This is a genomic window from Enterobacteriaceae endosymbiont of Plateumaris braccata (assembly GCF_012563325.1).
Lineage (GTDB): Bacteria > Pseudomonadota > Gammaproteobacteria > Enterobacterales > Enterobacteriaceae.
Genome location: NZ_CP046232.1, coordinates 390065 through 447735, shown reverse-complemented (window position 1 = coordinate 447735; position 57671 = coordinate 390065). Strand labels below are relative to the sequence as shown.

At 19.6% G+C, this 57671-nt stretch carries 53 protein-coding genes, 1 tRNA gene, 1 rRNA gene and 1 other RNA gene (2 of these 56 running past the window's edge); 34 read left to right on the top strand and 22 right to left on the bottom strand.

Annotation, left to right across the window (positions count from 1 at the left end; all coding sequences use genetic code 11):
* From atpG to priA, 8 genes are all read right to left on the bottom strand, one after another.
* Positions 1-621 carry the 5' portion of an ATP synthase F1 subunit gamma gene (gene atpG, locus GJT80_RS02175; RefSeq protein ID WP_168867739.1) on the bottom strand. Its footprint begins 261 nt before the window's first position, so the window shows 621 of its 882 coding nt (coding positions 1-621); its start codon is at positions 619-621; its stop codon lies off the left edge, out of view.
* A gap of 24 nt (positions 622-645) precedes the next feature.
* Positions 646-2184, bottom strand: coding sequence for a F0F1 ATP synthase subunit alpha (atpA, locus tag GJT80_RS02170; RefSeq protein ID WP_168867738.1), 1539 nt, complete (start codon positions 2182-2184; stop codon positions 646-648).
* Positions 2185-2199: 15 nt separating this feature from the next.
* Positions 2200-2736, bottom strand: a complete 537-nt coding sequence (gene atpH / locus GJT80_RS02165) for an ATP synthase F1 subunit delta (RefSeq protein ID WP_168867737.1) — start codon at positions 2734-2736, stop codon at positions 2200-2202.
* Between the two features lie 12 nt (positions 2737-2748).
* On the bottom strand, positions 2749-3225 hold the full coding sequence (atpF, locus tag GJT80_RS02160) for a F0F1 ATP synthase subunit B (protein WP_168867736.1): 477 nt from the start codon (positions 3223-3225) through the stop codon (positions 2749-2751).
* Positions 3226-3259: 34 nt separating this feature from the next.
* Positions 3260-3502, bottom strand: a complete 243-nt coding sequence (gene atpE / locus GJT80_RS02155; protein WP_168867735.1) for a F0F1 ATP synthase subunit C — start codon at positions 3500-3502, stop codon at positions 3260-3262.
* Positions 3503-3531: 29 nt separating this feature from the next.
* Entirely contained in the window at positions 3532-4371 is an 840-nt protein-coding gene (atpB, locus tag GJT80_RS02150; RefSeq protein WP_168867734.1) for a F0F1 ATP synthase subunit A, read from the bottom strand.
* A gap of 164 nt (positions 4372-4535) precedes the next feature.
* The gene (gene mnmG / locus GJT80_RS02145; RefSeq protein ID WP_168867733.1) at positions 4536-6425 is read right to left on the bottom strand and encodes a tRNA uridine-5-carboxymethylaminomethyl(34) synthesis enzyme MnmG; all 1890 of its coding nucleotides are present in this window, start codon (positions 6423-6425) and stop codon (positions 4536-4538) included.
* 61 nt (positions 6426-6486) lie between these two features.
* On the bottom strand, positions 6487-8670 hold the full coding sequence (gene priA, locus GJT80_RS02140) for a replication restart helicase PriA (RefSeq protein WP_168867732.1): 2184 nt from the start codon (positions 8668-8670) through the stop codon (positions 6487-6489).
* Positions 8671-8793: 123 nt separating this feature from the next.
* On the opposite strand from priA, the gene rpmE reads away from it, so the two are divergent.
* Positions 8794-9015, top strand: a complete 222-nt coding sequence (rpmE, locus tag GJT80_RS02135; protein ID WP_168867731.1) for a 50S ribosomal protein L31 — start codon at positions 8794-8796, stop codon at positions 9013-9015.
* 76 nt (positions 9016-9091) lie between these two features.
* Here the strand turns inward: rpmE and rpmG are convergent, their stop codons facing one another.
* The 3 genes from rpmG to grpE form a co-directional block, all read right to left on the bottom strand.
* A complete protein-coding gene (rpmG, locus tag GJT80_RS02130) occupies positions 9092-9259 on the bottom strand; it encodes a 50S ribosomal protein L33 (protein ID WP_168867730.1) in 168 nt (55 codons plus the stop codon).
* 32 nt (positions 9260-9291) lie between these two features.
* Positions 9292-9510, bottom strand: a complete 219-nt coding sequence (rpmB, locus tag GJT80_RS02125; RefSeq protein WP_168867729.1) for a 50S ribosomal protein L28 — start codon at positions 9508-9510, stop codon at positions 9292-9294.
* A 136-nt stretch (positions 9511-9646) separates the two neighbouring features.
* A complete protein-coding gene (grpE, locus tag GJT80_RS02120) occupies positions 9647-10282 on the bottom strand; it encodes a nucleotide exchange factor GrpE (RefSeq protein WP_168867728.1) in 636 nt (211 codons plus the stop codon).
* 247 nt (positions 10283-10529) lie between these two features.
* Here grpE and GJT80_RS02115 point away from each other — a divergent pair, with 247 nt between their 5' ends.
* The 3 genes from GJT80_RS02115 to ssrA all read left to right on the top strand — a co-directional run bounded on the left by GJT80_RS02115 (position 10530) and on the right by ssrA (position 11780).
* Entirely contained in the window at positions 10530-10862 is a 333-nt protein-coding gene (locus GJT80_RS02115; protein WP_168867727.1) for an outer membrane protein assembly factor BamE, read from the top strand.
* 29 nt (positions 10863-10891) lie between these two features.
* Complete coding sequence (gene smpB, locus GJT80_RS02110) at positions 10892-11413, top strand: SsrA-binding protein SmpB (RefSeq protein ID WP_168867726.1); 522 nt, start codon at positions 10892-10894, stop codon at positions 11411-11413.
* A 6-nt stretch (positions 11414-11419) separates the two neighbouring features.
* Positions 11420-11780: a transfer-messenger RNA gene (gene ssrA, locus GJT80_RS02105) on the top strand.
* 58 nt (positions 11781-11838) lie between these two features.
* Here the strand turns inward: ssrA and typA are convergent.
* Complete coding sequence (typA, locus tag GJT80_RS02100) at positions 11839-13668, bottom strand: translational GTPase TypA (protein ID WP_168867725.1); 1830 nt, start codon at positions 13666-13668, stop codon at positions 11839-11841.
* Between the two features lie 94 nt (positions 13669-13762).
* Between typA and yihA the strand changes: the two genes are divergently transcribed.
* Positions 13763-14374: a ribosome biogenesis GTP-binding protein YihA/YsxC gene (gene yihA / locus GJT80_RS02095; protein WP_168867724.1), complete on the top strand. Its 612-nt coding sequence runs from the start codon at positions 13763-13765 to the stop codon at positions 14372-14374.
* A 6-nt stretch (positions 14375-14380) separates the two neighbouring features.
* Here yihA and GJT80_RS02090 read toward each other — a convergent pair whose 3' ends face one another.
* From GJT80_RS02090 to GJT80_RS02075, 4 genes are all read right to left on the bottom strand, one after another.
* Positions 14381-15262, bottom strand: a complete 882-nt coding sequence (locus GJT80_RS02090; protein WP_168867723.1) for a 5'-3' exonuclease — start codon at positions 15260-15262, stop codon at positions 14381-14383.
* A gap of 45 nt (positions 15263-15307) precedes the next feature.
* Complete coding sequence (locus tag GJT80_RS02085) at positions 15308-15970, bottom strand: DsbA family protein (RefSeq protein WP_168867722.1); 663 nt, start codon at positions 15968-15970, stop codon at positions 15308-15310.
* Between the two features lie 154 nt (positions 15971-16124).
* Entirely contained in the window at positions 16125-16853 is a 729-nt protein-coding gene (locus GJT80_RS02080; protein ID WP_246208526.1) for an RluA family pseudouridine synthase, read from the bottom strand.
* Positions 16823-17074 carry a S4 domain-containing protein gene (locus tag GJT80_RS02075; RefSeq protein ID WP_168867721.1) on the bottom strand — a complete coding sequence of 84 codons (252 nt, stop codon included), beginning with the start codon at positions 17072-17074 and terminating at the stop codon, positions 16823-16825. The genes GJT80_RS02080 and GJT80_RS02075 overlap by 31 nt, the downstream gene beginning before the upstream one ends.
* A gap of 86 nt (positions 17075-17160) precedes the next feature.
* Here GJT80_RS02075 and bamD point away from each other — a divergent pair, with 86 nt between their 5' ends.
* Entirely contained in the window at positions 17161-17883 is a 723-nt protein-coding gene (bamD, locus tag GJT80_RS02070) for an outer membrane protein assembly factor BamD (RefSeq protein WP_168867720.1), read from the top strand.
* 77 nt (positions 17884-17960) lie between these two features.
* Here the strand turns inward: bamD and tyrA are convergent, their stop codons facing one another.
* Together tyrA and GJT80_RS02060 are read right to left on the bottom strand one after the other, a co-directional pair.
* Complete coding sequence (gene tyrA / locus GJT80_RS02065; RefSeq protein ID WP_425482264.1) at positions 17961-19082, bottom strand: bifunctional chorismate mutase/prephenate dehydrogenase; 1122 nt, start codon at positions 19080-19082, stop codon at positions 17961-17963.
* Positions 19083-19115: 33 nt separating this feature from the next.
* Positions 19116-20183, bottom strand: a complete 1068-nt coding sequence (locus tag GJT80_RS02060) for a 3-deoxy-7-phosphoheptulonate synthase (protein ID WP_168867718.1) — start codon at positions 20181-20183, stop codon at positions 19116-19118.
* 174 nt (positions 20184-20357) lie between these two features.
* On the opposite strand from GJT80_RS02060, the gene parC reads away from it, so the two are divergent.
* The 17 genes from parC to GJT80_RS01975 all read left to right on the top strand — a co-directional run bounded on the left by parC (position 20358) and on the right by GJT80_RS01975 (position 43028).
* Positions 20358-22634, top strand: a complete 2277-nt coding sequence (gene parC / locus GJT80_RS02055; RefSeq protein WP_168867717.1) for a DNA topoisomerase IV subunit A — start codon at positions 20358-20360, stop codon at positions 22632-22634.
* Between the two features lie 413 nt (positions 22635-23047).
* Complete coding sequence (gene thrA, locus GJT80_RS02050) at positions 23048-25489, top strand: bifunctional aspartate kinase/homoserine dehydrogenase I (protein WP_168867716.1); 2442 nt, start codon at positions 23048-23050, stop codon at positions 25487-25489.
* Positions 25490-25510: 21 nt separating this feature from the next.
* Positions 25511-26446 carry a homoserine kinase gene (gene thrB, locus GJT80_RS02045; protein ID WP_168867715.1) on the top strand — a complete coding sequence of 312 codons (936 nt, stop codon included), beginning with the start codon at positions 25511-25513 and terminating at the stop codon, positions 26444-26446.
* Positions 26443-27738, top strand: coding sequence for a threonine synthase (gene thrC, locus GJT80_RS02040; protein WP_168867714.1), 1296 nt, complete (start codon positions 26443-26445; stop codon positions 27736-27738). Before thrB ends, thrC begins: the two co-directional genes overlap by 4 nt.
* 313 nt (positions 27739-28051) lie before the next feature.
* The gene (ndhC, locus tag GJT80_RS02035) at positions 28052-28450 is read left to right on the top strand and encodes an NADH-quinone oxidoreductase subunit A (RefSeq protein WP_168867713.1); all 399 of its coding nucleotides are present in this window, start codon (positions 28052-28054) and stop codon (positions 28448-28450) included.
* 22 nt (positions 28451-28472) lie between these two features.
* The gene (locus GJT80_RS02030) at positions 28473-29132 is read left to right on the top strand and encodes a NuoB/complex I 20 kDa subunit family protein (RefSeq protein ID WP_168867712.1); all 660 of its coding nucleotides are present in this window, start codon (positions 28473-28475) and stop codon (positions 29130-29132) included.
* A 65-nt stretch (positions 29133-29197) separates the two neighbouring features.
* Positions 29198-31027 (top strand): NADH-quinone oxidoreductase subunit C/D, encoded by a 1830-nt coding sequence (gene nuoC / locus GJT80_RS02025; RefSeq protein WP_168867711.1) that lies wholly within the window; start codon positions 29198-29200, stop codon positions 31025-31027.
* An 8-nt stretch (positions 31028-31035) separates the two neighbouring features.
* Positions 31036-31548, top strand: coding sequence for an NADH-quinone oxidoreductase subunit NuoE (gene nuoE, locus GJT80_RS02020; RefSeq protein ID WP_168867710.1), 513 nt, complete (start codon positions 31036-31038; stop codon positions 31546-31548).
* On the top strand, positions 31529-32812 hold the full coding sequence (gene nuoF, locus GJT80_RS02015) for an NADH-quinone oxidoreductase subunit NuoF (protein WP_168867709.1): 1284 nt from the start codon (positions 31529-31531) through the stop codon (positions 32810-32812). Before nuoE ends, nuoF begins: the two co-directional genes overlap by 20 nt.
* Positions 32813-32912: 100 nt before the next feature.
* The gene (gene nuoG, locus GJT80_RS02010; RefSeq protein WP_168867708.1) at positions 32913-35642 is read left to right on the top strand and encodes an NADH-quinone oxidoreductase subunit NuoG; all 2730 of its coding nucleotides are present in this window, start codon (positions 32913-32915) and stop codon (positions 35640-35642) included.
* Positions 35639-36607: an NADH-quinone oxidoreductase subunit NuoH gene (gene nuoH, locus GJT80_RS02005; RefSeq protein WP_168867707.1), complete on the top strand. Its 969-nt coding sequence runs from the start codon at positions 35639-35641 to the stop codon at positions 36605-36607. The genes nuoG and nuoH overlap by 4 nt, the downstream gene beginning before the upstream one ends.
* Before the next feature lie 28 nt (positions 36608-36635).
* Positions 36636-37175: an NADH-quinone oxidoreductase subunit NuoI gene (nuoI, locus tag GJT80_RS02000; RefSeq protein ID WP_168867706.1), complete on the top strand. Its 540-nt coding sequence runs from the start codon at positions 36636-36638 to the stop codon at positions 37173-37175.
* A 21-nt stretch (positions 37176-37196) separates the two neighbouring features.
* Positions 37197-37694: an NADH-quinone oxidoreductase subunit J gene (locus GJT80_RS01995; protein ID WP_168867705.1), complete on the top strand. Its 498-nt coding sequence runs from the start codon at positions 37197-37199 to the stop codon at positions 37692-37694.
* 54 nt (positions 37695-37748) lie between these two features.
* Positions 37749-38051 carry an NADH-quinone oxidoreductase subunit NuoK gene (gene nuoK / locus GJT80_RS01990; RefSeq protein WP_168867704.1) on the top strand — a complete coding sequence of 101 codons (303 nt, stop codon included), beginning with the start codon at positions 37749-37751 and terminating at the stop codon, positions 38049-38051.
* On the top strand, positions 38048-39910 hold the full coding sequence (gene nuoL, locus GJT80_RS01985; protein ID WP_168867703.1) for an NADH-quinone oxidoreductase subunit L: 1863 nt from the start codon (positions 38048-38050) through the stop codon (positions 39908-39910). The genes nuoK and nuoL overlap by 4 nt, the downstream gene beginning before the upstream one ends.
* 69 nt (positions 39911-39979) lie before the next feature.
* Positions 39980-41488 (top strand): NADH-quinone oxidoreductase subunit M, encoded by a 1509-nt coding sequence (nuoM, locus tag GJT80_RS01980; protein ID WP_168867702.1) that lies wholly within the window; start codon positions 39980-39982, stop codon positions 41486-41488.
* A gap of 49 nt (positions 41489-41537) precedes the next feature.
* Entirely contained in the window at positions 41538-43028 is a 1491-nt protein-coding gene (locus GJT80_RS01975; RefSeq protein ID WP_168867701.1) for an NADH-quinone oxidoreductase subunit N, read from the top strand.
* Positions 43029-43057: 29 nt separating this feature from the next.
* Here the strand turns inward: GJT80_RS01975 and GJT80_RS01970 are convergent, their stop codons facing one another.
* Together GJT80_RS01970 and GJT80_RS01965 are read right to left on the bottom strand one after the other, a co-directional pair.
* Positions 43058-43615: a DedA family protein gene (locus tag GJT80_RS01970; protein ID WP_168867700.1), complete on the bottom strand. Its 558-nt coding sequence runs from the start codon at positions 43613-43615 to the stop codon at positions 43058-43060.
* A 73-nt stretch (positions 43616-43688) separates the two neighbouring features.
* Positions 43689-43773: transfer RNA gene (locus tag GJT80_RS01965), tRNA-Ser, on the bottom strand.
* A gap of 95 nt (positions 43774-43868) precedes the next feature.
* Here GJT80_RS01965 and sbcB point away from each other — a divergent pair.
* Positions 43869-45296: an exodeoxyribonuclease I gene (gene sbcB / locus GJT80_RS01960; RefSeq protein WP_168867699.1), complete on the top strand. Its 1428-nt coding sequence runs from the start codon at positions 43869-43871 to the stop codon at positions 45294-45296.
* Positions 45297-45302: 6 nt separating this feature from the next.
* Here the strand turns inward: sbcB and ribA are convergent, their stop codons facing one another.
* Positions 45303-45896: a GTP cyclohydrolase II gene (gene ribA, locus GJT80_RS01955; protein WP_168867698.1), complete on the bottom strand. Its 594-nt coding sequence runs from the start codon at positions 45894-45896 to the stop codon at positions 45303-45305.
* A gap of 229 nt (positions 45897-46125) precedes the next feature.
* Here ribA and murJ point away from each other — a divergent pair, with 229 nt between their 5' ends.
* From murJ to pykF, 8 genes are all read left to right on the top strand, one after another.
* Entirely contained in the window at positions 46126-47685 is a 1560-nt protein-coding gene (gene murJ / locus GJT80_RS01950; protein WP_168867697.1) for a murein biosynthesis integral membrane protein MurJ, read from the top strand.
* Between the two features lie 410 nt (positions 47686-48095).
* Positions 48096-48470, top strand: coding sequence for an iron-sulfur cluster assembly accessory protein (locus GJT80_RS01945; protein WP_168867696.1), 375 nt, complete (start codon positions 48096-48098; stop codon positions 48468-48470).
* A gap of 11 nt (positions 48471-48481) precedes the next feature.
* Complete coding sequence (sufB, locus tag GJT80_RS01940; RefSeq protein WP_168867695.1) at positions 48482-49951, top strand: Fe-S cluster assembly protein SufB; 1470 nt, start codon at positions 48482-48484, stop codon at positions 49949-49951.
* Between the two features lie 32 nt (positions 49952-49983).
* The gene (gene sufC / locus GJT80_RS01935) at positions 49984-50724 is read left to right on the top strand and encodes a Fe-S cluster assembly ATPase SufC (protein WP_168867694.1); all 741 of its coding nucleotides are present in this window, start codon (positions 49984-49986) and stop codon (positions 50722-50724) included.
* Complete coding sequence (locus GJT80_RS01930; protein WP_168867693.1) at positions 50705-51994, top strand: SufD family Fe-S cluster assembly protein; 1290 nt, start codon at positions 50705-50707, stop codon at positions 51992-51994. Before sufC ends, GJT80_RS01930 begins: the two co-directional genes overlap by 20 nt.
* Positions 51984-53216, top strand: a complete 1233-nt coding sequence (locus tag GJT80_RS01925) for a SufS family cysteine desulfurase (RefSeq protein WP_168867692.1) — start codon at positions 51984-51986, stop codon at positions 53214-53216. The genes GJT80_RS01930 and GJT80_RS01925 overlap by 11 nt, the downstream gene beginning before the upstream one ends.
* A 2-nt stretch (positions 53217-53218) precedes the next feature.
* Positions 53219-53647, top strand: coding sequence for a cysteine desulfuration protein SufE (sufE, locus tag GJT80_RS01920; RefSeq protein WP_168867691.1), 429 nt, complete (start codon positions 53219-53221; stop codon positions 53645-53647).
* 91 nt (positions 53648-53738) lie between these two features.
* Positions 53739-55151: a pyruvate kinase PykF gene (pykF, locus tag GJT80_RS01915; RefSeq protein ID WP_168867690.1), complete on the top strand. Its 1413-nt coding sequence runs from the start codon at positions 53739-53741 to the stop codon at positions 55149-55151.
* A gap of 58 nt (positions 55152-55209) precedes the next feature.
* On the opposite strand, the gene GJT80_RS01910 is transcribed toward pykF, so the two are convergent.
* Positions 55210-56385, bottom strand: coding sequence for a cysteine desulfurase family protein (locus GJT80_RS01910; protein WP_168867689.1), 1176 nt, complete (start codon positions 56383-56385; stop codon positions 55210-55212).
* A gap of 186 nt (positions 56386-56571) precedes the next feature.
* Between GJT80_RS01910 and murI the strand changes: the two genes are divergently transcribed.
* Positions 56572-57393, top strand: coding sequence for a glutamate racemase (murI, locus tag GJT80_RS01905; protein WP_168867688.1), 822 nt, complete (start codon positions 56572-56574; stop codon positions 57391-57393).
* Between the two features lie 204 nt (positions 57394-57597).
* A 16S ribosomal RNA gene (locus GJT80_RS01900) occupies positions 57598-57671 on the top strand (it continues 1494 nt past the right edge of the window).

The following is a 57671-nucleotide window of genomic DNA, read 5'->3' as shown; positions in this document are numbered from 1 at the left end:
TTCTATATTTCCCCCCTGTGTGTCATTTAAAGATAATGGTAATAATTGAAATATTTTTGGAGTTTGTATTATAGTATTTACATATTTATTATAAACTATAAATAATTTATCAATATGAGATATTTTATATAAATTTAACATATATTTTATAATATCAATTATTTTTGATATGTTAATATCATTTATTTTAAAATTTATTATTTGTGATAATATTTGAATATTATTTTTTTTTAAAAAAAATAATCCTTTATAACCTATAACAGCTGATTTAATATTAATAGATTTTTCTTTCCATTTTTTTATATCATTTAATAATAATTTCAACAAATTATTATTAAAATTTCCACATAATCCTTTATCTGTTGTTATAAGAATATATCCTATATTTTTTATAATTTTATTATTATTATATAAATATTGATGTTGTTTATGTAAATTATTTTGAAAAAAATAAATATTTTTTATTAATTTATTCAATAAAGATAAATAAAATTTACTAGCAAACATTTTTTTTTGTGATTTACGCATTTTAAATACTGTAACCATTTCCATAGCTTTAGTAATTTTTTTTGTATTTTTTATTCCTTCTATTTTGTTTTTTATTTCTTTTATAAAATTCATTTATTTTACCTAGAAAAATTTATTTTATTTAAAATGAGAAAAAAAATCGTTAAAAATAAAATTTAGTTGATTTTCAATATCTTTATTATATATACAATTTTTATTAATTTTATATAAAATTTCTTTAAAATTTAAATTAGTATAATTAATTAAATTATATTCAAATTTTGGGATATCTTTTAAATCTATTAAATCTATATATTTTTTATATATTGCAAATAAAATCAAAATTTGATTTATTACAGATAGTGGTTTGTATGGTTTTTGTTTTAAAATTTCTACTATTTTCTTTCCATTTGTTAAATATTTGGTAGTTTTTTTATCTAATTCTGATGAAAATTGAGAAAATATAGCTAATTCCCTATATTGAGCTAAAATTAAACGTATGTTAGAAGATAATTTTTTTATAATATTATTTTGTGCTGTACTACCTACTCTAGAAACAGAAATACCAGGATCTATAGCAGGTCTTATTCCTTTATTAAATAAATTTTTATCTAAAAAGATTTGTCCATCAGTTATAGAAATTATATTTGTTGGAATGAAAGAAGAGATATCTCCAGCTTGAGTTTCTACTATAGGAAAAGCTGTTAATGAACCTGTTTTGCCTTTTATATTACCTTTAGTAAATTTTTCAACATAAAAACTATTAACTCTAGAAGATCTTTCTAATAAACGAGAATGAATATAAAATATATCTCCTGGAAATGCTTCTCTTCCAGGAGGACGTCTTAACAATAAAGATACTTGTCTATATGCAATAGATTGTTTTGATAAATCATCATATATAATTAAAGCATCTTCTCCTCTATCTCTAAAATATTCACCTATAGTACAACCAGCGTATGGAACTAAATATTGTAATATTGCTGTATCTGATGCAGAAGCAACAATGATAATTGTATTTTTTAATACATCATTTATTTCTAATATATTTTTTATATAAGCAATAGTTGTTTGTTTTTGCCCAATACCTACATATATACATTTTACATTAGTATGTTTTTGATTTATTATAGTATCAATTGCTAATGTAGTTTTTCCTGTCTGTCTATCTCCGATAATTAATTGTCTTTGACCTTTACCAATAGGTATTATGGCATCAATAAACTTATATCCTGTTTGTAATGGTTGATTTACTGGACAACGATCAATTACAGTAGGTGCGGATACTTCAATGGGAGATAAATATTCATAATCAATATTTCCCTTACCATCAATAGGGTTACCTAATGTATCTATAATTCTTCCCATCAATTTTTTTCCTACTGGAATACTTAGTTGACTACCGGTATTTCTAACTTTCATTCCTTCTATTAAATGTACATAAGATCCTAATACTACAGCACTAACAAAATCTATTTCCAAATTTAAAGCTATAGCATAAGTATCTTCAGGAAGAGAAATAATTTCTCCTTCTTTAACATCTGAAAGTCCATATATTTTTATAATGCCGTCAGCAATAGAAATAATAATTCCTTCATTATAGTATTGATTTAATACATTATAATCATTAATTTTATTTTTTATTAATTCACTAATTTCCGTTGCTTTTAATTTCATTATATTATTTGTACCTTATTTTTGTAATGCTTTACTTATTAAATCAATTTTATTTCTTATACTATTATCTAATATTTTATCTCCTATAGAAATAATAATACCTCCAATTAATAATTTTTTATTATTAATATAATTAATAGAAATTTTTTTAGATAATTTTTTATCCATTAAATTTTTTATTTGTGATAATTGTGTAATACTTAATCTTTTATTAGATAATAAATTTAAATTTACTTTATTATAATAAATATTATTTAAATTATTAAATTCTATTAAAATTTTATCTAAAATAAATAAACGTTTATTTGCTGATATAATTTTAATCATATTCATAAAATGAATATTTAATTTATTGTTAGATAATTTAATAAGAATATCAGATATATATTTATGATTATTAAAAAATAAAAATTTTTTTATATAATGATTTTTAATCACATCACAATAAAATATGAACATTTTTTTCCAATATTTTATATTATTATTTTTTAAAGCAAAAAAAAATGCTGCTTTAGCATATTGTAATGCAATATAATTTTTTATGTAACACATAATATACCTATATTATAATTTATTAATAAAATTATTTAATAAATTGTCTTCATAATTTTTATTTTTTTTAAAAGTATCTTTAATAATTTTTTCTGCAATAGATATTGCTATTTTTACAGTTTCTTTTTTTAAAGATTCATTAGCTATTATATATTCATATTTTATTTTTTTTTGAGCTTTTTTAACTATTTCTTTATACATTTTTTTACTTTCTATTTGTGCGTCATTAATAATTTTATCACTTAATTTCTGTGCTTGTTTAATAATAATTTGATATTTTTCATTTGCTTTTTTAATTTTTAAATAAATATTATTTTCAGCTATCATTATATCTTGTTTTTTTTTATTTATAGATAATAATTTATCTTGAATTGATTTTTGTCTATTTTCAATAGATAAAATAATTGGAGGCCAGATATAATACATACAAAACATAATAATTAAAATAAAAGTAATAGTTTGACCGATAATAGTTGCATTTATATTCATAATTTTATTTATATAATTTATTTTAGTGAAAATTTTAACTTAATACGACAAATATTATATATAATCCTATTCCTACTGTAATCATTGGAATTGCATCTATTAAACCAACGACAATAAAGAATTGAGTTCTTAATATTGATACAATATCTGGTTGTCTAGCTGTACTTTCTAAAAATTTACCTCCTAACCAACTGATTCCTATAGAGGCTCCAATTGCTGCTAAACCAATCATTATTGCAGCGGATAAATATATTAATTCTATATTTGTATTATGCATAATTAATAATTTCCTTCTAATTTATAATATTAATTTTTTAAATTATTATTTTTTGATGTAATTGATATATAAACAATACTTAACATCATAAAAATAAAAGCTTGTAATAAAGATATAAGAATATGTAAAATTGCCCATGGTACATTTAATATCCATTGATAATAAGATGGTATTAATGTATTAATTAAAATAAATATTATACCTCCCGAATAAATATTGCCAAAAAGACGTAAACTTAAAGAAAGAGGTTTTGATATTAATGTTGTAATTTCAATAATTAAATTAAAAGGTATAAAAATAAAATGATTAAAAGGATGTAAAGTAAATTCTTTAATAAAATTAAAAAATTTTTTATTTTTTATATGATAAAAAATAATTAAAACAAAAATAATTATAGACATAGAAATAGTTATATTTAAATCAGCAGAAGGAACACTTCTAATGGTTGAAATATTAAATATTTTATTACTAATATATGGAATCAAATCTATAGGTATCAAATCCATACAATTCATTAAAAAAATCCATATAAAAATTGTTAATGAAAGAGGAGCTATTAAAATACTTTTTTTAGGATATATGTCTTGAACATTTTTATATATAAAGTTAATAATTAATTCACAAAATAATTGAAATTTTCCAGGTACAATATTATGCTGAATTTTAACCATTTTTATTTTACAAATATAAAAAAAAATTAGAAATAATAATCCTAATATTAATGAAAAAAAAATAGAATCTAAATTTATAACCCAAAAAGAGTTATTAACTGTTTCTGGACTTATAATTTCAAATTTATTTAGATCAAATTGTAAATGTTGTAAATGATGTAAAATATAATTTTTTGATTCTAATGTTTTTTTTATCATGAAATTAATTACCTAATTATAATTATTAATATTTTATTAATTTTATTAATAAAAAAAAATTAATTATAATTTTTTTAACTATACTGTATACTATAAATATATAATTAGATTAAAAATTTTTTATAATTTTTATATTATAATTAATATTTTATTAATAAAATTAATTAATGTTTAATATATTTATATTTTAATAAATATATTAAAAGAATAGAAATATTAGCATGAGTAATACCTGGTATTCTAGATGCTTGTCCTAAACTATAAGGTTTATAATATTGAAATTTATCAATTGCTTCATTAGATAAACCTTTAATATTTTTAAATTCTATATGTGAAGGAATTATAATATTTTCATTTTTTTTTTGTTTATTAATGTTTTTTTGTTGTTGTAATATATATCCTTCATATTTTAATTCAGATTCAAGATAATTTATTATTTCTATATCTTCAATTCCAGGACAAAATATATCTAATTTTATTAAATTATTATAATTTATTTCTGGTCTTTTAAGTAAATTAATTCCATTTATCTCTTTTGTTAAAATATTATTTGTGAGTTTGCTAAATTTTAAACTTGTTGAACTATTTGGTTTAATATAAATATTTTTTAATCTATTACGTTCTTTTTCTATATTTTCTAATTTTTGATTAAAAATTTTCCAACGATTATTATCTACTAATCCTAATTTGTATCCTATTTCAGTTAGTCTTATATCAGCATTATTTTCTCTTAAAATTAGTCTATATTCTGCTCTAGAAGTAAACATACGATATGGTTCTTTTGTGCCTAAAGTACATAAATCATCTACTAAAACACCTAAATATGCTTCATTTCTTAGGGGATACCAACCATTTTTATCATCTATTAAAAGAGATGCATTTATTCCAGCTAATAATCCTTGTGCAGCAGCTTCTTCATAACCAGTGGTTCCGTTAATTTGTCCAGCTAAAAATAATCCTTTAATAAATTTACTTTCCATAGTAGGTTTTAAACCTCTAGGATCATAAAAACTATATTCAACAGCATATCCAGGACGTGTAATATGTGCTTTTTCTAATCCTTTAATAGACCTAATAATTGACAATTGAACATTAAATGGTAAACTTGTAGAAATACCATTAGGATAAATTTCATTACTATATAAACCTTCAGGTTCTAAAAAAATTTGATGAGAATCCTTTTTAGAAAATTTTATTACTTTATCTTCAATAGAAGGACAATATCTTGGACCATTACTTTTAATTATTCCCTTATAAATTGGACTATACATAATATTATCTAATATAATTTTATGAGTATTTTGATTAGTATGAGTAATATAACAAGGCAATTGTTTTAAATTTAATTTTTTATTTTTAATAAAAGAAAAAAAAGGTATAGGATAATCACCGTTTTGAATTTCTAAAATTTTAAAATTAATACTTCTTTTATCAATACGTGGTGGTGTACCAGTTTTTAATCTTCCTTCTTTTATAGGCAATTCTTTTAAATAATTAAATAATTCTACAGAAGAAAAATCATTTAATCTTCCACCCATAAATTGATGATTAACTCCTATAAAAATTTTGCCATTTAAAAAAGTTCCAGTGGTTAAAATAATGCATTTTGAATAAAAAGTATCATTATTTTTAGTTATCAATCCTATTATTTTATAATTTTTAATTATTATTTTTTTTACTTCTTGTTGAAAGATTAATAAATTATTTTGATTTTCTAATTTTTGTTTAATATTTCTTTGATATAATTTTCTATCTGCTTGAACTCTCGTTGCTCTTACAGCAGATCCTTTACTTTTATTTAAAATTTTAAAATGTATACCTGAATTATCAATAGTAGTTCCCATTATTCCATTTAAAGCATCAATTTCTTTAACTAAATGTCCTTTTCCTAATCCTCCAATAGAAGGATTACATGACATTTGGCCTATTGTATCAATATTATTTGTTATCAAAAGAGTATGTTTACCCATTTGAGAACTAGCTATTGCAGCTTCTGTTCCAGAATGACCCCCACCTATAACTATTACATCAAAACTATTTGAACATATTGTCATAAATGAATACCTTAAAATTATCTAATTTTTTATTAAAATAAATTTTATAAAATTTTTAGAATTAATATTCTATAGGATCAATATCAATTGAAAATTTAATTTTATTAAAATAAATAATTTTTTTTGCTACATGAGTAATATTTTTTATAATAAAATATAACTTATTTTTTGATAAATGTTGTAAAATTATTTGTTTACGAAAAAATATTATTTGTTTATTTTCTAATAAATTAATAGGACCTATAATAAAAAAATCTTGATCATTAATATATTTTTGTATAAATATATCTTTTAATGTATTAAGAAATATTAATATATAATCAATATTATATGATTCAGCTATTAATATTACGTGATTACTAAAAGGAGGTAATAACATTAGTTTTCTTTCTTTTAAAAGAAATTTTGCTAAATAATAATATTTTGGATAATTAATTAATTTATTAAAAAAATCATGTTGAGTGAAATTAGTTTCTATTATTATTTCTTTTTTTTTATGCATTTCTAAATTATTTTTTAATATTCTAAAAAAATATTGAAAAAAATATTCTGTATAACGAAAATTTTTTGTAAAAAAAATGTAATCTACATTTATGAATGCTATAAGAGTAGTTCTTAATATATCATATTTTTTTTGGATAAAAAAAGATGTATTTATAATTATAACTGATTTATTAGTTAATTTATCTTTATATTTGAAAATATTATATTCATTCATATATACTATTACAGTAGTGGGAAATTTTTTATTTAAAAATCGTATTATTTGAGCTATTTCTACTTCAATAATAGAAATATGTATAGATTTACAATTTAAACAATATTTTACAATTAAAATTGTATTTTTACAGAAAGAACAACATAATCTTTTTTTTTTTATATAAAAAATATAGTTATTATTACAAATAGAACATTTAGGAATATAATAACATTCATTACATAAAATAGTATTTATACGTCCTAAGTTATTAATACATAATAATATATTATTTTTATAATCTAAATGTCTTTTAATTACTTTTAATAACATATCAGAGATACTATCTGTAAATTTTTTTTTATTTATTTTAATTAAATTAAAATAATAATATTTATTATATAATGTATTTAGATGTTTATCAGATAAAAATGTATATTTACCAATATTAATATTATTTAATGTTTCTAAACTTGGAGTAGCAGAATCTAATATTATTGGAATATTTTCTATTTTAGCTCTTAATATAGCAATATTTCTTATATTATATTTACATTTATTTAATTGTTTATATGTAATATCATGTTCTTCACTTACAATAATTAAACCTAAATTTAAAAAAGATGTTAATATAGAATGATGTGTACCAATAATTATTGGTATTGTACCATTTCTTATATTTTTCCAAATAAAAAAATTTTCTTTATTAGAAGTTTTAGAATTTAGTAAATATATAGAAACATTTAAATTTTTTTTTAAAAACTTATAAATATATATAGAATCATATATTTTAGGTACTAAAATTAGTATCTGTTTTTTTTTATATAATATAATATTAATTATATTTAAATATAAATTAATGTTTTCAAGAAAAACTAAACTTCCTGATATTATCCAAGTTACGAAAATATTTATTTTGTTAAAAAATTTATTTATAATATTATTATATTTTATAAAAATTGATGAATTATTTAAATAGTTTTGTTTTTTAAAAATAGGTAATAAATTATATTTTTTTTCTATAAAACATAAATTTTTTTTTTGTAAAGATATCATTATACTATTTGTTAAACCATAAAAAGAAATTTTCTCATAATTTATTTTAATTTTTTTGAGTATACTTAATGCTGTTTTTTGTTTTAATGATTTTATTTTTTTAAAATTATTTTTCAAGAATTTTTTATTTAATACCCAATATAAATTATCTAAAATATATTTAGAATATATTTTTTCTCTTAAATAAATAGGAAGTATTTGAAAAAGTATTGCTCCTATAGAATATTGATAATATGTAGATATTTTATTAGCAAATTTCCATATTTCAGGACTAAAAAGCGACTCATTATCTAAAATTTCTTTCAAATATTTTAATTTAGATTTAGGAATATTTGTACTATTTTTAATATTAATAACAATTCCAATATATTCTTTATTTTTAATAGAAATTATTACTCTACTTCCTAATTCTACATTCATAAAATCTGGTAATAAATAATCAAATATTTTATCAAATACTTCATTATTAAGTACTATTTGAATTATTTTCATAATATATAAAAATTTTTTATAAAAAATAAAAATATTATTGTTGTATCAAAAATAATATTTATATACAATAAAACTAGATAATAAATAATAAAATTATGTTTTAATGTTAAGTGGTTATTATAAATGAAACAAAATACTCATCCCAAATATAATGATATTATAGCAAAATGTTCTTGTGGTAATATAATATATACTAAATCAACATTAATAAATAAAAAAAAATTAAATTTAGATGTATGTAATAAATGTCATCCTTTCTATACCGGTAAACAAAGAATAATAGATACTAAAGGACGAGTAGAAAGATTTAAAAAAAAATTTAAACATTCTAAAATACTAGGTTAATATTATTTTATATAAATATTAATTAATCAATAATGTTTATTATTAAATATTAACATTATTGATTAATAATAGAAATTTATTTAATTTTACTTTCTTTATATATTATATGTTTTCTTATAACAGGATCAAATTTTTTAAGTTTTAATTTCTTAGAATTGGATTTTTTGTTTTTTGTAGTTGTATAAAAATGTCCTGTATCAGCTGATGAAATTAATTTAATTATATTTCGTGATTTTTTAGCCATAAGTGTAATCCTAATTATATTTTAATATAAATTTAATATAAATTTAGTATTGTTTTTTCAATTCCTTGTTTATCTATAAGACGCATTCCTTTTGTAGATATACGTAAAGTAATAAATTTTTTTTTGCTTCTTATCCAAAATTTATGATAATGTATATTAGGTAAAAATTTTCTTTTAGTTGCATTCATTGCGTGTGAACGATTATTTCCTTTCATAACTTTTTTACCTGTTATTTGACATATTTTAGCCATATATAATCCTTTTATAAAAAATTTTAATATATAAAACAATTTTTTAAAATTTTAATCAAAATTTCATATGCCCAAAATAATTTCAAAATAATATTTTATTATGGGCATATAAAAAATATTTATAAATTTAATAGTATTATTTTTTTTCTTTAGCAATAATTACCATAGCTGGTCTTAATAATCTTTTATTTAAAGTATAACCTTTTTGCATAACTTTTATTATATAATTATCTTTTATTTTACTAGATTCTAGTATAGACATAGCTTGATGTTCAGATGGATTAAAAGGAATATTTACTTTATTTATAATATTTACTCCGAATTTTCTTATTGTATTTAATAATGATTTTAAAGTTAATTGAATACCTTCAATTATAGATTTTTCAAGAGTATCATTTTTAAAACTAATTTCAGAAGCTTTTTCTAAACTATCAATAACAGGTAGTAATTCATTAATAAATTTTTCTAATGAAAATTTATAAATTTTTTCTATATCTAATTGAGATCTACGTTTAATATTATCTATTTCAGCTTGTGAACGGAGTTTAACGTCTCTTAGAGAATATTCATAATTTTTTATTTTGTTTTCTAATTCAAAAATACGAAGTTGATATAAACTATTTTTTTCTTGAATATTTTCTATAATATTTTCATTTTCTACAATATTTTTTTTTGTATTTTTAATTATTTCATTTTGATTTTTTTCAACTTTATCTTCTTTTTCTTCAATATTATTTATTTTAGAATTATCTAATGGTTTTTTTTTAATCATTTTTTACTCCATTTATATTATTTATAAATATATAATTGAATTAATGTTATATTAATAGTAATTAATTTTTTATAAATATTGTCAAAAAAAATTTTTTTTATTAAATTATTTTGAGATATATCAAATATAATCTATAATTTTTTAAAAATATTAATCAAAAATTGATTGTTTTAAATATCAAGCATCTACAATAAAATATTAATTTTTATTAAAATTATTAAAAATAAATATTTACAGAGATAATTGTATGAATTATAAAATAATTTTCATATTACCTTTTATTTTAATGTTCTCTAGTTGTACAATCTTAAAAAGAGTAATATATCAAGAAAATACTTATCAAGGAAATTTTTTAAATATTAATATAACTAATAAAATTAAAAACAATATGTCTAAAAAACAAATTATTGATATATTAGGTTATCCATATATTATTAATTATAAAAAAAATAATACTATTTGGTATTATATTTTTATTAAAAAATCAAACAGTAAATTAGAACAAAATACTATTATTTTAATATTTAATAATAAAAATAAATTAATTAATATAAAAAAAATAAATTTAATTAAAAATTAATTATAAATAATATATATTTATCATATTTTATGATAAATAATAGCTATTACATTATAATTAATATAAAATATTATATATCTAATGAAAAAAAAAAATATATTATTTTAAATAAAAAAATATATCATGATTTTTTTATTAAAAAAGAAATAGAAGCAGGAATTATATTACAAGGATGGGAAGTTAAATCACTAAGATTTAATAAAATTACTATTAATAATAGTTATGTTAGTATATTACATAATAATAATAAAGCATTTTTATTAAATGCTAATATAAATCCTTTAAATACTATTTGTAATCATATTAAATATGATGTTCTAAGAAAAAGAGAATTATTACTAAATAAAAAAGAAATTTTTTTATTAAAAAATTATTTAAATTATAAAGGTTATACCATTGTTGTTATAAGTTTATATTGGAAAAAATCTTGGTGTAAATTAAAGATAGCTGTTGCAAAAGGTAAAAATCAATATGATAAACGACATTTATTAAAAAATAAAGAATGGAATATAGACAAAATGCGTATAATGAAAAAAAATATTAAAATTTAAAAATAAGGGGCTGATTTTGGATTCGACAGAATTATGAAACTTCAGGAATCATGTCAAGGTTGTACGGTTGGCCTTGTAAAAAAACGTATAAATTTAGTTGCAAAAAACAAAAATTACGCTTTAGCAGCTTAAAATACTGTAAGAGCCCTGTTACTTATTATTTTTCTCTTTGGTAAAAGTTAATGGGTTATATATAAAAGAGATCGTATATAGTTTGTCTAAAACTATATATTAAAAAATAGACTATACGATATTGTAATTTTGTTCATCAGTTCATTTCGTTGAATAAAAATAGATGATACTAAACATGTAAATACCTATAGTGTAATAGTTTTGGACGGGGGTTCAAATCCCCCCAGCTCCATTATTAATCATATAAAATATATATAATATAAATTCCAATAAAATTGTTAATTTAAATTTTATTAGTTTTTATTAGAGATTTTTCTTTGATTTTGTTTTAAATATTTTTTTCTAATTCTAATTGATATAGGAGTGATTTCAACTAATTCGTCATCATTTATAAATGTTATTGCTTCTTCTAAGAGCATTGTTTTAATAGGAATTAAATTAATGGCTTCATCATTTCCAGAAGCTCTCATATTTGTTAATTTTTTACCTGTCAAACAATTTACAGTTAAATCATTATTTTTATTATGAATACCTATAATTTGTCCTTCATAAATTTTTTCACTATGTTTAATAAATAATTTACCTCTAGATTGTAAATGAAATAAAGAAAATCCTACAGCATTTCCTTGATTCTTAGATATAAGAACACCGTTTCTTCTTTGTCCTATTGATTCAGATAAAACTTTATCATAATGACTAAAAAAAGAATTTATAATTCCTGTTCCTGAAGTTGCATTTAAAAATTCATTTCTAAATCCAATTAATCCTCTACTTGAAATAATAGATTCTATTGTAATTCTATTATTTATATCATATGTTATATTTTTTATAATAGCTTTTCTGTTACTAATTAACTGAATTATATTTCCTTTTTTATTATTTTCAAAATTTAAAATTAATTTTTCAAATGGTTCTTTTAAAATACCATTTATAATATGATTAATCACTTTCGGTTTAGAAACAGCTAATTCAAATCCTTCTCTTCTCATATTTTCTATTAAAATTACTAAATGTAGTTCACCTCTTCCTGAAATACAAAAAATATTATTATTATTAGTTTCTTTTACACTAAGTGCAATATCATATAAACATTCTTGTTTTAATCTATAAAAAATTTTACTAGATGTTATATATTTACCTTCCTTACCAGCAAATGGAGAATTATTAACATGAATAAACATATTTATTGTAGGTTTTTCTATTATTAACGCTGGTAATGGATTATTATTATTAATATCGCATATTGTGTCAAAAATTTTAATATTTTCAAAACCATTACCAGCAACACCAACTATATCTCCAGCTTCAGCATTATTAGAATGTATTTGACGTAATCCTATATTATAAATTAAATGTAATATTTTAGATTTTATCATTTTTCCTTTTTGATTAGTTATTAAAACCAATTGATTAATTTTAACTTTACCTCTTTTAATTAATCCAATTGCTATATTTCCTATATAATTATTATATTCTATTTGAGAAATTTGCATTTGAAAAGGTTTATTAATATCCATTTTTGGTTTAGGAACATAACGAATAATTGATTCATATAATGCATTCATATTATTACTTATTTGGTTAATTTCATAACCAGATATCCCTTTAATACCAGAAGTATATACAATAGGAAAATCAAGTTGTTTATCAGATGCATTTAAATTAACAAATAAATCAAATATTTGGTTAATAACCCAATCGGGACGTATATTTTTTCTATCTATTTTATTAATTACAATAATAGGATTTAAATTATGATTAAATGCTTTTTGAGTAACAAATCTAGTTTGTGGCATAGGTCCTTCAGTAGCATCTACTACTAATAAAACAGAATCAACCATGGATAATATACGTTCTACTTCAGCACTAAAATCAGCATGACCGGGTGTATCAATTATATTAATTTGATATTTATTCCATAATATAGATGTATTTTTTGAAAAAATAGTAATACCTTTTTCTTTTTCTAGATCATTAGTATCCATAAAACGTTCTTTTATTTCTTTATAATAACCATTTTTTTTATTTTGATAATTATCTGATTGTTCTAATAATTTATCTATTAAAGTTGTTTTACCATGATCAACATGTGCAACAATTGCTATGTTTCGTATTTTTTTCATAAATTTTCCTTATTAATTATTTATTAAAAATTTTTAACATAATATTAAACATATAGTGTATATTAATTATAAATTTTATTTAAAAATATCAATTATGATAATTAATTTTCAATCTATTAATTTTATTAATAGTATTTTAAGTATAAGTGAATTAACATATGATTATGGTAATGAAATTGCTTTTATTGGATATACTAATGTTGGAAAATCAACAATAATTAATTTATTATTTAATCAAAAAATTGCTCGAACTAGTAAAACACCAGGTTGTACATATAGAATTAATATATTTAAAAATAATCAAAAAATTCGTTTTTTAGATTTTCCAGGTTATGGATATAGTAAATTTTTAAAACAATCAATGTTTAATACTTATGATTTTTTTCAAAAATATATTTTAATTAGAAATTCTTTAAAAGGTATAATTCTTATAATTGATATTCGTTTTTTATTTAGAAAAATAGATTTAATTTTATTAAAAATTTTTATTAATAAAAAAAAACCTGTTTTAATAATTCTAAATAAATCTGATAAATTATCTAATATTTTAGTTAAAAAAAAGATATATATAATAAAAAAATTTTTAATAAATTTAAATTTAAAATATAAATTTAATTTAAAAATAAAAATTTTAACTTTTTCATCATTAAAAAAAGAAAATTTACAAAATATAAAAAAATCAATTAATTTTTTAATTAATAATTAAATAAAATTAATATTTATCTTTTCTAAAATTATTAATTAATTTTTGAAATTCATATTTTTTATATAAATATAATAAGTATTTTTTATTTGGTTTATAATATAAATTTAAATTATTTAAATCTATATTAATATCAATATTTGTCTTAATTTTTGTTAATTTATGTGAAATAAAAGCTAATTTTTTATTATTCAATAAACATTTTTTTATATATTGTATTCTTTTAATATTTAAATTATTTATAAAATTTATATTTTTATAAATAAATTTTAAATTTCCTAAATTATTTATAAGATAAGCACTTATTTTTTTTCCAATACCTTGTACCCCAGGTATATTATCTACAGGGTCTCCTTGTAATGCCAATAAATCACTTATCATATTTGGCATTACACCATATTTATTATATATTTCATTGGGACCTGAAACGAAATTATTAACAGGATTAATTAAATTAATATTACTAGAGACTAATTGAGCTATATCTTTATCTATACTAAAAATATAAACAAAATAATTATTTTTAACAGCCTTTATAGCGATAGTACCGATAATATCATCAGCTTCAATATTTTTCATAGATATTATCTGATATCCCATAGATTTTATAATTTTATATAGAGGTTTTATTTGAATAACTAAATTTTTTGGCATTTTAATACGTTTTGATTTATAATTATCAAAGATTTTTTTTCTAAAAGATTTACCTTTAGAATCAAAAATAATAATAACATAATTATGTAAATTATTATTAATAATTTTATTCATCATATTTAGAAAACCGTATATTGCTCCTGTAGGAAATCCTTTACTATTCATTAAATTAGGTAGAGCATAATAAGCTCTATATAAATAAAATGATCCGTCTATTAATATTAATTTTTTTTTCATATATTATATATTTTATAAAAAATATTTTATAATAATTGATATTATTTAATTTTTCTTTTTTAAAAGAACTTTTATAAGACTAATATAGTCGCTAAGAAAAAGATTTGTAGATGTAAAATCTAATGAATCTAATTTAATATGATATTTATTATTAATTACAATAAATGGTATTGATGTAATATTCCATGCTGTAGCTAATTTAATTTGTTTTTTATTTAATGCTTTAACTAGAGAACTATTCCATGCGGCATCATAAATATTATTATTTATATTAGCTGCTTTAATAAATATTTTTTTCATAGTTTTATAATTATAAATTTTATGAGATTGTATACCTTGAAATATTGCTAGAATAACTTTATTTTCAACATGTAATGCTATAGCTATACTCCAATTATAAGTAGCTAATTTAGCTAATTTTTTATCTCCCATACTATCTATATGATATTTTGTAATTTGTAAATGTTTTAAAAAATTTTGAACTGATAAATTTTTTTTATGAGTCATATTATAAAAATCATAACAATGAGGACATAAAAAAGAAAAAAACTCTATAATTGGAGTTTTTGGATAAAATATTATTTTTGGAGATTTTTTTATTAATTCATAATGTACATCTTGTATATATTTTGTAGATGATAAACAAAAATTAGAAAAAGTTAATAAAAACAAACCACTGAAAAATAATATATATTTTTTAATATTCATATTTTTTTAATATAAAATTTGTAATTATAAATATAATAAACTAAAGTATTAAATTAATAAAATTATTTTTATATAAATTTAATATTTTATATCTCATTTAATTAAAATTATAATGTATTTATAAAATAATAATAATTTTAAATTTAAATATTTATTATATTTTTTCTAAAATAGAAATTAAATGTTTAATATCATTAGGTAATGATGAGTTAAATTTTAATGGATAATTATATATAGGGTGCATAAATTCTAAACGACATGCATGTAATGCTTGTCTTTTTAAAATTTTATTAATTAAATATTTTTTATTATTAATTGTTATAATATTAATTTGAGATTTATTATAAATAGGATCACCAACAATACTATGATTAATATATTCTAAATGAACTCTAATTTGATGTGTACGTCCAGTATGTAATTTAATTTTTAAATGACTATGCATTTTAAATATACGTTTTAAAAAATATTGTGTTATTGCTTCTTTACCTTCATTAGTTACATTCATACGTATATTTTTTTTATTATAGAATTTTTTTATTGGATAGTTAATAATATCATTATATTTAACAATACCATTTACTATTGCTTCATATTCTCTTATAATTTTATGTTTTTTTAAAGCTATTTTTAAATTAATATATGATAACATTGTTTTTGCTATAATTATTAACCCGGTTGTATTTTTATCTAATCTATGAATAATACCTGCTCTTGGTAAATCTCTAAGAAAGGGATAATAATATAATAAAGCATTAAATAATGTTTTATCTAAATTTCCATTACCTGGATGTACTACTAAATTTGAAGATTTATTTATTATTAATAAATAATTATCATTATAAATTATATTTAATGGGATATTTTGTGATTTCCATAATATTCTTTCTTGTAAAATTTTAATATCAATGTATATTTTGTCTCCTGTAAGAATTTTTTTTTAGGTTTATTTATAATAATATTATTAATTTTTATATTATTATTAATAATCCAATTTTTTATTTGAGATCTTGAAAATTGCAGTAATTTTTTAGTAAGAAATATATCTAATCTTATTCCAGTATTAGATTTATCAACAGTTTTAATTAATTTTATTATATTCATAAAATTTAATTTTATTAGTAATAAATAGAATAATATAATAAAAAATATTATTTTTAAATAGAAATTTAATTTTTAAAGACTAAAACATGAAAAAATTTATAATAAAAAATATTTTTTGTAAAACATTAATAATTTTATTATTAATAATAGTAACTAATTGTTCTCAATGTACATCTATTAATAATAGAAAAAAAATTATATTAACGAATATTTTGATTAAAGAAAAATATTTAGAAGCAACTAATGATTTATTTAAAAAAAATTATGCAAAATCAATGTTAGAATTTGAACAACTTGACAAATTATACCCTTATAATAAATATACTAAAGAAATTAAAGTTAATTTAATATATTTATATTATTTAAATAAACAATTTGTTTCTGTTATAAATTTATTTAATGAATTTATTAGAATATATCCTATATCAAAATATACTGATTATATACTTTATATAAAAAGTTTATCAGAAATATCATTAGATAGTAATAAAATTCAATATTTTTTTAGAATAAATAGAAGTGATTGTAATCCTTTTTATGCTAATAAAGCTGTATATGACTTAAAATTATTAATTAAAAATTATCCTAATAGTATTTATATACCTTTTGCTAAAAAAAGATTAAGATTTTTAAAAAAACGTTTAGCATTATATGAATTAAGTGTTATTCAATTTTATTTAAATAAAGAAATGTATATATCAGTTATAAAAAGATGTGAAATGTTAATTAAAAATTATCCTTATACATCAGAAAGTATTTTAGCATTAATGATAATGAATAAAACATATAAAATTATTAATATAATTTAATTAAAATGTATTTTTAATATTTAGAAACTTAATATTATAATTAATATTAAGTTTCTAAAAGTTGAAATTAACATATATTAATTTGAATTATTAATATGTCGTAAAATATTATTGCTTTTTAAGTATAAAGATTTAATGTAAAATTTAAACCAATTTTTTATTTTATAAAATAATTTTATTAATTCTGTTTTATTTTTTTGTTCAATTAATGATAAAATATAGTTTGATTTTTTTAGATAGTTTTTTATCAATTTTATATTATTATGAGATGACATTAAAATATCAGTATACAAATCAGGATTTTGTGAAAAAAATCTACCTGTCATAATTAAATCTACATTATATGCTGGAGAAGCAAATTTTAACAATTCTTTTAATTTAACATTTTCTGTAGATAAATGAAAACTATGAACTAGTATAGAAAAATATCTTAATGATTGAATAAAAGACATATATTTATCATGTTCTATTTGATCGATACATTTTAATTGCACTCCCCAAATTTTTATTTGTTTTAAAAACCAATTATAAGATTCAGGATAACGACCATTACAATATATTATTAATTTTTTTGCTAAAATATTATTTTCAGGACTAAACATTGGATGTAATCCAAGTACAGGACCATCATGTTTTTTTAACATTTTTTGTATTGGTTTATTTTTTATTGAAGTAACATCTACTAATATACATTCTTTAGATAATACAGGTAATTTTTTTATTACATCATCTAATGATGATATAGGTACACTAATTATTACCATTTTTATATTTAAGAAAAAATTATCTATATTTTTATTCCAATCTTCTTTTTCTAAAATATTAACTTTGTATCCAGATAAAATTAACATTTTTTTAAATAATTGCCCCATACCTCCTTTACCACCAATAATTAATATTTTTTTTAAATTTGGATTTAATGTTTTAAAACCATTTTCATTTTCATTTATGTAAGATTCATACATTATACGATATAATATATCTTTAATTAAATTTGGAGATACTCCTAATTTTTGAGCTTCTTTACTTCGTAAATCTATTATTAATTTTTCACGTTCTGGAATATAAATAGGAAAACCATAATAACTTTTTAATATTCCTATTTTTTTAACTAACTTTAAACGTTTTAATAAAAGGTTTATTAAATTTTTATCTAATATATCGATTTTATTTCGTAATGTAACTAATTCAGTTACCATATTTTTTTTAGTCATATTAATTTTTACATCTTATTATAAAAAACGCAATGGAAGTATTTTATTTAGTTTATTATAAATTTTATGTAAAATTTTTTCTGTTGTTTTCCAACTAATACAACTATCTGTAATTGATATTCCATATTTTAATTTATTGTAATTATTTATATTCATTAATTGATTACCCTCATTAATATAACTTTCTAACATTATTCCTATGATAGAATTATCACCTTTTTCAATTTGAGAGATAATAGAATCAACAACAATAGTTTGACGTTTAAAATTTTTATTTGAATTATTATGACTACAATCTATCATTATATTAGATTGTAATCCTGCTTTGATAAGATCATTACTACATCTTTTTATATCTTTTTCATGATAATTAGTTTTTTTTCCTCCACGCAAAATTATATGACAATTTTTATTTCCTAATGTTTTTATTAAACAAATTAATCCTTCTTGATTAGTACTAATAAAGTTATGTGATATAGATGCAGCTTTAATAGCATTAATAGCAGTTATAATACTTCCATTTGTATTATTTTTAAATCCTAATGGCATTTTTAATGAAGATGCTAATTCTCTATGAATTTGAGATTCAGTAGTACGTGCTCCAATAGCACCCCAACTGAAAAGTTCACTTAAATATTGTGGAGTATTAGGATCTAATATTTCCGTAGCTAAAGGAATTTCCATTTCGTTTAATTTTAATAATAATTTACGTGCAATATATAATCCTTTATTAATATCATAAGAATTATTCATATAAGGATCATTAATCAATCCTTTCCATCCAATAATTGTACGTGGTTTTTCAAAATAAACACGCATAACTATATATATAGTTTTGTTTAATTCTAAAGAAATTTTTTTTAATAATTTAGCATATTCTAAGGTTTCTTTAACATTATGAATAGAACAAGGTCCACAAATAATTAATATTCTAGAATCTTTTTTATTCATTATATTACATATAATTTGACGTGAAAATAATATTTGTTTTTTTATCTTTTCTGTAATAGGTAATTTTTTTTTTAATTCTTTAGGAGTAATAAAATTTTCTTCTTTAGTAAAATTATTACTAATATTATTTTGCATAATTAAGTAAACCTCAAATATTATAGTAATGTTATTTGTTACAAACGTAACATATATATATTGAAATGCATAAATACTTATTTAATAAATATTTAAAATGATTAAAATAATTTAAATATAATTTATGATAAATTGTTAAAATAAATAAATTTAATAAAGGAATACATAAAATTTATGGTTAAACTAATCCAGAAAAAAAAAGAAAAATCTATCGAATTATATAAATTTGCTGAAAATGCTTATTTAAATTATTCAATTTATGTTATTTCAGATAGAGCATTACCACATATTGGTGATGGTTTAAAACCTGTTCAAAGAAGAATTATATATGCTATGTCTGAATTAGGATTAAAATCCTCTTCTAAATTTAAAAAATCGGCTAGAACTATAGGAGATGTAATTGGAAAATATCACCCACATGGAGACGTAGCATGTTATGAAGCTATGGTATTAATGGCACAATCTTTTTCTTATAGATATCCTTTAATAGAAGGACAAGGAAATTGGGGTTCTCCTGATGATCCTAAATCTTTTGCTGCAATGAGATATACAGAATCTCGTTTATCTGAATATTCTGATTTATTATTAAATGAAATTGAAAAAGGAACTGTTGAATATATTTCTAATTTTGATGGTTCATTATTAGAACCTAAAATACTTCCTGCTTGTTTACCTAATATTATTTTAAATGGTGCAATAGGAATTGCTGTAGGAATGGTTACAGACATCCCACCACATAATATTAAAGAAGTAGCAACAGCAATTATTAAATTAATTGATTATCCTGAAAGTACATTAGAAGATATACTAAATATTATTCAAGGTCCAGATTTTCCAACAGAAAGTATAATTATTACTCCTAAAAAAGAATTACGTAAAATATATGAAAATGGAAAAGGATCTATTAGACTAAGATCTTTATGGAGTATAAAAAATAATTCCATAATAATAACATCATTACCATATCAAGTTTCAGTTATACGTATAATAGAACAAATAACCACACAAATAAAAAATAAAAAATTACCAATGATTGAGGATATAAGGGATGAATCTGATTATGAAAATCCAATAAGAATTGTTATATTTATTAAAAATAATTTTAATTATTTAAAATTAGAAAAAATTATACATCATTTATTTTTTACAACTGATTTAGAAAAAAGTTATCGTATTAACTTAAATATGATTGGATTAAATAATAAACCTTCTGTAAAAAGTTTATTAGAAATTTTATCAGAATGGCTTGTATTTAGAAGAAATATAGTTAAAAAACGTTTAAATTTTTATTTAAATAAATTAATAAAAAAATTACATATTTTAAAAGGTTTATTAATAGCTCATAATAATTTAGAAGAATTAATACAAATTATTCGTTTAAATTTAAATCCTAATTCTATAATTCAAAATAAATTTAAAATGTCCGAATTACAAACTGAAACTTTATTAAATTTAAAATTACGTGCTATTACATTAATGGAAAAGAAAAAAATAATTGATGAACAATCTAAATTAGAAAAAGAATACAAATATATTAGTAATATATTATATTCAAAAAATAAAATGAATTCTTTATTAAAAAAAGAAATATTATTAACTATAAATAAATATGCAAATAATCGTCGTTCATTATTTAAAAAATGTAGTGAAGCTAAATTATTAAATGAAAATGAATTATCAATATCTAATGAACCTATTACTGTTATTTTATCTAAAATGGGTTGGATTCGATCTGCTAAAGGACATACTATTGATCCTATCAATTTAAATTATAAATCTGGAGATTCATTTGCTATTTCTGTTAAAGGTAAAAAAAATCAGACAATTGTATTAATTGATTCAAAAGGACGTAGTTATAGTATAGATACTATTTCTTTACCACCTTTACGTAGTCAAGGTGAACCATTATCAAGTAAACTAAAAATACCACATGGTTCTACTATAAAAAGTATCTTAATGGAAGAAAATAATAAAGAAATTTTATTATCTTCTAGTTCTGGTTATGGTTTTTTATGTAATTTTAGTGATTTAATAGCATGTAACCGAAATGGTAAATCTTTAATGATACTTTCTGAAAAAGCAGAAGTTTTACCTCCTTTAATTATTAATGATAAAAAAAATATGATATTAGTTATATCTTCTATAGGAAGATTTTTATTATTTCCTATTAATATTTTACCAAAACTTTCTAAAGGTAAAGGTAATAAATTAATATTAATCGATAATAAAAATTTTATTCAAAATAAAGATAAATTAAAATGGATATTTGTTATTGATAATAAATCAGTAATTTTTGTTGAATTAAATAATCACAAACTTAAATTAAAATATAAAGAATTAAAAAAATTTTATATGAATAAAAATCATAAGGGTTTTTTTTTAAATAAAAAAGAAAAAATAAAAAATATTTTTTTAGATAAAAAAAAAGAACATCAAATTTTATTAAAATAAAAAATTTTGATTAAATAATTTTTATTATATTTATTTAAATTTTAAATATAAAATATTAATTAGAAAAATATTATTAATTGTTAAAATAATTAATCAATATACGTAATAAAATATTTTATTTATAAAAAATAATTTTCATATTCTTTAATAAAAAAATTATTTTATCTTAAGAAAAAATTTCTTATATAAAAATTTAAGTTATTAATAATTAATTTAATTAATAAATTTTTAATTAAATATTCATATATAAAATTTAAATAATTATTAAATATCAATAATAATTAAAATTATTTATTCATATTTATTGCATTTATTATTATTTAAGGATAAATAATTATTAATAATAAATATTATTTTAAAAATATTTTTTAATATTTAAAATATTTAGTATTATTAAAGGTAGGTTAGATAAAATGCGAGTATTAAAATTTGGTGGAACATCATTATCAAATGCAAAAAAATTTTTAATGGTAGTAAATATTATTTCTAATTATTCAAAAAAAGAAAAATTAGCTATAGTATTATCTGCATCTTCAACTATTACAAATTATTTGATATTAATAATAAAAAAAGCTATAAAAAATGAAAATTTTCAAATAGATTTTATAAAAATAAAAAACTTTTTTTTAAATTTAATTCAAGATCTTTCTTCTAAAGAAGAAAATTTAAATATTAGTAATATTAAAAATAAAATAAATATTATTTTTTTATTATTAGAAAATTTATTAAATGGTATTAGTTTATTAAATTTTTGTCCTGATATGATTTATGCTAAAATATTAGCACAAGGAGAAAAATTTTCTGTTATTTTCATGCAAGAATTATTAGTTTCTAAAAAATATAATGTTTATATTCTAGATCCAAAAAAATATTTATTCGCTACAGGAGATTATTTAGAATCTAAAATTAATATAAATATTTCTTCTCAAAAAATAAAAAATATTAATTTATTAAATATTGACATTATTTTAATGGCCGGTTTTACTGCTTCTAATAAAAATAATGAATTAGTTTTATTAGGTCGTAATGGTTCAGATTACTCAGCATCTGCTTTAGCAGCTTGTTTAAATGTAAAACATTGTGAAATTTGGACTGATGTAGATGGTATCTATACAGCAGATCCTAATCTTATAACAAAAGCTAAATTATTACCATTTATATCCTATAATGAAGCAACAATATTATCTTACTTAGGAGCAAAAGTAATTCATTATAATATGATTTCTCCTATATCTAAATATAAAATACAATGTATAATAAAAAATACAATGAATCCACAATCTCCAGGAACACTTATAAGTGAAAATAATAATTCTCCATTGATAAAAAGTATTACTAAACAAAAAAACGTAGTAATGTTTTATGTTTCTAGTAATAAAATTAAAACAATACAATATATAATACCAAAAATGTTGGATATTATCTTTAAATCAAAAATAATAATTTTATTAATGATTCATTCATCTTCTAAACATGGTTTATATTTTTATGTTTTTAAAAAACAAGCAAATTATTTTAAAATATTACTAGAAAATAATTTTGGTTTAGAATTTAAAAATAAATTAATTAATCCTTTATATATTCTAGAAAAATTATCTATTATTTCTTTAGTAGGTGATAAAATAAATAATTATATTAATATAATAACAAAATTTTTACATGTATTTAAAATTACAAAAATTAATATTTTAGCTATTTCACAAAATTTTTTACAAAATTCTATTTCTATAGTGATAAAAAATAATTATGTAGATGACATTATGAAAATAGCGCATCAATTATTATTTTATAAAGAAAAGGTAATTGAAGTATTTGTTATAGGTATTGGAGGGATTGGAAGTACATTATTAGAACAAATAAATAATCAACAAAAATTATTAAAAAATAAATCTATTAATATTAAAATTTGTGGGATTTTTAATTCTAAATCTTCTTTAATAAATATTAATGGTATTAATTTAAATAATTGGTTTTCACAAATTAAAAATAATTATAATAATTATACAATAGAAAATTTTATTTCTAATATTAAACAATATAAATTTATTAATCCTGTTATTATAGATTGTACTTCTTCACAAAAAATAGCTTATCAATATATTAATTTTTTTAATAATGGTTTTCATGTAATAGCTACTAATAAGAAAGCTAATACATCATCTTTAAAATATTATAAAGATTTACGTATAACAGCAAAAAAAAATAATTGTAAATTTTTTTATGAAACTAATGTAGGTGCTGGTTTACCTGTAATTTTTAATTTGCAAAATTTAATAAATACAGGTGATAAATTAATTAATTTTACAGGAATATTATCTGGATCTCTTTCATTTATTTTTGGTAAATTAGAAGAAGGAATATCTTTATCTAAAGCTACATATATGGCAAAAAAAATGGGTTTTACAGAACCTGATCCACGAATTGATTTATCAGGTATAGATGTTGCTAGGAAACTTCTTATTTTAGCTAGAGAAATTGGTTATGATTTAGAATTAAATGATATTCAAATAGAATCAATTATTCCTAATAAATTTAATAATTTAAATTCAGTTAAAGAATTTATGTCTTTATTGCCAGAATTAGATTCACATTTTGATAAAAAAATACAAAATGCTAAAAAAGAAAATAAAGTTCTTCGTTTTATAGGAAGTATAAATAAATATGGTATTTGTAAAGTACAAATTTTACAAATAGATAAAAAAAATCCTTTGTTTGAAATTAAAAATGGTGAAAATGCTTTAGCTTTTTATAGTAAGTATTATCAACCAATACCTTTAGTATTAAGAGGTTATGGAGCTGGAAATAAAGTTACTGCTTCAGGAGTATTTGCTGATTTATTACGTACTATTATTTAATAAAAATAGGAATTTGAAGTAATGATAAAAATCTATGCTCCTGCTTCTATTGGAAATATAAATGTTGGATTTGATTCATTAGGTATAGCATTATCTAGATTAGATGGAGGCATTTTAGGTGATTATGTATCTATTACATCATCTAAAAAATTTATATTAATAAATAAAGGATATTTTTTAAACGATTTACCCAAAAATTTTTATAAAAATATTATTTTTCATTGTTGGTCAAAATTTTGTGATAAAATAGGTAAAACAGTACCATTAAAAATTATTTTAGAAAAAAATGTACCTGTAGCTTCAGGTTTAGGTTCAAGTTCTTGTTCTATAGTAGCTTTTTTAAAAGCTATGAATTTATTTCTTAATAATCCTTTAAATGATAATGAATTACTAGTTTTAATGGGAGAGTTAGAACAATCATTATCCGGAAATATACATTATGATAATGTTGCACCTTGTTACTTAGGTGGGATTAAATTAATATTAATAACAGATAATTTAATTATTCAAGATATACCAGTATTTGATAATTGGTTTTGGGTTATTACATATCCTGGAATAAAACTTTCAACTTATAATTCTAGAAAAATACTTCCTAATTGTTATAAAAAAAATATTTGTATAAAACAAAGTCAATATTTAGCAGGATTTATACATGCAAGTCATACTAAGCAAGAATTACTTGCAGCAAAACTAATGAAAGATTTTATTGCTGAACCATATAGAAAATCTCTATTACCTCATTTTGAAAAAATTCGTAAAATTTCTAAAAAATTAGGAGCTTTAAGTTATGGTATTGCAGGATCAGGACCAACTCTATTTACTATATTTAATAATTTAAATATTGCAAAAAGTATGGTTAAGTGGTTAAAAATAAATTATTTAAAAAATCAAAAAGGTTTTGTGTATATTTGTGTAGTTAATAAAAAAGGCACACAAATAATGGAGAAAAAATGAAATTTTATAACATAAATAATCATAAAGAAATAATAAGTTTTAAACAAGCATTAAAAATAGGATTAGGAAAAAATCAAGGATTATTTTTTCCTAGTTTTATACCTAAAATTCATTTAAAAAATATTAATGAAATATTAGATATGGATTTTATCAATCGTAGTAGTTATTTACTATCTTTATTTATCAAAGATGAAATTTCTTCAAAAGATTTAATAAAAATTGTAAATAAAGCATTTAATTTTCCTTTAAAATTAGTTAACATTAAGGATAACATTTTTTGTTTAGAATTATTTCACGGACCAACTTTATCTTTTAAAGATTTTGGTGTTCGTTTTATGTCACAAATATTAAATTATTTTACTAAACAAAAAAAAATCATTATTTTAACAGCTACATCTGGTGATACCGGAGCTGCTGTTGCTCATGCTTTTTATAATATCAATAATATTGAAGTTATAATTTTATATCCTAAAAATAAAATTTCTATTTTACAAGAAAAATTATTTTGTACTTTAGGTAAAAATATTAAAACAATTGCTGTTCAAGGTAATTTTGATGATTGTCAAAAATTAGTTAAGCAATCTTTTGAAGATACTTATTTAAGAAATAAAGTTATTCTTAACTCTGCAAATTCGATTAATATCAGCAGATTAATAGCTCAAATATGTTATTATTTTGAAGCTTTTGCTCAAATTTCAAAAAAAAATAGAAATAACGTTATTATTTCTATACCTTGCGGTAATTTTGGTAATTTAACTGCTGGATTGATATCCAAATCAATGGGTTTACCTGTAAAAAAATTTATAGCAGCTACTAATTCTAATGATACAGTTTTAAGATATCTTAAAAGTGGTATTTGGAAACCTAAAAAAACTATTACGACATTATCTAATGCTATGGATGTAAGTAATCCTAATAATTGGCCACGTATATTAGAATTATTTCAAATAAATAATTGGGATTTAAATAAATTGTCATCTCAATCAATATCAGATTGTATTACTGAACAATCTATAATAAAACTATATCATCAATATGAATATATTACAGAACCACATTCTGCAATAGCATATTATGCTTTATATTCAAAAATAAAACATGAAAAAGAATTTGGAATTTTTTTAGGCACTGCACATCCAGCAAAATTTCAAAATTATATAAATAAAATTTTAAAAATAACAATACAATTACCAATTGTATTAACTAATTATATGAAAAAAGAAAATTTATCTTATAATTTTCCAAATAATTTTACTTATTTTAAAAATTTTTTAATAAAAAATTATATTTAATAAATTGATTATTTTTACATTTTTAATAAAAAATTATATTTAATAAATTGATTATTTTTACATTTTTAATAAAAAATTATATTTAATAAATTGATTATTTTTACATTTTTAATAAAAAATTATATTTAATAAATTGATTATTTTTACATTTTTAATAAAAAATTATATTTAATAAATTGATTATTTTTACATTTTTAATAAAAAATTATATTTATTTAGTAATTATTTATTATATAAATAATTAATTTATTTACATATTGTGTTTATATAATATATTATCAATGGATTAACTTTAATATATAAATTATAAATTATGATTATTACGAATCATTATATTAATAACTTATCTTTTTGTATATTTCAAATATTTGCTGTTATAATCAGCTGTACTGTTATGTTAGTATCACATTTTTTAGGAGGTCGTTCTTATGGTATAGATAAAAACATACCTTTTGAATCTGGTGCTTGTTCTTTTGGTAATTCTCAAATAAAAATTTTTATTAAATTTTATTTAATAGCTATGTTTTTTGTGATTTTTGATATTGAAGCATTATATTTATATATATGGTCTCTTTCTATTAAAGAAATTAAATTAGAAGGATTTATAGAAGGATTATTATTTATAATAACAATTTTAATTAGTTTATTTTATTTATTTAAAATAAATGCTTTAAATTGGAAATCTAAAAAAACATTTTTAATTTTTTATTAAAAATAAAATAGATATCATCTATATGAAATATATTCTTACTAAAACAAATATTAATAATAAAAAAACATATCCATTAGAAGAACGAAAAAATATTAATGATGATCCAATTGAAAATCAAATTAATCAAAATATATTTTTAGGAAATTTAAAAAAAATTACTCATAAAATTATCAATTGGGGTAGAAAAAATTCTTTATGGCCATATAATTTTGGTCTTTCTTGTTGTTATGTTGAGATGACTACATCATTTACATCTATTAATGATATATCTCGATTTGGATCAGAAGTTTTAAGATCATCTCCTAGACAAGCTGATTTTATGGTTATAGCTGGCACATGTTTTCTTAAAATGGCACCTATTATACAAAGATTATATGATCAAATGTTAGAACCTAAATGGGTAATTTCTATGGGAGCATGTGCTAACTCTGGAGGAATGTATGATATATATTCCGTAGTTCAAGGAGTAGATAAATTTTTACCGGTTGATGTTTATATTCCAGGTTGTCCGCCTAGACCGGAAGCATATATTCAAGCTTTATTATTATTACAAAAATCCATTGATAAAGAAAGACGTCCATTATCTTGGATAATGGGTGATCAAGGAATATATAAACCTAAAATATCATCAAAAATAAAATTTGAAAAAAATGTAAAATTACGTTCTCCTGAAGAAATTTAATTAATTTATTTATTATTTATTAAATTAGTAATTTTGTTATTATTTAAATAATAAATGGAATATTTATGAATAATTTGAACAATAATTCAGAAAAAAAAATATCAATAAATAATATTTATTCTGAATCTTTAATTAATAATTTAAATGATTCAATACTTAAAAAATTAAATGATTATTTTGGAACAAAAAATTTTTTAATACAAAATAATAAAAATATAAATATGCCATTAGTAATTTGGATAAAAAAAAAAAAATTAATATATTTTATAAAATTTTTATCTAAAATTCATAATCCATATAATATGTTATATGATATTCATGGTGTAGATGAAAGACTACATCACAATAAATTTAATTTAATATTAAAAATGGATTTTTCTTTATTTTATCATTTAATTTCAATTAATAGAAATATTGATATAATAATTAAAGTTCCATTAATAAAAAATGATTTATCTATTGATAGCATAACAAAATATTTTGTTAATGCTAATTGGTATGAAAGAGAAATATGGGAAATGTTTGGAATTAATTTTATTAATCATCCTCATTTATCTCATATCCTTTTACCATATAATTGGAATAGTGGTTATCCTTTACGTAAAGATTTTCCTTCAAGAGCGACTGAAAATGAATTTTATTCTTTATCTAAAAATAAATATAAAATAGATATTGAAAATACAAAATTTCATCCAGAAGAATGGGGAATAAAAGTTAATAATAAAAACTATGATTATATGTTTTTAAATTTAGGACCAAACCATCCTTCTGTACATGGAGCTTTTAGAATAATTTTACAATTAAATGGTGAAGAAATCATAGATTGTATACCTGATATAGGATATCATCATAGAGGTGCAGAAAAAATAGCTGAAAGACAAACTTGGCATACTTATATTCCATATACAGATCGTATTGAATATTTAGGCGGTTGTATAAATGAAATGCCTTATATTCTTGCAATAGAAAAATTAGCAAACATTATTGTTTCAGATAGAATTAAAGTTATTAGAATTATGTTATCGGAATTATTTCGAATTAATAGTCATTTATTATATTTATCTACTTTTATTCAAGATGTTGGTGCTATGACTCCTGTATTTCTTGCATTTACTGATCGACAAAAAATATATGATATAATTGAAGCTATTACAGGTGCTAGAATGCATCCTGCATGGTTTAGAATAGGTGGATTAGCAAATGATTTACCAAAAGGATGGAATATATTATTAAAAAAAATATTAAAATGGTTACCTATCAGATTACAAATTTATAAAAAAACAGCTTTAGAAAATAGTATTTTAATATCTCGATCCAAAAATGTAGCATCATATTCACAAAAAGAAGCTATACAATGGGGTATTACAGGAGCTGGGTTAAGAGCTACTGGTTTAAATTTTGATGTACGTAAATGGAGACCTTATTCTGGTTATGAAAATTTTGATTTTGAAATTCCAATAGGTAATAATATAAGTGATTGTTATTCTAGAGTTATGTTAAAATTGGAAGAAATATGGCAAAGTTTAAATATTTTAAAACAATGTTTAAATAATATGCCTTCCGGACCGTTTAAAGTAGATCATCCTTTAACAACACCCCCACCAAAAGAAAAAACACTAAAAAATATTGAAACACTTATTACTCATTTTTTACAGGTTTCTTGGGGACCCATAATGCCTCCTAATGAATCATTTCAAATGATAGAAGCAACAAAAGGTATTAATAGCTATTATTTAATTAGTGATGGTAATACCACTAGTTATCGTACAAGAATAAGAACACCAAGTTTTGCTCATTTACAACAAATACCTTCAGTTATTAGAGGTAGTTTAATATCTGATTTAATTACATATCTAGGTAGTATTGATTTTGTTATGTCTGATGTTGATCGTTAATATAAACTATGAATAAAATAATTAATGAAAAAAAATATATATTAAATAAAACAGATTTAAAAATAATCAATAAAATAAAATCTCATTACGAATATAATCATGCAGCTTCTATTGAAGTCTTAATATATTTACAAAAAAAATATGGTTGGATATCTGATGATATTATTTATATTGTTGCTAATTTATTAAATATTTCACCAGCTGAAATTGATAGTATTGCAACATTTTATAGTCAAATTTTTAGATGTCCAGTAGGAAAATATGTTATTAAATATTGTGATAGTGTTGTATGTTATATAACAGGATATGAAAAAATTTTAAAAATAATAAAAGATAAATTGCAAATTATTCCTGGTGAAACAACTAATAATGGTTTATTTACTTTGTTACCTATATGTTGTTTAGGTTTATGTGATAAAAGTCCTAGTATTATGATTAATAATCAAATTTATACTTCAGTGTCAAAAAATGATATCAATCAAATTTTGGATAAATATATTAATGAAAAAATTAAATCTTAATGAAGAAAACTATCCATTAACATGGCGTATGAGACATGATAATAAACCAGTTTTTTTAAAAGAATATATTCAAAAAAATGGTTATATTGGTTTAAATAAAACATTAAAGAATATGATTCCAGAAGAAGTTATTAATTTAATTAAAAATTCAAAGTTAAAAGGCAGAGGAGGTGCAGGTTTTTCTACTGGGTTAAAATGGAGTTTAATGCCACAAAAAAGAGAAAAGACTGAAATTCGATATTTATTATGTAATGCAGATGAAATGGAACCTGGAACTTACAAAGATCGTTTTTTAATAGAACATATTCCACATCAATTAATAGAAGGTATAATTATTAGTGCTTTTGCGATACAAGCTAATCAAGGTTATATTTTTTTAAGAGGAGAATATATAACATGTGCTAAAATTTTAACTACAGCAATTCAAGAAGCTTATACATTAGGGTTTTTAGGAAAAAATATCTTAAATACAGAATTTAATTTTGAATTATATATGCATATAGGAGCTGGAAGATATATTTGTGGTGAAGAAACAGCATTAATTAATTCACTAGAAGGTAAAAGAGCGAATCCTAGATTTAAACCTCCTTTTCCTTCTTCTATTGGATTATGGGGTAAACCTACATGTATTAATAATGTTGAAACTCTATTTAATATATCTAGTATATTAATAAATGGTTCAAACTGGTATAAAAATATTTCTAAAAGTAAATATGATAATGGGACCAAAATGTTAGGTTTTTCTGGAAATGTTAAAAATCCTGGAGTATGGGAATTACCATTTGGTACTAGTGCTCGTGAAGTCTTAGAAAAATATGCTAGAGGCATGAAAAATGGATTAAAATTAAAAGCTTGGCAAACTGGAGGTGCAGGAACAGGATTTTTAACTGAAAAATATTTAGATACACCTATGGATTTTATTAGTTTACAAAAAGTAGGCAGTAGATTAGGTACTGGATTATCTATGGCTATTGACAATAATATTAATATGATATCTTTAGTAAAAAATTTAGAAATATTTTTTGCAAGAGAATCTTGTGGTTTTTGTACGCCATGTCGTGAAGGATTACCATGGATTGTAAAAATATTAGATAAATTAGAAAAGAAAAAAGGTCATATTAAAGATATAAAATTATTAAAAGAAATTAGTACTCAATTAATAGAAGGAAAATCTTTTTGTGCTCTTCCTATTGGAGCTATAGAACCATTAAGTAGTGCATTAAAATATTTTTTAAATGAGTTTGAACTAGGAATATCGCAGTAAATATAAAATTATATAAATCTTTATATTATAAATTTATATATAAAAATATTAAATAAATAATAAAATTTTTATTATAATAACTTACTGGAATATATTTATTATGACTACAATTATTAATATAGATGGGCAATTTTATAAAGTTAATAATAAAGATAACATATTAAAAATATGTTTGTCTTTAGGTTTTGATTTACCATATTTCTGTTGGCATCCTATTCTTGGTAGTGTAGGATCATGTCGTTTATGTGCTATAAAAAAATATGATAATTGTAAGAAATTAACAGGACATGTTATAATGTCCTGTATGTCTTCACCTACTGAAAATTTATATATTTCTATAAATGATATAGAAATAAAAAATTTTCGTAAAAATATAATTGAATTATTAATGATTAATCATCCTCATGATTGTCCTATTTGTGATGCTGGTGGTAGTTGTCATTTACAAGATATGACAGTAATGGCTGGTCATGTTCATCGTAGATATAATTTTACTAAAAAACAATATAAAAATCAAAATTTAGGTCCTTTTATATCACATACAATGAACCGTTGTATTAAGTGTTATCGTTGTGTAAGATTTTATAAAGACTATGCAGATGGAAAAGATTTTAATGTTTTTGGTGCTAATAATAATCTTTATTTTGGAAGAATAACTGATGGAATATTAGAAAATGAATGTTCAGGTAATTTAGTAGAAATATGTCCTACAGGAGTATTTACAGATAAAACTTATTCTGAACATTTTTCTCGTAAATGGGATATGCAGTATGCCCCTAGTATTTGTCAAAACTGTTCTTTAGGTTGTAATATTACAGTTGGAGAACGTTATGGATATTTATCTAGTATAGAAAATAGATTTCATGAAGAAATAAATCATTACTTTATCTGTGATCGTGGACGTTTTGGTTCTGGTTATGTAAATTCTAATAATAGACCATTAAAAATTACTCAAAAAATTAATAATCAAAATACTTTTTTAGAACATTCAGAAGCAATAGAAAAAATTATTAATTTAATAAAAAAATCAAAAAAAATTATTGGAATTGGCTCACCTAGAGCAAGCATAGAAAGTAATTTTGCTTTAAAAGATTTAGTTGGAGAAGAAAATTTTTCTATTGGAATTTTAAATCAAGAAAAATTACAGATTGATTTAATTATAAAAATTTTACAAAGTAAAAATATATATTGTCCTACTCTTACTGAAATAGAAAATTATGATGCAATTTTAATTTTAGGTGAAGATATTAGTATAACTAGTCCTAGATTAGCTTTATCAATAAGACAGGCTATTAAAAAAAATTTGTCTAATGTATTTAATAATAATATTCCATATTGGAATAATAATGCTATTTTAAACTTAAATAATAAATTTAAAAATCCATTATTTATAACAAATATAGATAATACATCTTTAGATGATATTTCTAGTTGGAATTATTACGCTCCAATTGAAAATCAAGTTAATTTTGGTTTTATCTTATCTAATTATATTCAAAACACATCATCTGAAATTTTTATTACTGATAATAATTTATTACAACAAATAAAAAAAATAGCACAAATATTATTAAAAGCAAAAAAACCTTTAATTATTTCAGGTACTAATTCTGGTTCATTAGAATTAATTTCTGCAGCATATAATATAGTTAAATCTTTAAATATTTATGAAAAACATGCAGGATTATTTTTTGTGTTAAATACAGTAAATAGTATGGGTATTGGAATAATTAATGGTAAATCTTTAGAAGAAATTTTTAATACAAATTTATCTAAAATAGATACATTAATTGTTATGGAAAATGATTTATATTTTCAAGAAGAAAAAAATAAATTAAATAATATATTTAAAAATATATCTAATATTATTGTTATAGATCATCAATATACAGATACAATGAAAAAAGCAAATATAATTTTACCATCAGCTAGTTTTTTTGAAAGTAGTGGTACTGTTATTAATAATGAATCTAGAGCACAAAGATTTTTTCAAGCTTATAATCCTATATTTTATAATAAAAAAATTCAAGTTAAAGCTAGTTGGAAATGGTTATCCGAATTAAAATCTAAAATTAATAACAAAAAATCAAATAACATTAATTTAGACAAAATAATAAAAAATTGTGAAGTTAAAATACCTATACTTAATGGAATTAGTCAAGCAGCTCCAAAAGCTAATTATAAGATTTTTAATAGAAAATTTGCAAGATCTCCTATTCGTTATAGTGGAAGATCGTCAATGTTATCTAATATTAATATACATGAGCAAAAACAATTAGAAGATAAAGATACTATTTTTAATTTTTCTATGGAAGGTAACTATGATTCTAATATTAAATGTTCTCATTTACCATTTTTATGGCATTCAGGATGGAATTCTTTACAATCTTTAAATAAATTTCAAAAAGAAATAGGAATTTCATCTAAATATGGTCCTACAGGAATAAAAATTTTAAATAAATATAATAAAAAACCATTAGATATGTTTAAATATGATTTTAAAAAATCCTTACATTTTAAAAAATTTACTATTGTTCCTTATTATAGTTTATTTTATAGTGATAGTTTAATACAAAAATCAAAATTAATAAAAAAATATTTTTATCATCAATATATAATTATAAATAATTTAGATGCAATAAATTTAGGAATTCAAGAAAATTTTTATAATTGTATAATAGAAATATTTTGTTTAAATAATAAAATTCATTTACCATTACGTATTTCAAAAAATTTACATCAAGGATTAATTGGATTACCTTTAGGTATACCAGGAATACCTTTAGTATTTTTAGGAAAAACTATTGAAAAATTAAAGGTAATAAAATGAATTTATACTTATTTTTAAATATAAATAATTTATTAATAATTGTGAAATCTTTATTCATATTAATAATTTTAATAATTAGTGGTGCTTATTTAAGTTTTATAGAACGTCGTATATTAGCATTATTTCAAAATCGTTATGGTCCGAATAGAGTGGGATGGTTTGGATCTTTACAATTATTAGCAGATATGATAAAAATTATTTTTAAAGAAGATATAATACCAACTTTTACAAATAAATTTTTTTTTAATATTGCTCCTATTATTGCTTTTAATTCATTATTATCTATATTTGCAATAATACCTATTACTTCGACACTAATAATATCTGATTTAACTATTGGTATTCTATTTTTTCTAATGATGTCTAGTATTTCAGTTTATTCTATTTTATTTGCAGGATGGTCAAGTAATAATAAATATGCTTTATTAGGTTCAATTAGAGGAATTGCACAAATTTTAAGTTATGAAGTTTTTTTAGGTTTGTCATTAATGGGTGTTATATGTCAAACAGGATCGTTTAATTTAAATGATATTGTATATAAACAATATCATTGCTGGAATATTATTCCTCAATTTTTTGGATTTATTACATTTTTTATCGCTGCTATAGCATTATGTCATAGACATCCTTTTGACCAGCCAGAAACAGAACAAGAACTTTCTGATGGATATCATATTGAATACTCAGGAATTAAATTTGGTTTATTTTTTGTAGGAGAATATATTAATATTATAATTATTTCTTCTTTAATCACAACAATATTTTTTGGTGGTTGGTATGGACCAATTTTACCACCTATTATATGGTTTTTTTTAAAAACAATGTTTTTTATAGTATTATTTTTTTTAATAAGAGCATCTTTACCACGTCCTCGATATGATCAGGTTATGTCTTTTGGATGGTTAATATGTTTACCATTAACATTGATAAATCTAATTTTTACTGCATTAATTATGGTAATATAAGTTATTTTACTTTAAAACAAACATAAAAATGAAATTTAAAAAATTAATTATAGGATTATTTAGTCAAATACGTAGTATATTTTTAGTCTGGACAAATATGTTTAAAAAAAGAGAAACTATAATGTATCCAGAAGAAAAAGTATATTTACCTCCAAGATATCGTGGAAGAATAATATTATCATTAGATAATGATAATAATGAACGTTGTGTTGCATGTAATTTATGTGCAGTAGTATGTCCAGTAGGATGTATTTCTTTAAAAAAAGCAACAAAAAAAAACGGTAGATCATATCCTATATTTTTTCGTATTAATTTATCTCGTTGTATATTTTGTGGTTTTTGTGAAGAAGCTTGTCCTACTAATGCTATACAATTAATACCAGATTTCGAATTATGTGAATTTAAGAGACAAGATATGGTATATGAAAAAGAAAATTTATTAATTAATAATACAGGAAAATATCCTGATTATAATTTTTATAATTTTTCTGGAATTACAATAAAAAAAAATTGTTCAAAATATAAAAAAAATAATATTGAAGTAGATGTAAAAAGTTTGTTACCATAAAATAAATAAAAGGTTTTATCTATGGAATTGATTTTTTATATATTAGGAATATTAGCAATAATTTCTACATTATGTACAGTAATAAGTATACATCCTATGTATACATTATTATATTTTTTAATATCATTAATCTCTATATCTGGTATATTTTTTACTTTAGGTGATTATTTTGCAGGAGCTTTAGAAATTATTATTTATGCAGGAGCAATAGTTGTATTATTTGTATTTATATTAATGTTATTAAATTATAAAAAAATAGCTTTTCAAGAAAAAAAAATATTATTAGAAAAACCACTAATATTAATTAGTTCTATTTTATTAATAATAATTTTATTATCTTTTTTAATTTTTCTTATTAAAAAACCATGTAATAATAAATATATATTGAATAATATTATTGATATTAATAATATCGGAAAAAATATGTTTAAAGAATATAAAATAATTGTTGAATTAATATCAATATTGCTATTAGCAGGACTAATCGTCATTTTTCATATAGGAAATAAAAAAAATTAGATATTTAATCTTTTTTGAGATATTAATAAATTAAAAATTAAAAAGAAAAAAAATATGATTCCTTTATATTATGGATTATTAATAACTATTATTATATTTGTAATTGGATTAATAGGTGTAATTATTAGACAAAATATGTTGTATATTTTAATATGTGTAGAAATAATGTTAAATGCTGCAGCATTATCTTGTATAATTTCAGGAAACTGTTGGAAACAAACAGAAGGAGAAATTATGTATATAATCTCTATTACTATTGCAGCTATCGAAAGCTGTATAGGTTTAGTTTTATTATTAAAATTATATCATTATCAAAATACTGTTAATATTGATTCAATTAGTGAGATGAATGGATGAAATTTCTTTATTTTACTATTTTAATACCTTTAATAAGTTTTTTTATATTATCTTTATTTACTAATTTGAATAAAAAAATATCTACTATTATTGGTGTTGGTTCTATAGGTATTATTGCGATAATTACATGTGTAATTAATTTACTTTTTTTAAAAAATAATTTATTAGTATATAAAGAGTCTTTATGGCAAATTATAAGAATCAATAATTTTCATGTTGATCTAAATTTATATTTAGATATACTTTCATTAATAATGCTATCAGTTACTACCGGTGTAGGTTTACTTATACATATATTTGCATCATGGTATATGAAAAATGATGAAGGTTATTCAAGATTTTTTGCATATACTAATTTATTTATGGCTAGTATGATTCTTTTAATATTAGCTGATAATTTTATACTCATGTTTTTTGGATGGGAATGTGTAGGAGTTTGTTCTTATTTATTAATAGGTTTTTTTTATAAAAATACTTTAAATGGTTTTTCTGCTATAAAAGCATTTTTAATTACTCGCTTAGGTGATGTTTTTTTATCAATAGGGATTTTTTTAATATTTAAATTATTTAAAACAGTAAATTTTCAAGAAATATCTTTTTTAATTACTTCATCTAATTTTTACTATTCATCATTTTTATTAAATATTGCTACTTTAATGTTAACAATAGGAGCAATTAGTAAATCTGCACAATTTCCATTTAATACTTGGTTAATAGATGCAATGGCTGGTCCTACTCCAGTTTCTGCACTAATTCATGCTGCTACTATGGTAACAGCAGGTGTTTATCTTATTATACGAAATAATATTTTATTTTCATTAACAAATAACATTTTATTATTTGTAAGTATTATTGGAACAATAACATTATTAATATCAGGATTATCGGCTTTAGCACAAAAAGATATAAAACGTATTTTAGCATATTCTACTATGAGTCAAATTGGTTATATGTTTTTAGCATTGGGTATACATTCATGGGAAGCTTCTTTATTTCATTTAATAGCACATTCTTTTTTTAAAGCATTATTATTTTTATCTGTTGCTTCTATTATTATTTCTACTAATCATGAACAAAATATATTTAAAATGGGAAATATGAAAAAATATATTCCTTTTATATATTATTGTTTTTTATTAGGAGGATTATCTTTATGTTCTTTTCCAATTATTAGTATTAGTGGTTTTAGTAAAGGACAAATTTTATATGAAGCTTTAATTAACCATCATTTTATTTTAGTCATATTAGGTTTTGTTGGTGCTTTTATTACATCACTATATACTACTCGTATGGTTTATATTGTTTTTTATGGTCACACAAATATAATACCTATTAAAAATAATACTTTTAATCATAATATTCCATTAATTATATTAATTATATTGTCTAGTTTTATAGGTACAAATTTATTACCAGTAAGTATATATTCATATTTTAATCATGCAATAATAAAACATACAAATAAATATTTTATTTTAGAAATAATATCAGCAGTAATATCTATTACTGGTTTTATATCTTTTATATTATTTTGGAAAAATCGTAATTATTTATTAAAATTAACTAAAAAAAATAATATTAATTTTTGTATTATAAAAAATTTTTTTTTAAATGGTTGTTATTTAGATTTAATATATAAAAAATTATTTGTAAATAATTTTTTTAAAATATTATTTTTAATAAAAAATGATCCTATTACTCAAATTGTTAATATATTTATTAAATTTTCTCAAAAAACAGAACAATATTTATTAGTTAGTGAAAACGGATACATACGTTGGTATATATCATTTATGTGTTTAGGTATAATAATATTATTATTAATCATAATATTAAGTAATAAATATTATTTATTATGAAATAAAAATTTTAAATTAATGTTTTTTATTAAATTTTATTAAATTTTATTAAGATATTTAGGAAGTATTATGTTATTACCTTGGTTGATATTAATTCCTTTTATTGGTGGTTTAATTTGTTGGCAAAGTGAACGATTAAATTATAAATTACCTCGTTGGATTTCTTTATTTTCTATTAGTATAGTTTTTTTATTTTCTATTATTGAATTATTTATTCATTCATATTTTTTAAATAATAAATTATCTTTATCTCATCCTGTATGGATATCAGAATTTATATTACCTTGGATTCCAAGATTTGGCATAAATTTCCATTTAGCTACAGATGGTCTTTCTATAATAATGATTAATTTAACTGGATTATTAGGTATAATGGCTGTTTTATGTTCTTGGAATGAAACAAAAAAACTACATGGTTTTTTTCATTTAAACTTATTATGGATTTTAAGTGGTGTTATAGGTGTATTTCTTGCTATTGATATGTTTTTATTTTTTTTATGTTGGGAAATTATGCTAATTCCCATGTATTTTTTAATATCATTATGGGGTCATAATAATATAAAAGGTCAAAACCGTATAGTAGCTGCTACTAAATTTTTCATTTATACACAAGCTGGCGGTTTATTAATGTTAATTGGTATTTTAACATTAGTTTTTTTACATCAAGAAATAACAGGATTATGGACTTTTGAATATAATCATTTATTACATACTCCAAAATCATTTAGTTTAGAATTTTTATTAATGTTATGTTTTTTTATTGCTTTTGCTGTTAAAATACCAGTAATTCCTTTACATGGATGGTTACCTGATGCTCATAGTCAAGCTCCTACTGCAGGTTCTGTAGATTTAGCAGGTATTTTATTAAAAACAGCAGCATATGGTTTATTAAGATTTTCTTTACCATTATTTCCTTTAGCTTCTTTAAAATTTGCACCTATTGCTATAATATTAGGTATTATAGGCATATTTTATGGATCTTGGTTAGCATTTATTCAAAATGATATAAAAAGAATAATAGCTTATACTTCCATATCTCATATGGGATTTGTACTTATTGGTATTTATAGTAATAATAAAATTGCTTACCAAGGAGTTATCATACAAATGATATCACATGGAATATCTGCTGCTGCACAATTTATAATTTGTGGACAAATATATGAACGTTTAAAAACAAGAAATATAAATTTAATGGGTGGTTTTTGGAGTAATATAAATTGGTTACCAGGATTTTTCTTATTTTTTGCATTAGCAAGTTTAGGAATACCAGGTACTGGAAATTTTATAGGAGAATTTTTAATTCTTATAGGAAATTTTCAATATTATCCAATATATGCAAGTATTGCTACTTTTGGTTTAATATTTGCAAGTATTTATTCATTAAATATGATGCAAAAAATTTTTTATGGACCAATAAAAAAATCATTTATTTTTAAAAAAATGGTTTATAGAGAAATATTTATTATTACTTCTTTATTAATTTTATTATTAATGTTAGGTTTTTATCCTCAGCCTATATTAAATATTTCTTATAATGTAATTAATAATATTTATAATAAAATTATATTAAATTAATATATTTATCATATAAATGATCTACAAAAGGAAAAATAAAATATATTTTATGAACAATTTAATAATACTATTACCTTTAATTATTATTATAATAACAATAATATTTATACTTATAAGTATTTCTATTAAACGTAATAATTTTATTCATTCAATAATAACAATTAGTGGTTTATTTTGTACTTTAATATCTATACTTTATAATATGTATTATAATATCAATGTAATTAATAATACATTATTTATAGTAGATAATTATTCTTATTTTTATACTATAATATTATTAATAATTAGTATTATTACTTGTATAATAGCATATCCTTGGTTATCAAACTTTGATTATCATAAAGATGAATTTTATCTTTTAATTCTTATTTCTACTATTGGTGGAATGGTTTTAACTATTACAAATAATTTTATTTCTATGTTAATAGGAATAGAATTAATATCTATACCTGTATTTGGATTAATTGGATATAACTTAAAATTAAAAAATTCACTAGAAGCCAGTATTAAATATACTATACTTTCCAGTATAGCATCTTCTTTTTTTATATTGGGTATGTCATTAATTTTTATTGATTATGGTAATTTAAACTTTACATATATAAGCAAACATCATTTATTTCATCCAATGATAAATAATATAAGTATTCTTGGTTTAGTATTTATTTTGGTGAGTATTGGATTTAAATTATCATTAGTACCTTTCCATTTATGGACTCCAGATATTTATCAAGGTGCTCCTACTATAGTAACAATGTTTTTATCTACATTTAGTAAAATTGCTATTTTTACATCTCTTGTAAGATTATTAATTCATTTTACTAATATAATTTCAAATAAACTATTATTATTTAATTTATTAATTTTAATATCAATAACTTCTATTATATTTGGAAATTTTTTAGCTCTTACACAAAAAAATATTAAACGTTTATTAGGATATTCTTCTATAGCCCATTTAGGATATATGTTAATAATTTTATTATATAATATAATATTTCCAAATAATATATCATTATCTTTAGAAACAATGGGAATATACAGTATTAGTTATATATTAAATAATATAGGTATATTTACTGTTATTAGTATAATTTCTAATTTGAATAAACAACAACAATATAGAAAACATTTTGATCATCTTTTTTTTTATAGAGGATTATTTTGGTATGATCCTGTTTTATCATTTATTATGACTGTTATGTTTCTATCTCTAGCTGGAATACCAATAACTCTAGGTTTTATTTCTAAATTTTATTTAATATCTTTAGTTGTTAAAATGAAGTTATGGTATCTTGCATTCATAGTTATACTTAGTAGTATAGTTGGTTTATATTATTATTTACGTGTTATTATTAATTTATATTTACGTCCATATAATAAATTATATACATTAAGTTTTCTAAATAATTTACATACAAAAAAAACATTTATTAGTAAATATTTAATATTTTTATTGACAATAATAACAATTTTATTAGGAGTATATCCTGAATTTATAATACAAATTGTAAATAAATCTATATTTGTAATATAAATATAATTTATTAAATTTTTTTTAAATTATCATTTTTTTATAATTTTATATAATATTTTAATTGTAAATATAAAAACTAAAATATATAATACATATATTATAATTTTATTAATATCACCAATCCAAGAAGTAATAATATCTCCAAATATAAAACCTAAACTTACAAAAATTACAGACCATATTATAGCACCAATTATATTAAATATTAAAAATTTAAATGTTGTTATATTTGTTATACCAATAATTATTGGACCAATTAATCTAAAACCATACATAAATCTAACCACAATAATAAATATATATGGATAATTTGTAATTAAATTTTGATATTTATGTATTTTAAAATCATTTTTTTTTAAAAAAAATAATAATTTATTACTATATTTCTTTCCAATATAAAATAAAAATTGATCTCCTATAATAGCACCTAATGTAGAAATTATTATAACCCAATGATAAACTAATAATCCTTTATGTATAGCAATACCTCCAATAATAATAAATGTTTCTCCTTCTATAAGAGATCCTATAAGTATTATTAGATAACCATATTGATTAATGATTTTAGTAATGTCTATATCAAACATTTTAAAATTATATAATAATCATTATAAATAAACAATTATAAAATCATCTATAAATATTTTAATAATTTATATAAGGTGAGAAGGGGATTCGAACCCCTGATATGTTTTCATATACAGGCTTTCCAGGCATGCGCCTTCAACCACTCGGCCATCTCACCAATTATAATATAATGATATATTAATTTAAATATTTTATAAATAAAATATTTATTGTTTTAATAATAAAACTATAATAATATTATTTATTATGTTAATGAATAATAAAATTATAAAAGATCAATTTAATTTTTTATTTTATGATTATGAAACTTTTGGTTTAAATCCATCTATAGATAAAATAGCACAATTTGCATGTATACGCACTAATATAAATTTAGATTTTATAGAAGATCCTATCGTATTATATTGTAAATTACCAATGGATTATATGCCTGATCCTACATCTGTTATTATTAATAATATAAGTCCACAAATTGTTAATTCTAAAGGAATACTTGAATGTGATTTAGCAAAAAAAATTAATGAAATATTTTCTAAATATCATACTTGTATTGTAGGATATAATAATATTGTATTTGATGATGAATTTAGCCGTAATTTATTTTATCGAAATTTTTATGATCCATATAATTGTTATTGGAATAATAATAATAGTAGATGGGATATATTAAGTTTAGTACGAGCATGTTATATTTTAAGACCAAAAGGTATTAATTGGCCCAAAATAAATAATATCCCAGTTTTTAATCTTGAAAAAATTGCAAGCATTAATAATATTAGACTATATTATAGATCACATGATGCTTTATCTGATGTTTATAGAACAATAGAAATTGCTAAATTAATTAAAAAAAAACAATTGCTTCTTTATAATTATTTGTTTAAAAATAGAACAAAAAAAGAAATATTAAAAATTATTAATTTATCTAAATTAAAACCTTTAATTTATATTAGTAATATGTACAAAAATTTAAATAATAATATAGGATGTATTGTTCCATTATTTTGGTCTTTTAAAAATAAAAATATATTAATTGCTTTTGATTTAATTAATAATGTTAATGAACTTATGAATTTAGATTTAAAAAATAATATTTCGAGTATTAATTTTTTAGTCTATATAAAATTTATAAATATAAATAATTCACCTTTATTATTACCAATAAACATACTTAAATTAAATGATATTAAACGTTTAAATTTTAATTTAACCTATTATCAAGCAAATTTTCTAATCTTTAAAAGAAATTTTTTAAAAATTAAAAATATTATTTTTTCTCATTTAATTGAATTTTATAGTAAAAATGTTTTTTTTGATATTAAAAATGTCGATACACAATTATATAAAAATTTTTTTGGATATTCAGATTTACAAAAATTTAAAAAAATCCATCACACACCAATTAAAAAATTAAGTAAATTTATTTTTAATGATTCTAGAGCTAATGAATTATTATTTAGATATAGAGCTAGAAATTTTTTTGAAACTTTAAATAATTTAGAAAAAAATAAATGGAATTTATATAAAAAAAATATTTTTAATAAAGATTATATTTTTAATTATATTAATAAAACAAAAATTTTATTAGATAAATATCAAAATGATGAAAAAAAAACTATCATTTTAAATAATTTAATAAATTACTTTAAACAAATTATTAACAAAAATAATAAATGTTAAATTTAATTATTTTAAAATATGACCCATTTTACTAGCTTTAGTTTTTAAATATTGATTATTTTTTGAATTATATCCTACAATTAATGGAATACGACTAACTACATTAATACCATTTTTTTTTAAAATATTAATTTTACTAGGATTATTTGTTAATAATTTTATTTTTAAAATACCTAATATTTTTAATATATCTGCACATGCATTATAATTTCTTTCATCTGAAGCAAAACCTAACTTATGATTTGCTTGTACGGTATCTAACCCATTATCTTGATAATTATAAGCTGTAATTTTATTTAATAATCCTATATTTCTACCTTCTTGTCTATGATAAATTAATATTCCACATTTTTCTTTAGAAATTTGTATTAAAGATGATTTTAATTGAAAACCACAATCACAACGAAGACTAAATAAAGTATCTCCAGTTAAACATTCAGAATGAATTCTTGTTAAGACAATATTTGTTTTATAAATTTTATTTATATCATAAATTAAAGCAATATGATTTTTTCCAGTAGATATTTCTTCAAAACCTATTATAATAAATTCTCCCCATATAGTTGGCAATTTTGCTCTTGATATTTCTTTTAAATTCATATAATAATTCCTTATTAATATATAAATAATTTTATTATTTATTAGGTTATATAACCTAACATAAAGATACAACTTTTGTAAAAATTAAATATTAAATAAAACTAATATTTATTTAAAATTAATTTTGTATGAAACTATTATAGTAAATATATAAAACTTTTATATATATTAAAATTTTTATTGAAATAATTTATGTACATAAAAAAATTATTTTTATTTAAGGAAAAATATGAATTTGTTAAAATCATTAACAATGGTTAGTATTATAACATTATTATCTAGATTATTAGGTTTTATTAGAGATAGTCTTATAGCAAAAATTTTTGGTGCTGGTGTTTATAGTGATTCTTTTTTTATGGCATTTAAATTACCAAATTTATTACGTCGTATTTTTGCTGAAGGAGCTTTTTCTCAAGCTTTTACTCCAGTTTTAGCAGAATATAAAAATAGAAGAAGTATTATTGAAACTAAAGAGTTTATTTCTGCTGTATTAGGAATATTAACAATATTATTATCAATTGTTGTTGTATTAGGTATAATATTTTCTACTTTTATTATTTCTATAATAGCTCCTGGATTTGTTACTACTACTTATAAATTACTATTAACTTCTAAAATGTTAAAAATAACTTTTCCTTATATCCTTTTAATTTCTTTATCGTCCATAGCAAGTGCTATTTTAAATATTTGGAAAAATTTTTTAGTTCCAGCATTTACTCCTATATTATTAAATTTATGTATGATATTTTTTATAATATTTTGTCCATTTTGTTTTAATCCTCCAGTATTAATATTAGCATGGTCTGTTATAATCGGAGGTTTTATACAATTAATGTATCAATTAATTTATTTAAAAAGAATAAATATGTTAGTACAACCACGTTGTAAATTTGTTATATATAATAATATTCATGGTGTAATAAAAGTTTTTCAAAAAATGGGTATAGCTATTATTGGTGTATCTGCAACTCAAATATCTTTATTAATTAATTCTGTTTTTGCTTCTTTTTTAATTACAGGTTCAGTTACGTGGATTTATTATGCTGATCGTTTAATGGAATTACCTATTGGAATGTTTGCTATTGCATTAAGTATAGTATTATTGCCAGCATTAACAGATGCATTTACTACAAACAATGAAAAAGAATATAATCAATTAATAGATTTGGGTTTACGTTTATGTTTTCTTTTAATAGTTCCAAGTTCTTTAATGTTAGGTTTTTTTTCTAAAATATTATTAATTTCTTTATTTCAATATGGAGCATTTACTTATTTTGATGTTTTAATGACACAAAAAAATCTTATTATTTATGCTATAGGTTTATTATTTATAATAACATCTAAAGTTCTAGCTTTAGGGTATTATGCTAGACAAAATGTTAAAACTCCTGTATCAATAGCAATATTTGTTTTAGTTATTACTCAATTAATTAGTCCTATATTTATTTATTTTTTACATCATATTGGTTTTGCTATATCAATATGTTTAGCTGCATTTTTAAATTTTATTTTATTATTATCTAAATTAGTACGAAATAAAATTTATATTCCAGAATCTGGATGGTACAATTTTCTTATACGAATAACAATTGTTACTACTATTTTAGGTATATTATTATTATTTTTTTCTATGATAATTTCTGAACAATGGTTAATTTTATCTAGTTTACAATTTCGTATAATATTTTTATGTATTTTTTGTTTTTTTATTTTAATATTATATATGTTAGTATTATTTTTATTAGGTTTCCGTTTACAAGAATTTTCATTACATAAAACAAAAATATAATTTTTATTAATTTAATATATCAGAAAATTATATAACAATAATTATCAATAGTAAAAAAAACATTATATCTTATAAAAAAATATATTTAATAAATATTATTTATAATAAACAATATAATTAATATATAATAATTATATATTATATGATTTAACTTTAACTTAATTATTATTAATTATTTATTTATAATTGAAAAAATATTTATTTAAAAGTAATTATGAATAATTATATTATATATTAATAAAATTTATATTTTATTATAATAAAAATTATTATTAAAATAATTTAAATATTTTTAATAATTAATTTTTTTGTGTTTTATATAATTTGATTAAATAATATTAATTAAAATTAAACATTTTAAATAAATTATATTTTTAATAATATAATTCATTATTTTTTGGATGGTAATTATGTTCAAAAAGAAATTAATACATTTTTTTTGTAAAGAATCTTGGAAAGGAATTTTTTTAACTAATAATTCATTATTACAAATTAATAAAATAATAAAAAAATATCCTACTATTAATGGTATTAGATTAATTTTAAAAAAAACAGGTTGTTTTGGTTTTAAATATAAAATTGAATTAATAACAAAGCCTTTTAAAAATGATTTAATTTTTCAATATAATAATATCTATATATATATAAAAAGAATAGACATTATTTTTATAGATGGAACAATAATAGATTTTATTCAAGAAGATTTTAAAGAATATTTTAAATATTATAATACTAAAATCAAAAAATCTTGTGGTTGTGGAGAAAGTTTTAATATTAAACATTAAAGAAATTTACTATGCAAAATAATAATATAGAAAATAAAATTAAATTTTTTAATAAAAAAAAATCTCTTTATAAAGAAGGTTTTTCTACAAATTTAAAAAATGAACAATTAATACCAGGAATTAATAAAAATATAATTAAAAAAATATCTAAAATTCGTAATGAACCTAAATGGATGTTAGATTTTAGATTAAAAGGATATAATTTTTGGAAAAATAGCAAAGAACCACATTGGTTAAATGGAAATTTTGATAAATTAAATTATCAAAATTATATTTATTATTCTGCACCTTTATCTATTAAAAATAATAATACATTAAATATAAATCCCAATATTAATAAAAATAAATATTTTACAAATGCTGTATCAGATACTTTTAATAAATTAAAGATTCCTATCAATAATAAAAATATAGCTGTTGATGGAATATTTGATTCAGTATCTGTTATTACAACTCATAAAGATAAATTATTTCAAAAAGGAATAATTTTTTGTTCTTTAAATAGTGCTATTCAAAATTATCCTGATTTAGTTAAAAAGTATTTAGGTACAGTTGTTTCTGCTAATGATAATTTTTTTGCATCTTTAAACGCAGCTGTAGCTTCTGATGGAACATTTATATATATACCTAAAAATGTAAATTGTCCTATAGAATTGTCTACTTATTTTCGTATTAATGAAAAAAATATTGGGCAATTTGAACGTACTATTTTAATTGCAGATGAAAATAGCAGTGTAAATTACATAGAAGGATGTTCTGCTCCTATAAGACATAATTATCAATTACATGCTGCTGTTGTAGAAGTAATATTATTAAAAAATGCTAAAGTAAAATATTCTACTGTACAAAATTGGTTTTCAGGCAATAAAAATTCAGGAGGGATTTTAAATTTTGTTACTAAAAGAGCAATATGTAAAGGAAATTATAGCAAAATGTCATGGACTCAATCAGAAACAGGATCTGCTATTACATGGAAATATCCTAGTGTTATTTTAAAAGGAGATTACTCTATTGGTGAATTTTTTTCAATTTCTTTAACAAATGGTTATCAACAAGCTGATACTGGAACTAAAATGATTCATATTGGAAAAAAAACAAAATCCACAATTATATCTAAAAGCATTTCTACTGAAAATAGTAAAAATACTTATAGAAGTTTAGTGAAAATTAATCAAAAATCAAATTATTCACGTAATTTTACTCAATGTGATTCTATTTTAATAGGTTCAAAATGTAGTACTCATACATATCCTAATTTAAAAATTGCTAATAATACATCACAAGTTGAACATGAAGCTACAACTTCTAAAATTGGAGAAGATCAAATATTTTTTTGTTTACAAAGGGGTATTAATATGGATAATGCTATTTCTATGATTATTAATGGATTTTGTAAAGATATTTTTATTAAATTTCCTTTAGAATTTGCTATAGAAGCACAAAAACTATTATCAATTAATTTAGAAAAAAGTATTGGTTAAAATTTTTTAATTAAATATTATTTAAATAAATTATGTTAAAAATAAAAAATCTTCATGTACATATAAATAATAAAGTAATATTAGATAGACTTAATCTAAAAATTAATTCTGGTGAAATTCATGCTATAATGGGTCCTAATGGATCAGGAAAAAGTACTTTATCATATATTTTAGTAGGAAAAAAAGAGTATATGATTTCTAAAGGAGAGATAATTTTCAAAAAAAAAAATTTATTAAATATGAATCCTGAAATAAGAGCAAGAGAAGGTATTTTTGTATCTTTTCAATATCCTCCTGAAATACCAGGAGTAACTAATAATTTATTTTTATATACATCATTAAATGAAATAAGAAAATATAATGGATTATCTTTATTAGATAGATTTGAATTTCAAGATTTAATTCACGAAAAAATAAAAATGTTAAATATAAAAAAAAATTTTCTTAAACGTTTTGTCAACGTGGGTTTTTCTGGTGGTGAAAAAAAAATTAATGATGTATTACAAATGTTAATTTTAGAACCAAAATTATGTATTTTAGATGAAATCGATTCAGGTTTAGATATTGATGCATTAAAAAAAGTTTCAAAAATAATAAATATTATGAGATCTAAAACTAGATCATTTATTATTATTACTCATTATCGTCGTATTTTAGATTATGTTAAACCAGATTATGTACATATACTTTATAATAATAAGATTGTGAAATCTAGTGATTTTACACTAGTTAAACAATTAGAGGATCAAGGCTATGGTTGGCTTAATGAGTAATAATTTATTAAAACAATTAAATTATATATATCAATTACATAAACAAAAATACTTTTCAAAAAATTCAGAAAATCATTGGTTAAAATTAAAAAATTTATTACATGATCCAACATATGTAAAAAAAAATACATATTTAAATATTATTAATAATAAATTATTTAAAATTCCTTTAACAAGAGAATTTTTAAAAAAAGATTTAGTAAATTTTACTTTTCAAATAGATGCTGTTTTTTTATATTTTATAAATGGAAAATTGAATAAAAATATAAGTGATATAGATAATATATTTTATAAAATAACTATTAATAAAATTAATATTTTAAATTATCAAAATATTTTTATTAAACATAATATTTTTACTCATTTATCAGAATCTTTATCTAAAGAAATCATTTTTATTGATGTAAATTTAAATAATATTAGTGATATAAAACCACTTTATTTAATATATATTAATATAGGTAATAATAATACCAAAAATTTTTTTTATATGTCAAATTATAGAGTTTATATAAATATTCAGAAAATAAAATCTATTAAAATATTTGAACATTATATCAATATTAATCAATCTTATTTTAATAATATTTATACAACTTTAATTTTAGGTAATAATATAAATTTAACACATTATAAATTTATTACTGGCGATAAAAAAAATTATTATTTTGCTAATCATGATTATTTTTTTAAAAATAATAGTTATATTACAAAATATGATTTTTTAATGTCTAACAGAATTATATATCAAAATAATAATTTTCAATTTAATGGAAACAATTCTAAATTAACTTATAAAAGTTTATCCTTATCAAAAGGAAACAATATTTCTTATATTAATAGTTATTTAGAACATAATAAAAAATATTGTTATAGTAATCAACTTCATAAAGCAATAGTTTCTGATAATTCTATTATAAATTTTAAAGGATTATTAAAAATTAATCCATTGGCTATAAAAACAGATGGACAAATGAATTATAGTGGATTATTACTCAATAATTTTTCAAAAATAAATATTCAACCAAAATTAGATATTTATAATGATGATGTAAAATGTAAACATGGTGTTTTTTCTGGTAAAATAGACAATAATCAATTATTCTTTTTAAGAACCCGTGGTATTGATTTTAAAAAATCTAATAATATACTTCTTTTTGCATTCTTAGTTGACTTAATTCAAAATATTTGTGATGATAATTTTAAAAAAGAAGTATATAAATATTTATCAAATTATTTCTCTACAGAGAATATTTTTAATGAATTTTAATTTAATAAAAATTAGGCAACAATTTCCAATTTTATCACATAAAGTTAATAAGCATAACTTTATTTATTTTGATAATGCTGCTACTGTACATAAACCAATATCAGTTATTTCTTCATTAAATAAATTTTATACTAAATATTATTCATCAGTACATAGAGGTACACATACATTAAGTATAAAAGCAACTAATATTATGGAAAAGATACGTCGTCAAGTAGCTATTTTTATTAATGCACAAAAAACAGAAGAAATAATTTTTACTAAAAGTACTACAGAAGGAATTAATTTAATTGCAAATACTTGGGGTGTAAATAATATTTTATCAGGAGATAATATTATTATATCAGTAATGGAACATCATTCTAATATTATTCCATGGCAAATTATATCAAAAAAAATAGGATTTAATATACACATCATACCATTAACTAAAAATGGAGAATTAAACTATAAAAAAATTTATAATTTAATAGATAAAAAAACTAAATTAATATCCATTACTTATATTTCTAATGTATTAGGAATAATTAATCCTATAAAAAAAATAGTAAAATTAGCTCAAAGTAAAAATATTTTAACAGTAATAGATGGTGCTCAAGCAGTTACAAATAAAATAGTTAATGTTCAGAATATTGGATGTGATTTTTTTGTTTTTTCAGGACATAAAATTTTTGGACCTACAGGAATAGGTATTCTTTATGGTAAAAAAAAAATATTAGAATTAATATCTCCTTGGGAGGGTGGAGGTGGAATGATAAGTAACATTGATTGTAATAATTTTCCTATTTGGGAAAAAATACCATGGAAATTTGAAGCAGGTTCGCCTAATATTGCTGGTATTATAGGATTAGGTGCTGCTTTATCATGGTTTACATCATTTAATATAAAAGATATTATAAATCATAATAAAAATTTAATGTTATATGCTTTAAAAAAAATGTCTAATATACCAAATATTAAAATTTTTGGTAATAATTCTCTAAAAAATAGAATAGGTATTATTTCTTTTAATTTAAAAAATTGTCATCCTTATGATGTAGGATGTTTTCTTGATGAATATGGTATTGCAATACGTACCGGACATCATTGTGCTATTCCTTTAATGAAATATTATAATGTTAAATCTATGTGTAGAATATCTTTTTCTATATATAATAATTTTGAAGAAATAGATATTTTTATTAGTAAATTGATCTATATAAATAATTTATTAACTAAATAATTATGTTTATAAAAATATTACCTAACAAAAATATATTAGAAACTAATTTTAAACGTTGTAATAGTTGGGAAGAACGATATTTATATATAATAGAATTAGGACATAGAATTTCAATTCTTTCTCAAAAACATCATTCTTTAAAAAATTTAATTCATGGATGTCAAAGTCAAGTTTGGATAACTTTAAAAATTGATTCGAACAATCACGTATTATTTAAAGGATATAGCGATTCTTCTATAGTACAAGGTTTATTAGCAATTATTTTTATATTTTATAATAATAAAACTTATAACGAAATTATTCAATTTAATATTCAATCATATTTTAAAAAGTTATCCTTAGATAAATATCTATCTTTATCTAGATTACAAGGAATAGAAGTTATTATAAATACTATAAAAAAAAAGATAATAGAATTAATTAATAAATAATTTTTTGTTTAATTATATTAATAATATATTATTATTTATAATATTTTAAAAATTTAAAATTAACTTTTTTATATTTAAAAACAGGCAATATATGAAAAAAACAAAAATAATATGTACTATTGGACCTAGTTCTGAATCTAGACAAATATTGTCTAAATTATTAAATTTAGGTATGAATGTTATGAGATTAAATTTTTCTCATGGTAATCATAAAGATCATGAAAAACGTATTATAAATTTAAGAAAAATTATTAATATAACAGGACAAACTGCAGCAATATTATTAGATACTAAAGGACCAGAAATTCGTACTATAAAACTTAAAAAAGGTGTAGATGTATATCTAAAATCAGGACAAAAATTTATTTTAACTACAGATCAATCTATTATTGGTGATAATCATTGTGTAGCTATAACATATCCTAATTTAATATTTGATCTTAATATAGGAAATAAAATACTTGTAGACGATGGTCTCATAGAAATGAAAGTATTAAATATAGATAATAATAATATTATTTGTGAAGTATTAAATAGTGGTAAATTATCAGAAAACAAAGGAATTAATTTACCGGGAATATCTACTAAATTACCATCTTTATCAGAAAAAGATAAAGATGATTTAATATTTGCATGTAAAAATAATATAGATTACATTGCTGCTTCGTTTATAAGAAAAAAAGAAGATATATTAGAAATTAAAAATTTTTTAAAAAAAAATAAAGGGGAAAATATTCAAGTTATAGCTAAAATTGAAAATCAAGAAGGTTTAAATAATTTTGATGATATTTTAAATGTTTCTGATGGTATTATGGTAGCGAGAGGAGACTTAGGGGTAGAAATACCTGTAGAAGACGTAATTTTTGCTCAAAAAATGATGATTAATAAATGTAATTTTTTTGGTAAAGTAGTAATAACTGCAACTCAAATGTTAGATTCTATGATTAAAAATCCTCGTCCTACCAGAGCAGAAGCTGGAGATGTAGCTAATGCTATTTTAGATGGTACTGATGCTGTTATGTTGTCTGGAGAAAGTGCTAAAGGAAAATATCCTTTAGAATCTGTTGCTATTATGTCTAATATTTGTGAAAGAACAGATATAACTATGAATAATAGAATAAACTTTTATGAAAAATCTATAGAAATGAGTATTACTGATGCAATATGTCGTAGTGCTGTAGAAATATCAGAAAAATTAGAAGCACCTTTAATAATTGTAGCTACAGAATTAGGAAAATCTGCAAAATCAGTAAGAAAATATTTTCCTAAAGCTATGATTTTAGCTTTAACAACTAATATTAGAACTTCTAAACAATTGATATTAAGTAAAGGTATAATACCTAAATTAGTAAAAAAAATATTATCCACAGATGATTTTTATCATATAGGTAAAAAAGTTGCTTTATCTAGTAAATATGCTGTTATAGGAGATGTTATTGTTATGGTTTCCGGAGCTTTAGTGCCTAGTGGAACAACTAATACTATTTCTGTTCATATAATATAATATATTATTGTAATATATATAAATATTAATAAGTTTAATTTAATTAAAAAATAAAATTCTAATTAATAAAAAAATTATTTTTATTATATATTATTTTATTTATTGATTTATGTAACTTATAAATAGTATAATCAATTTCTTTTTTAGTAGTAAATCTACCTAAAGAAATACGTATAGAATTTTTAATTAATTCATTTGTTAATCCTATTGATTTTAATACATATGAAGATTGAGAATAATAAGATGTACATGCTGATGAAAGAGAAATAGCAATATTTTTCATTTCTATGATAAGTAATTTATTCAATATATTTTTTATACCTATATTAATTATGTAAGGTGAACTATGTAAGTAATCTCCATTATAAAATATTCCTTTTATATGTTTTATATTATTCCATAAATAATTTTTTAAATTTTGGATTTTTATCCTATCTTTTTCCATTTCATTAATAGATATAAGTAATGCTTCTGACATACCAATTATTTGGTGAACTGCTAAAGTGCCTGAACGTATATTTTGTTCTTGTCCACCTCCATGGATAAAAGTTTTTAAAAAAACATTAGATTTTTTTTTACTAATATATAAAGCTCCTATTCCCTTAGGACCGTAAAATTTATGTGCAGAAAATGACATTAAATCAATATTCATATTTTTTAAATTAAATGGATATTTTCCTATACTTTGTGTTGCATCAACATGATAAATTATATTTTTATCATGACATATTTTACCTATTTTCGATATATTTTGAATTACTCCAATTTCATTATTAACATGCATAATAGAAACTAAAATTGTTTTTTCATTAATTATTTTTTTTAATTTATTTAAGTTTATTAAACCATTTTTAGATGGTTTTAGATATGTAACATAAAATCCAATTTTTTCTAAATAAACACATGTTTCTATCACAGATTTATGTTCTATTGTAGTAGTAATAATATGTTTTTTATGTTTTTTAAAACAATTAATTATAGATTTTATTGCTATATTAATAGATTCACTTGCTGTAGATGTAAATATAATTTCATTATCATGACATCCCAGACATTTAGCTATATTTTTTCTAGCAATATCAACTGCTTTTTCTGCATTCCATCCAAATATATGTAAATTAGAAGAAGGATTACCAAAAATTCCATCTATAGTTAAATATTTCATCATTTTTTTTAAAACTCTTTTATCTACTGGTGTAGTAGATGCATAATCTAAATAAATTGGATTTTTCATTATTTTAATTTATAAAATTATATTTGTTATTATAAAAATTGTGTATACGTTAATAATAATTGATTAATTTTTTCTATATTTTATATATTATTCATAATAAAATAAATATTTAATTATTTAAATATAAATTAATAATTATTATGATTTTTACTAAAAATTAGAATTTATAAAAAAAGAAATTTTATTATGAATAATAAATTATTACATTTTAAGTGTAAAATAACAATTTTTATTTTTGATTCAGGAGTAGGTGGAATATCAGTATATAGTCAAATAAAAAAAATATTTCCTGAAATACATTTCATATATTTATTAGATAATAAATTTTTTCCTTATGGAATAAAATCTAAAAATTATATTTATAAACGTTGTGTAAAAATATTAAAAAAAATTTCATATCATTATTATATTTCATTAGCAATAATAGCATGTAACACAGCCAGTGTTTCTAGTATTCCTATAATACAAAATTATTTTTCTTTTCCAATAATAGGAGTTACTCCAGTTATAAAAGATTCTATTAATATAACAAATAATGGTGTAATTGGTATTATTGCAACAAAAACAACATTAGAAAATTATTATGTAAAAAATAAAATTGAAGATTTTCGTCAAAATTGTATTATAGAAGTTTTATCTTCTCAAGAATTAGTTTTTTTATCTGAAAAAAAAATACAAGGATTAAATATATCTTTAAAAAAAATTAAAAAAATATTTCAACCTTGGTATAATTTAAAAATTTTTCCAGATACTATAATATTAGGTTGTACTCACTTTCCTTTAATTCTTGATGAGTTAAAAAAAATTTTACCTAAAAATATTAAATTTTTAGATTCTAGTATTTATATACTATCTAAAATAAAAAAAATTATAACAAAAAACAAATTTTTATTTAATACACAAAAAAATATAATTCTATATACAAAATATACAGTAAAAATAAAAAAAATAAAAAAATATTTAATTAGTCAAGGATTTAATTTTTTTAAAAAAATTAAAATAAATTAAAATTATTATTAATTTTGTAAAAAATTCTTGACTCTTTAGAATTTAGATGTAAGATACAGATTAATGCTTTATCTAATATAGTTCTTTAACAATATATAAAAAATTTTTAAGGGCACTCTTTTATAAGAGTTTTGTTATTTTATAAATTTATTTTAAATAAAAAATTAAATTTAACTTTTTTTGTTTTATTTAATTTTTGTGTTTTAATTGAAGAGTTTGATCATGGCTCAGATTGAACGCTGGCGGCAAGCTTAACACATGCAAGTCGAGCGGCATCG

What these genes read in the sequence shown, in the direction of transcription:
- atpA (WP_168867738.1), bottom strand. Translation starts at nt 2,184, where the DNA reads ATGAAATTAAAAGCAACGGAAATTAGTGAATTAATAAAAAATAAAATT.
- atpH (WP_168867737.1), bottom strand. Translation starts at nt 2,736, where the DNA reads ATGTGTTACATAAAAAATTATATTGCATTACAATATGCTAAAGCAGCA.
- atpF (WP_168867736.1), bottom strand. Translation starts at nt 3,225, where the DNA reads ATGAATATAAATGCAACTATTATCGGTCAAACTATTACTTTTATTTTA.
- atpE (WP_168867735.1), bottom strand. Translation starts at nt 3,502, where the DNA reads ATGCATAATACAAATATAGAATTAATATATTTATCCGCTGCAATAATG.
- atpB (WP_168867734.1), bottom strand. Translation starts at nt 4,371, where the DNA reads ATGATAAAAAAAACATTAGAATCAAAAAATTATATTTTACATCATTTA.
- mnmG (WP_168867733.1), bottom strand. Translation starts at nt 6,425, where the DNA reads ATGACAATATGTTCAAATAGTTTTGATGTAATAGTTATAGGTGGGGGT.
- priA (WP_168867732.1), bottom strand. Translation starts at nt 8,670, where the DNA reads ATGAAAATAATTCAAATAGTACTTAATAATGAAGTATTTGATAAAATA.
- rpmE (WP_168867731.1), top strand. Translation starts at nt 8,794, where the DNA reads ATGAAACAAAATACTCATCCCAAATATAATGATATTATAGCAAAATGT.
- rpmG (WP_168867730.1), bottom strand. Translation starts at nt 9,259, where the DNA reads ATGGCTAAAAAATCACGAAATATAATTAAATTAATTTCATCAGCTGAT.
- rpmB (WP_168867729.1), bottom strand. Translation starts at nt 9,510, where the DNA reads ATGGCTAAAATATGTCAAATAACAGGTAAAAAAGTTATGAAAGGAAAT.
- grpE (WP_168867728.1), bottom strand. Translation starts at nt 10,282, where the DNA reads ATGATTAAAAAAAAACCATTAGATAATTCTAAAATAAATAATATTGAA.
- GJT80_RS02115 (WP_168867727.1), top strand. Translation starts at nt 10,530, where the DNA reads ATGAATTATAAAATAATTTTCATATTACCTTTTATTTTAATGTTCTCT.
- smpB (WP_168867726.1), top strand. Translation starts at nt 10,892, where the DNA reads ATGATAAATAATAGCTATTACATTATAATTAATATAAAATATTATATA.
- typA (WP_168867725.1), bottom strand. Translation starts at nt 13,668, where the DNA reads ATGAAAAAAATACGAAACATAGCAATTGTTGCACATGTTGATCATGGT.
- yihA (WP_168867724.1), top strand. Translation starts at nt 13,763, where the DNA reads ATGATAATTAATTTTCAATCTATTAATTTTATTAATAGTATTTTAAGT.
- GJT80_RS02090 (WP_168867723.1), bottom strand. Translation starts at nt 15,262, where the DNA reads ATGAAAAAAAAATTAATATTAATAGACGGATCATTTTATTTATATAGA.
- GJT80_RS02085 (WP_168867722.1), bottom strand. Translation starts at nt 15,970, where the DNA reads ATGAATATTAAAAAATATATATTATTTTTCAGTGGTTTGTTTTTATTA.
- GJT80_RS02075 (WP_168867721.1), bottom strand. Translation starts at nt 17,074, where the DNA reads ATGAATATAATAAAATTAATTAAAACTGTTGATAAATCTAATACTGGA.
- bamD (WP_168867720.1), top strand. Translation starts at nt 17,161, where the DNA reads ATGAAAAAATTTATAATAAAAAATATTTTTTGTAAAACATTAATAATT.
- tyrA (WP_425482264.1), bottom strand. Translation starts at nt 19,082, where the DNA reads ATGGTAACTGAATTAGTTACATTACGAAATAAAATCGATATATTAGAT.
- GJT80_RS02060 (WP_168867718.1), bottom strand. Translation starts at nt 20,183, where the DNA reads ATGCAAAATAATATTAGTAATAATTTTACTAAAGAAGAAAATTTTATT.
- parC (WP_168867717.1), top strand. Translation starts at nt 20,358, where the DNA reads ATGGTTAAACTAATCCAGAAAAAAAAAGAAAAATCTATCGAATTATAT.
- thrA (WP_168867716.1), top strand. Translation starts at nt 23,048, where the DNA reads ATGCGAGTATTAAAATTTGGTGGAACATCATTATCAAATGCAAAAAAA.
- thrB (WP_168867715.1), top strand. Translation starts at nt 25,511, where the DNA reads ATGATAAAAATCTATGCTCCTGCTTCTATTGGAAATATAAATGTTGGA.
- thrC (WP_168867714.1), top strand. Translation starts at nt 26,443, where the DNA reads ATGAAATTTTATAACATAAATAATCATAAAGAAATAATAAGTTTTAAA.
- ndhC (WP_168867713.1), top strand. Translation starts at nt 28,052, where the DNA reads ATGATTATTACGAATCATTATATTAATAACTTATCTTTTTGTATATTT.
- GJT80_RS02030 (WP_168867712.1), top strand. Translation starts at nt 28,473, where the DNA reads ATGAAATATATTCTTACTAAAACAAATATTAATAATAAAAAAACATAT.
- nuoC (WP_168867711.1), top strand. Translation starts at nt 29,198, where the DNA reads ATGAATAATTTGAACAATAATTCAGAAAAAAAAATATCAATAAATAAT.
- nuoE (WP_168867710.1), top strand. Translation starts at nt 31,036, where the DNA reads ATGAATAAAATAATTAATGAAAAAAAATATATATTAAATAAAACAGAT.
- nuoF (WP_168867709.1), top strand. Translation starts at nt 31,529, where the DNA reads ATGAAAAAATTAAATCTTAATGAAGAAAACTATCCATTAACATGGCGT.
- nuoG (WP_168867708.1), top strand. Translation starts at nt 32,913, where the DNA reads ATGACTACAATTATTAATATAGATGGGCAATTTTATAAAGTTAATAAT.
- nuoH (WP_168867707.1), top strand. Translation starts at nt 35,639, where the DNA reads ATGAATTTATACTTATTTTTAAATATAAATAATTTATTAATAATTGTG.
- nuoI (WP_168867706.1), top strand. Translation starts at nt 36,636, where the DNA reads ATGAAATTTAAAAAATTAATTATAGGATTATTTAGTCAAATACGTAGT.
- GJT80_RS01995 (WP_168867705.1), top strand. Translation starts at nt 37,197, where the DNA reads ATGGAATTGATTTTTTATATATTAGGAATATTAGCAATAATTTCTACA.
- nuoK (WP_168867704.1), top strand. Translation starts at nt 37,749, where the DNA reads ATGATTCCTTTATATTATGGATTATTAATAACTATTATTATATTTGTA.
- nuoL (WP_168867703.1), top strand. Translation starts at nt 38,048, where the DNA reads ATGAAATTTCTTTATTTTACTATTTTAATACCTTTAATAAGTTTTTTT.
- nuoM (WP_168867702.1), top strand. Translation starts at nt 39,980, where the DNA reads ATGTTATTACCTTGGTTGATATTAATTCCTTTTATTGGTGGTTTAATT.
- GJT80_RS01975 (WP_168867701.1), top strand. Translation starts at nt 41,538, where the DNA reads ATGAACAATTTAATAATACTATTACCTTTAATTATTATTATAATAACA.
- GJT80_RS01970 (WP_168867700.1), bottom strand. Translation starts at nt 43,615, where the DNA reads ATGTTTGATATAGACATTACTAAAATCATTAATCAATATGGTTATCTA.
- sbcB (WP_168867699.1), top strand. Translation starts at nt 43,869, where the DNA reads ATGAATAATAAAATTATAAAAGATCAATTTAATTTTTTATTTTATGAT.
- ribA (WP_168867698.1), bottom strand. Translation starts at nt 45,896, where the DNA reads ATGAATTTAAAAGAAATATCAAGAGCAAAATTGCCAACTATATGGGGA.
- murJ (WP_168867697.1), top strand. Translation starts at nt 46,126, where the DNA reads ATGAATTTGTTAAAATCATTAACAATGGTTAGTATTATAACATTATTA.
- GJT80_RS01945 (WP_168867696.1), top strand. Translation starts at nt 48,096, where the DNA reads ATGTTCAAAAAGAAATTAATACATTTTTTTTGTAAAGAATCTTGGAAA.
- sufB (WP_168867695.1), top strand. Translation starts at nt 48,482, where the DNA reads ATGCAAAATAATAATATAGAAAATAAAATTAAATTTTTTAATAAAAAA.
- sufC (WP_168867694.1), top strand. Translation starts at nt 49,984, where the DNA reads ATGTTAAAAATAAAAAATCTTCATGTACATATAAATAATAAAGTAATA.
- GJT80_RS01930 (WP_168867693.1), top strand. Translation starts at nt 50,705, where the DNA reads ATGGTTGGCTTAATGAGTAATAATTTATTAAAACAATTAAATTATATA.
- GJT80_RS01925 (WP_168867692.1), top strand. Translation starts at nt 51,984, where the DNA reads ATGAATTTTAATTTAATAAAAATTAGGCAACAATTTCCAATTTTATCA.
- sufE (WP_168867691.1), top strand. Translation starts at nt 53,219, where the DNA reads ATGTTTATAAAAATATTACCTAACAAAAATATATTAGAAACTAATTTT.
- pykF (WP_168867690.1), top strand. Translation starts at nt 53,739, where the DNA reads ATGAAAAAAACAAAAATAATATGTACTATTGGACCTAGTTCTGAATCT.
- GJT80_RS01910 (WP_168867689.1), bottom strand. Translation starts at nt 56,385, where the DNA reads ATGAAAAATCCAATTTATTTAGATTATGCATCTACTACACCAGTAGAT.
- murI (WP_168867688.1), top strand. Translation starts at nt 56,572, where the DNA reads ATGAATAATAAATTATTACATTTTAAGTGTAAAATAACAATTTTTATT.